This window comes from Allobosea sp. NPDC003192 (assembly GCF_050275675.1).
GTDB lineage: Bacteria > Pseudomonadota > Alphaproteobacteria > Rhizobiales > Beijerinckiaceae > Allobosea.
The window spans coordinates 114,469-169,899 of the sequence record NZ_JBNNPK010000011.1 but is presented as its reverse complement, the minus strand read 5'-3'; the positions used below and the strand labels follow the sequence as shown (position 1 = coordinate 169,899).

General features: G+C 66.1%; 50 protein-coding genes, 1 tRNA gene and 1 pseudogene (1 of these 52 only partly in view). 21 read left to right on the top strand and 31 right to left on the bottom strand.

What is annotated here, in order from left to right:
• Together ACQKLX_RS16640 and ACQKLX_RS16635 are read right to left on the bottom strand one after the other, a co-directional pair.
• Positions 1–330: the 5' portion of a hypothetical protein gene (locus tag ACQKLX_RS16640; RefSeq protein ID WP_427362684.1), read on the bottom strand. 174 nt of this gene lie to the left of the window's left edge; 330 of the gene's 504 nt are visible here — the first part of the coding sequence; its start codon is at positions 328–330; its stop codon lies beyond the left edge, outside the window.
• Between the two features lie 2 nt (positions 331–332).
• Positions 333–860 carry a DUF2244 domain-containing protein gene (locus ACQKLX_RS16635; protein WP_427362683.1) on the bottom strand — a complete coding sequence of 176 codons (528 nt, stop codon included), beginning with the start codon at positions 858–860 and terminating at the stop codon, positions 333–335.
• A gap of 20 nt (positions 861–880) precedes the next feature.
• Here ACQKLX_RS16635 and nth point away from each other — a divergent pair, with 20 nt between their 5' ends.
• Positions 881–1,582: an endonuclease III gene (nth, locus tag ACQKLX_RS16630; RefSeq protein WP_427362682.1), complete on the top strand. Its 702-nt coding sequence runs from the start codon at positions 881–883 to the stop codon at positions 1,580–1,582.
• Between the two features lie 3 nt (positions 1,583–1,585).
• Here the strand turns inward: nth and ACQKLX_RS16625 are convergent, their stop codons facing one another.
• Both ACQKLX_RS16625 and ACQKLX_RS16620 read right to left on the bottom strand, forming a co-directional pair.
• Positions 1,586–2,572 carry a Bug family tripartite tricarboxylate transporter substrate binding protein gene (locus tag ACQKLX_RS16625; protein ID WP_427362681.1) on the bottom strand — a complete coding sequence of 329 codons (987 nt, stop codon included), beginning with the start codon at positions 2,570–2,572 and terminating at the stop codon, positions 1,586–1,588.
• Positions 2,505–3,707, bottom strand: a complete 1,203-nt coding sequence (locus ACQKLX_RS16620; protein ID WP_427362680.1) for a 4-oxalomesaconate tautomerase — start codon at positions 3,705–3,707, stop codon at positions 2,505–2,507. The genes ACQKLX_RS16625 and ACQKLX_RS16620 overlap by 68 nt, the downstream gene beginning before the upstream one ends.
• Before the next feature lie 86 nt (positions 3,708–3,793).
• On the opposite strand from ACQKLX_RS16620, the gene ACQKLX_RS16615 reads away from it, so the two are divergent.
• Positions 3,794–4,717, top strand: coding sequence for a LysR family transcriptional regulator (locus ACQKLX_RS16615; protein ID WP_427362679.1), 924 nt, complete (start codon positions 3,794–3,796; stop codon positions 4,715–4,717).
• A 33-nt stretch (positions 4,718–4,750) separates the two neighbouring features.
• On the opposite strand, the gene ACQKLX_RS16610 is transcribed toward ACQKLX_RS16615, so the two are convergent.
• Positions 4,751–5,821, bottom strand: a complete 1,071-nt coding sequence (locus ACQKLX_RS16610) for a LysM peptidoglycan-binding domain-containing protein (RefSeq protein ID WP_427362678.1) — start codon at positions 5,819–5,821, stop codon at positions 4,751–4,753.
• 118 nt (positions 5,822–5,939) lie between these two features.
• A complete protein-coding gene (locus tag ACQKLX_RS16605; RefSeq protein ID WP_427362677.1) occupies positions 5,940–6,737 on the bottom strand; it encodes an undecaprenyl-diphosphate phosphatase in 798 nt (265 codons plus the stop codon).
• 239 nt (positions 6,738–6,976) lie between these two features.
• Between ACQKLX_RS16605 and ACQKLX_RS16600 the strand changes: the two genes are divergently transcribed.
• The 3 genes from ACQKLX_RS16600 to ACQKLX_RS16590 are packed head-to-tail and all read left to right on the top strand — an operon-like array spanning position 6,977 to position 9,668.
• Positions 6,977–7,669 carry a glutathione S-transferase family protein gene (locus ACQKLX_RS16600; RefSeq protein WP_057188187.1) on the top strand — a complete coding sequence of 231 codons (693 nt, stop codon included), beginning with the start codon at positions 6,977–6,979 and terminating at the stop codon, positions 7,667–7,669.
• On the top strand, positions 7,567–8,805 hold the full coding sequence (queG, locus tag ACQKLX_RS16595; RefSeq protein WP_427362676.1) for a tRNA epoxyqueuosine(34) reductase QueG: 1,239 nt from the start codon (positions 7,567–7,569) through the stop codon (positions 8,803–8,805). The genes ACQKLX_RS16600 and queG overlap by 103 nt, the downstream gene beginning before the upstream one ends.
• Entirely contained in the window at positions 8,802–9,668 is an 867-nt protein-coding gene (locus ACQKLX_RS16590) for an SDR family oxidoreductase (RefSeq protein ID WP_427362675.1), read from the top strand. The genes queG and ACQKLX_RS16590 overlap by 4 nt, the downstream gene beginning before the upstream one ends.
• A 7-nt stretch (positions 9,669–9,675) precedes the next feature.
• Here ACQKLX_RS16590 and olsB read toward each other — a convergent pair whose 3' ends face one another.
• From olsB to ACQKLX_RS16560, 6 genes are all read right to left on the bottom strand, one after another.
• A complete protein-coding gene (olsB, locus tag ACQKLX_RS16585; protein WP_427362674.1) occupies positions 9,676–10,632 on the bottom strand; it encodes a l-ornithine N(alpha)-acyltransferase in 957 nt (318 codons plus the stop codon).
• 124 nt (positions 10,633–10,756) lie between these two features.
• Positions 10,757–12,853, bottom strand: coding sequence for a response regulator (locus tag ACQKLX_RS16580; protein ID WP_427362673.1), 2,097 nt, complete (start codon positions 12,851–12,853; stop codon positions 10,757–10,759).
• Positions 12,854–12,961: 108 nt separating this feature from the next.
• On the bottom strand, positions 12,962–14,500 hold the full coding sequence (locus tag ACQKLX_RS16575; RefSeq protein WP_427362672.1) for a YifB family Mg chelatase-like AAA ATPase: 1,539 nt from the start codon (positions 14,498–14,500) through the stop codon (positions 12,962–12,964).
• A 72-nt stretch (positions 14,501–14,572) separates the two neighbouring features.
• Positions 14,573–16,738: a TRAP transporter permease gene (locus ACQKLX_RS16570; protein ID WP_427362671.1), complete on the bottom strand. Its 2,166-nt coding sequence runs from the start codon at positions 16,736–16,738 to the stop codon at positions 14,573–14,575.
• A gap of 128 nt (positions 16,739–16,866) precedes the next feature.
• Positions 16,867–17,844, bottom strand: a complete 978-nt coding sequence (locus ACQKLX_RS16565) for a TAXI family TRAP transporter solute-binding subunit (protein WP_427362670.1) — start codon at positions 17,842–17,844, stop codon at positions 16,867–16,869.
• 142 nt (positions 17,845–17,986) lie between these two features.
• Complete coding sequence (locus tag ACQKLX_RS16560; RefSeq protein ID WP_427362669.1) at positions 17,987–18,379, bottom strand: hypothetical protein; 393 nt, start codon at positions 18,377–18,379, stop codon at positions 17,987–17,989.
• Positions 18,380–18,491: 112 nt separating this feature from the next.
• Between ACQKLX_RS16560 and ACQKLX_RS16555 the strand changes: the two genes are divergently transcribed.
• From ACQKLX_RS16555 to ACQKLX_RS16545, 3 genes are all read left to right on the top strand, one after another.
• A tRNA-Ser gene (locus tag ACQKLX_RS16555) sits at positions 18,492–18,581 on the top strand.
• Positions 18,582–18,749: 168 nt separating this feature from the next.
• Positions 18,750–19,019 (top strand): hypothetical protein, encoded by a 270-nt coding sequence (locus tag ACQKLX_RS16550; protein WP_427362668.1) that lies wholly within the window; start codon positions 18,750–18,752, stop codon positions 19,017–19,019.
• 114 nt (positions 19,020–19,133) lie between these two features.
• On the top strand, positions 19,134–19,715 hold the full coding sequence (locus tag ACQKLX_RS16545) for a DUF2971 domain-containing protein (protein ID WP_427362667.1): 582 nt from the start codon (positions 19,134–19,136) through the stop codon (positions 19,713–19,715).
• Between the two features lie 27 nt (positions 19,716–19,742).
• Here the strand turns inward: ACQKLX_RS16545 and ACQKLX_RS16540 are convergent.
• Both ACQKLX_RS16540 and ACQKLX_RS16535 read right to left on the bottom strand, forming a co-directional pair.
• Positions 19,743–20,382 (bottom strand): annotated as a pseudogene (locus ACQKLX_RS16540) (pirin family protein); the annotation flags it as partial.
• Positions 20,383–20,462: 80 nt separating this feature from the next.
• Complete coding sequence (locus tag ACQKLX_RS16535; protein ID WP_427362711.1) at positions 20,463–21,392, bottom strand: LysR family transcriptional regulator; 930 nt, start codon at positions 21,390–21,392, stop codon at positions 20,463–20,465.
• Positions 21,393–21,541: 149 nt separating this feature from the next.
• On the opposite strand from ACQKLX_RS16535, the gene ACQKLX_RS16530 reads away from it, so the two are divergent.
• The 3 genes from ACQKLX_RS16530 (at position 21,542) to ACQKLX_RS16520 (ending at position 24,896) form a co-directional block, all read left to right on the top strand.
• The gene (locus ACQKLX_RS16530; protein ID WP_427362666.1) at positions 21,542–22,195 is read left to right on the top strand and encodes a hydrolase; all 654 of its coding nucleotides are present in this window, start codon (positions 21,542–21,544) and stop codon (positions 22,193–22,195) included.
• Positions 22,196–22,246: 51 nt separating this feature from the next.
• Positions 22,247–23,719 carry an alginate export family protein gene (locus tag ACQKLX_RS16525; RefSeq protein WP_427362665.1) on the top strand — a complete coding sequence of 491 codons (1,473 nt, stop codon included), beginning with the start codon at positions 22,247–22,249 and terminating at the stop codon, positions 23,717–23,719.
• 124 nt (positions 23,720–23,843) lie between these two features.
• On the top strand, positions 23,844–24,896 hold the full coding sequence (locus ACQKLX_RS16520) for an Atu2307/SP_0267 family LLM class monooxygenase (RefSeq protein ID WP_427362664.1): 1,053 nt from the start codon (positions 23,844–23,846) through the stop codon (positions 24,894–24,896).
• Positions 24,897–25,052: 156 nt separating this feature from the next.
• Here ACQKLX_RS16520 and ACQKLX_RS16515 read toward each other — a convergent pair whose 3' ends face one another.
• On the bottom strand, positions 25,053–26,042 hold the full coding sequence (locus ACQKLX_RS16515; protein WP_427362663.1) for a zinc-dependent alcohol dehydrogenase family protein: 990 nt from the start codon (positions 26,040–26,042) through the stop codon (positions 25,053–25,055).
• Between the two features lie 144 nt (positions 26,043–26,186).
• On the opposite strand from ACQKLX_RS16515, the gene ACQKLX_RS16510 reads away from it, so the two are divergent.
• Positions 26,187–27,113 (top strand): LysR family transcriptional regulator, encoded by a 927-nt coding sequence (locus ACQKLX_RS16510; RefSeq protein WP_427362662.1) that lies wholly within the window; start codon positions 26,187–26,189, stop codon positions 27,111–27,113.
• 286 nt (positions 27,114–27,399) lie between these two features.
• Here ACQKLX_RS16510 and ACQKLX_RS16505 read toward each other — a convergent pair whose 3' ends face one another.
• The 7 genes from ACQKLX_RS16505 to ACQKLX_RS16475 all read right to left on the bottom strand — a co-directional run bounded on the left by ACQKLX_RS16505 (position 27,400) and on the right by ACQKLX_RS16475 (position 36,210).
• The gene (locus ACQKLX_RS16505; protein WP_427362661.1) at positions 27,400–29,460 is read right to left on the bottom strand and encodes a mechanosensitive ion channel domain-containing protein; all 2,061 of its coding nucleotides are present in this window, start codon (positions 29,458–29,460) and stop codon (positions 27,400–27,402) included.
• A gap of 178 nt (positions 29,461–29,638) precedes the next feature.
• Positions 29,639–30,460, bottom strand: coding sequence for an MBL fold metallo-hydrolase (locus tag ACQKLX_RS16500; protein ID WP_427362660.1), 822 nt, complete (start codon positions 30,458–30,460; stop codon positions 29,639–29,641).
• A gap of 8 nt (positions 30,461–30,468) precedes the next feature.
• On the bottom strand, positions 30,469–32,361 hold the full coding sequence (locus ACQKLX_RS16495) for an adenylate/guanylate cyclase domain-containing protein (protein WP_427362659.1): 1,893 nt from the start codon (positions 32,359–32,361) through the stop codon (positions 30,469–30,471).
• A gap of 22 nt (positions 32,362–32,383) precedes the next feature.
• A complete protein-coding gene (locus ACQKLX_RS16490; RefSeq protein ID WP_427362658.1) occupies positions 32,384–32,890 on the bottom strand; it encodes a hypothetical protein in 507 nt (168 codons plus the stop codon).
• 53 nt (positions 32,891–32,943) lie between these two features.
• On the bottom strand, positions 32,944–34,038 hold the full coding sequence (locus tag ACQKLX_RS16485; RefSeq protein WP_427362657.1) for a patatin-like phospholipase family protein: 1,095 nt from the start codon (positions 34,036–34,038) through the stop codon (positions 32,944–32,946).
• Positions 34,038–35,342 (bottom strand): NAD(P)/FAD-dependent oxidoreductase, encoded by a 1,305-nt coding sequence (locus tag ACQKLX_RS16480; RefSeq protein ID WP_427362656.1) that lies wholly within the window; start codon positions 35,340–35,342, stop codon positions 34,038–34,040. The genes ACQKLX_RS16485 and ACQKLX_RS16480 overlap by 1 nt, the downstream gene beginning before the upstream one ends.
• 37 nt (positions 35,343–35,379) lie before the next feature.
• The gene (locus tag ACQKLX_RS16475; protein WP_427362655.1) at positions 35,380–36,210 is read right to left on the bottom strand and encodes a 3-hydroxybutyrate dehydrogenase; all 831 of its coding nucleotides are present in this window, start codon (positions 36,208–36,210) and stop codon (positions 35,380–35,382) included.
• Positions 36,211–36,346: 136 nt separating this feature from the next.
• Between ACQKLX_RS16475 and ACQKLX_RS16470 the strand changes: the two genes are divergently transcribed.
• Complete coding sequence (locus ACQKLX_RS16470) at positions 36,347–37,012, top strand: peroxiredoxin-like family protein (protein ID WP_427362654.1); 666 nt, start codon at positions 36,347–36,349, stop codon at positions 37,010–37,012.
• Here the strand turns inward: ACQKLX_RS16470 and ACQKLX_RS16465 are convergent.
• The 4 genes from ACQKLX_RS16465 to ACQKLX_RS16450 form a co-directional block, all read right to left on the bottom strand.
• Complete coding sequence (locus tag ACQKLX_RS16465) at positions 36,993–37,892, bottom strand: LysR family transcriptional regulator (protein WP_427362653.1); 900 nt, start codon at positions 37,890–37,892, stop codon at positions 36,993–36,995. The two genes, ACQKLX_RS16470 and ACQKLX_RS16465, sit on opposite strands and share 20 nt — an antisense overlap.
• Before the next feature lie 109 nt (positions 37,893–38,001).
• Positions 38,002–39,225, bottom strand: coding sequence for an MFS transporter (locus tag ACQKLX_RS16460; protein WP_427362652.1), 1,224 nt, complete (start codon positions 39,223–39,225; stop codon positions 38,002–38,004).
• Positions 39,226–39,264: 39 nt separating this feature from the next.
• The gene (locus tag ACQKLX_RS16455) at positions 39,265–39,720 is read right to left on the bottom strand and encodes a nuclear transport factor 2 family protein (protein ID WP_427362651.1); all 456 of its coding nucleotides are present in this window, start codon (positions 39,718–39,720) and stop codon (positions 39,265–39,267) included.
• 81 nt (positions 39,721–39,801) lie between these two features.
• Entirely contained in the window at positions 39,802–40,293 is a 492-nt protein-coding gene (locus ACQKLX_RS16450) for a cupin domain-containing protein (RefSeq protein ID WP_427362650.1), read from the bottom strand.
• A gap of 313 nt (positions 40,294–40,606) precedes the next feature.
• Between ACQKLX_RS16450 and ACQKLX_RS16445 the strand changes: the two genes are divergently transcribed.
• The gene (locus tag ACQKLX_RS16445) at positions 40,607–42,013 is read left to right on the top strand and encodes a tetratricopeptide repeat protein (RefSeq protein ID WP_427362649.1); all 1,407 of its coding nucleotides are present in this window, start codon (positions 40,607–40,609) and stop codon (positions 42,011–42,013) included.
• Between the two features lie 524 nt (positions 42,014–42,537).
• Here the strand turns inward: ACQKLX_RS16445 and ACQKLX_RS16440 are convergent.
• Complete coding sequence (locus ACQKLX_RS16440; RefSeq protein ID WP_427362648.1) at positions 42,538–43,710, bottom strand: acyl-CoA dehydrogenase family protein; 1,173 nt, start codon at positions 43,708–43,710, stop codon at positions 42,538–42,540.
• Positions 43,711–43,840: 130 nt separating this feature from the next.
• Here ACQKLX_RS16440 and ACQKLX_RS16435 point away from each other — a divergent pair, with 130 nt between their 5' ends.
• On the top strand, positions 43,841–44,533 hold the full coding sequence (locus ACQKLX_RS16435) for a winged helix-turn-helix transcriptional regulator (RefSeq protein WP_427362710.1): 693 nt from the start codon (positions 43,841–43,843) through the stop codon (positions 44,531–44,533).
• A gap of 393 nt (positions 44,534–44,926) precedes the next feature.
• Here ACQKLX_RS16435 and ACQKLX_RS16430 read toward each other — a convergent pair whose 3' ends face one another.
• Positions 44,927–46,063 (bottom strand): branched-chain amino acid ABC transporter substrate-binding protein, encoded by a 1,137-nt coding sequence (locus tag ACQKLX_RS16430; RefSeq protein ID WP_427362647.1) that lies wholly within the window; start codon positions 46,061–46,063, stop codon positions 44,927–44,929.
• A 318-nt stretch (positions 46,064–46,381) separates the two neighbouring features.
• On the opposite strand from ACQKLX_RS16430, the gene ACQKLX_RS16425 reads away from it, so the two are divergent.
• Genes ACQKLX_RS16425 through ACQKLX_RS16400 form a run of 6 tightly spaced genes read left to right on the top strand, consistent with a single transcriptional unit; the run spans position 46,382 to position 52,143 of the window.
• The gene (locus tag ACQKLX_RS16425; RefSeq protein WP_427362646.1) at positions 46,382–47,299 is read left to right on the top strand and encodes a branched-chain amino acid ABC transporter permease; all 918 of its coding nucleotides are present in this window, start codon (positions 46,382–46,384) and stop codon (positions 47,297–47,299) included.
• Positions 47,300–47,303: 4 nt separating this feature from the next.
• The gene (locus ACQKLX_RS16420) at positions 47,304–48,479 is read left to right on the top strand and encodes a branched-chain amino acid ABC transporter permease (protein WP_427362645.1); all 1,176 of its coding nucleotides are present in this window, start codon (positions 47,304–47,306) and stop codon (positions 48,477–48,479) included.
• Positions 48,480–48,481: 2 nt separating this feature from the next.
• Entirely contained in the window at positions 48,482–49,282 is an 801-nt protein-coding gene (locus tag ACQKLX_RS16415; RefSeq protein WP_427362644.1) for an ABC transporter ATP-binding protein, read from the top strand.
• Positions 49,269–49,967: an ABC transporter ATP-binding protein gene (locus ACQKLX_RS16410; RefSeq protein WP_427362643.1), complete on the top strand. Its 699-nt coding sequence runs from the start codon at positions 49,269–49,271 to the stop codon at positions 49,965–49,967. Before ACQKLX_RS16415 ends, ACQKLX_RS16410 begins: the two co-directional genes overlap by 14 nt.
• A 27-nt stretch (positions 49,968–49,994) precedes the next feature.
• A complete protein-coding gene (gene argE, locus ACQKLX_RS16405; RefSeq protein ID WP_427362642.1) occupies positions 49,995–51,143 on the top strand; it encodes an acetylornithine deacetylase in 1,149 nt (382 codons plus the stop codon).
• 46 nt (positions 51,144–51,189) lie between these two features.
• Complete coding sequence (locus tag ACQKLX_RS16400) at positions 51,190–52,143, top strand: LysR family transcriptional regulator (protein ID WP_427362641.1); 954 nt, start codon at positions 51,190–51,192, stop codon at positions 52,141–52,143.
• A 33-nt stretch (positions 52,144–52,176) separates the two neighbouring features.
• Here ACQKLX_RS16400 and ACQKLX_RS16395 read toward each other — a convergent pair whose 3' ends face one another.
• The 3 genes from ACQKLX_RS16395 to ACQKLX_RS16385 all read right to left on the bottom strand — a co-directional run bounded on the left by ACQKLX_RS16395 (position 52,177) and on the right by ACQKLX_RS16385 (position 54,696).
• Positions 52,177–52,851 carry a DUF1028 domain-containing protein gene (locus ACQKLX_RS16395; RefSeq protein ID WP_427362640.1) on the bottom strand — a complete coding sequence of 225 codons (675 nt, stop codon included), beginning with the start codon at positions 52,849–52,851 and terminating at the stop codon, positions 52,177–52,179.
• A 4-nt stretch (positions 52,852–52,855) separates the two neighbouring features.
• Complete coding sequence (locus tag ACQKLX_RS16390) at positions 52,856–53,272, bottom strand: RidA family protein (protein WP_427362639.1); 417 nt, start codon at positions 53,270–53,272, stop codon at positions 52,856–52,858.
• 137 nt (positions 53,273–53,409) lie between these two features.
• Positions 53,410–54,696: a flavin-containing monooxygenase gene (locus tag ACQKLX_RS16385; RefSeq protein ID WP_427362638.1), complete on the bottom strand. Its 1,287-nt coding sequence runs from the start codon at positions 54,694–54,696 to the stop codon at positions 53,410–53,412.
• Between the last annotated feature and the right edge of the window lie 735 nt (positions 54,697–55,431).

The following is a 55,431-nucleotide window of genomic DNA, read 5'->3' as shown; positions in this document are numbered from 1 at the left end:
GGGGTGATGGCCATCGAGGATGTCGCAGAGCTTGATGCCGTCTTGCGTGCGGATCAGGCCGTGGCCGCAGTAATCGCGATGGAATTCGTGGATCAGGCCCTCGCCGACCGGGCGGGTGATCACGCGATCCCAGACCTGCCCCGCCAGCACCGGGCCAAACAGGGCGTGATCGAGCCTGTCACGCAGGACGAGCCCGTAGGCCCTGGCTGCTTCCTCACCGCCATTCTGGCTGGGCAGCGGGCCGCGAGGACCACGATTAGCGCGTATGGCTGCTACAATGACGAAGATGATCACCGCCCATGCGATCAGCGGAATGATCGTCGCGGCCATGTTCAGGCGGGTTCGAAATCCGGGCCGCGCTTGGCCCTGGCCAGCGCCGAGCCAAGCGCCTGAGCAAAGCCTTCGCGCTCCTGTGGCGAGAGCGCTGAAGCGACCACGGTGCGCTGCCCACGCGAAACCAGCGAAAGCTCGAGCAGGCCGTAATCCTCGTCATCCTCGCGCTCGAGCTTGGTCCAGGCGGGGTTGGAGCGCCAGACCTTCTCGCGGCCGTGATGCGAGACCTTGCGCAGCAGGACTTCGAGCGGCGTCACGACAATGCGCTCGAAGGCGCGGGCCGCGTTGAAATTGACCTTGAAGGCGATGAACAGGGCGATGATGTCGAGACCGAAGAAGCCGGCGACCGGCCAGGCGCCGAGCACCATGAAGGGAATCGAGGCGGCGACGCTGGTCAGGCAGACCAGGGTCATCACGATCCGGAAGCCATCCTGGCCGAGCGAGCGGTGCGGTGTGATCGTCGCGTCGAAGACCGGCTGCTCGGCCGCTTCGCCTCCCCCTTCTGAATCGGGCTTGCCCAAGGTCATCCGCGAATTATAACGCCGCGATGCCCCTGTCGAACAGCCAAAAACGCCGCAGCCCGTCGCCCAAGCGGATCACGAATCCGAAGCCGCGCAGCGCCACCGAGATCTATGAGATCTTCAGCCGCTTCCGGCAGCAAAGGCCCGAGCCAAAGGGCGAGCTCGACTATGTCAACGCCTTCACGCTGCTGGTCGCCGTGGTGCTCTCGGCGCAAGCGACCGATGCGGGCGTCAACAAGGCGACGAAGCGACTGTTCGAACTCGCCGACACGCCTGAGACAATGCTCGCTCTCGGCGAGGACCAGGTGCGCGAACTGATCAAGACGATCGGGCTCTATCGCAACAAGGCGAAGAACGTCATCGCACTATCCGAGAAGCTGATCGCCGAGTTCGGCAGCCAGGTGCCGACCGCGCGCGAGGCGCTGGAGAGCCTGCCCGGCGTCGGCCGCAAGACCGCGAACGTCGTGCTCAACATCGCTTTCGGCGAGATCACCCACGCAGTCGACACCCATGTCTTCCGTGTCGCCAACCGCCTGCGCATCGCGCCGGGCAAGAACGTGCTGCAGGTCGAGCTGGGCCTGGAAAAGGCAGTGCCGGCCGAATTCGGCCGGCATGCTCATCACTGGTTGATCCTGCACGGACGCTACACCTGCAAGGCGCTGCGCCCGGCCTGCGAGACCTGCGTCGTCGCCGACCTCTGTGATTCCGCCGACAAGCGGGTGGCCTGAACCTCAGTTGATCGCCAGCCGGGCCTGCTTGATGATTCCGGCCCAGCGGCGCGACTCCGCCTCCATCATCGCGGCGAACTCCTCCGGCTTGTTGCCGATCGGCTCGGCGCCCTCGTTCTGCAGGCGCTCGCGGATGATCGGGCTGTCGATGGCCTCGACCGTCGCCTGACGCAGCTTCGCCGCGACCTCCTTCGGCGTGCCCTTGGGCACGACGAAGCCGTACCAGGCCGTCGCCTCATAGTCCGGCCAACCGCTCTCGGCCACCGAAGGCACCTCCGGGAAGAGCTTGGTGCGTGCCTTGCCGGTCACCGCCAGAGCCCTGACCTTGCCGCCATGGATCAGGCCGAGGACCGAGGGCACGGTGGTGACCATGAAGTCGCTATTGCCGGCGAGCAGATCGGTCAGCGCCGGGCCGGCGCCGCGATAAGGCACGTGCACGGCCTCGAACTGCGCGGTCTGCGCCAGCAGGATTGTCGCGAGATGGCTGGCCGAGCCGTTGCCGGCCGAGCCATAGGTCATCTTGCCGGGTGCCTTCTGGGCCTGGCCGACCAGCTCAGCCAGCGTCTTGTGCGGCGATCCCGCCGCCACGACGACAACGAGCGGCGCAGCCGTGATCAGCGTCAGCGGGTCGAAGGCGGTCAGCGGATCGATCCGGACGTTCTTGAACAGGTGCGGATTGACCACCATCGGGCCCTGATTGGCCATCAGCACGGTGTAGCCATCCGGCGAGGCCGCTGCGGCCTGGGCGGTGGCGAGATTGCCGCCGGCCGAGCCGTTGTTCTCGACCACCAGTGACTGGCCGAGCCGCTCGCCGACGCCCTGCGCCACGAGGCGCGCGATCGCATCCGTGCCGCCACCGGCGGCATAGGGGACCAGCAGCTTCATCGGCTTGTCCGGAAAGGCGGCCTGAGCCTGCGCGAATTCAGGCAGGCAGGTGCTGGCCGCGGCGGCCGTCAACAGGCTGCAGAGATGGCGGCGGGTGATCGTCATGGGTCAGTTCTCCTCCCGTTTCCGCCCTCTCTGCAAGCGCGAGGATCGCGCTGGCGGGGACGATGACGTTTCCTTCGAAAATGCGGCGCGCCGTGCGCACCAGGCTGGCGCGGACCACGCGACCGGCGGCGTCGAGCGACAGATCGACCTGGATGGCGCCGCTCGGATGCTCGACCGTAACCAGCGAACCGATCCCGACGCTCAGCATCTCGGCGGCGACGCTGCCGACAATGCGGCTTGCAGCAGCGACGCAGAGCGCGCCGGTGACGGCATGGCTGCGATGGCAGCGATCCGGCGTGAAATAGCGCGAGGTAAGGCTGCCGCCGCGACGCGCCGGCGAGAGTACGCCGACCTTGGGGATAACCCGGCCGGCGACGTCGCCGAGCCCCATGCGGCGGCCGGCCTCGCGGCGCAGTCGCTCCAGCCGCGCCAACAAGGCGGCGTTGGCGTCGAGCTCGGCAGGGGTCTCGTCGCCGGAAAGGCCGAGATCGGCGGCCCGCAGCAGCAGCATCGGCGTGGCGTAGTCGATCAGCGTCACCGGGATGCCGTCGATCTCCTCGCGGGAAAGGCCGGTCGGCAGCAGCGCGCCGGTCTTCGAGCCGACGGCTTCGAGGAAGCCGAGCTTGATCGGGGCCGCCGTGCCGACGACGCCGTCGATCGCGGTCGCGCCGTCATAGGCGACGACGCCGCCCGGCGTCTGCACGGCAGCCTCGATCAGCGCGCCGGTGTTGCGGTTGTGGATGCGCACCAGCGTCTCACCGTCGAGCGCCGGCACCAGCCCGGCCTCGATCGCGAAGGGACCGACGGCCGAAAGCATGTTGCCGCAATTCGGGCCGAGGTCGACATGGGCGCGTTCGACCGCAACCTGGGCGAAGAGATAGTCGACATCGGCATCGGGCCGGCTGGAGCGGCTGACGATCGCGACCTTGCTGGTCAGCGAATTGCCGCCGCCGAGACCGTCGAGCTGCAGCATATGCGGCGAGCCCATCGCAGCGAGCAGGACGCGATCGCGTGCTGCCGGATCGCCCGGCAGGTCCTGCTCCAGGAAGAACGGGCCGCGCGAGGTACCGCCGCGCATCAGCACGCAGGGGATGCGCAAGGCCTGAGCGTGCGGAAGCTGGAAGGGAGCGGACAAGGGCGTCACCCGGCGTTTGGCGATGCCCTCTCTTCTCAAATCGAATATTCGCTGTGAAATGCAGAGATCGGCGCTATTGATACGCCATGAGCATCAATTTCGAAGCCCTCGATCTGCGCGCCTTCATCTCGGTGGTCGAACTCGGCGGCTTCCACCGCGCCGCCGAGGCGCTCAACATGTCCCAGCCGGCGCTGAGCCGGCGCATCCAGCGGCTGGAAGGCGCTATCGGAGCGGCGCTGCTGGAGCGAACGACACGCCGGGTCGCGCTGACCATGGTCGGGCGCGAGATGCTGCCGCTGGTCCGGCGCATGCTCGACGAGTTCGACACCTCGATCTTCGCCATGCGCGATCTCGGCAGCCGCCGTGCCGGGCTGATCGCGCTCGCCTGCGTGCCGACGGCCGCCTTCTATTTCCTGCCCTCGGTGATCGCGCGCTTCCAGACGCAGTATCCGAACATCCGGTTCCGCATCCTCGATCTCTCGGCCAATGACGGCTTGGAAGCGGTAGCGCGCGGCGAGGTCGAATTCGGCATCAACCTGATCGGCGGCTCTGACGGCGAACTGACCTTCGAGCCGTTGATCGACGATCCCTTCGTGCTCGCCTGCCGGCACGATCATACGCTGGCGGGGAGATCGTCACTGAACTGGGGCGATCTCGAAGGCCATCCGCTGGTCACCGTCAGCCGCAGCAGCGGCAACCGGGCCATCCTCGATGCGGCGCTGGTCAAGATCGGCGTCCGGCTCGACTGGTCCTTCGAGGTGACGCATCTCTCGACCTCGCTCGGGCTGGTCGAGGCAGGCCTCGGCATATCCGTGCTGCCGAAGCTGGCGACGCCGGGAGAGAATCACCCGATCATCGTGACGCGGCCAATCCACGATCCCGAGGTTTCGCGCACGATCGGCGTGGTCAGGCGCCGCGGCGTCAAGCTGGCGCCGGCGGCGGAGCGTTTCCTGGAGATGCTGCTCGGGACGTGGCGCGGGCCTCTACCCGCTCACGGCACAACGACCTGATGCCAGGTTGTGATCGGCTGAGCGTGGTGCGTGCTAACGCGGAATGACCAGCACTTGCCCGGGCAAGATAAGATTGGGGTTTGCGCCGATCAGCTTTCTGTTGGCGTCATAGATTCGCACCCACTTTCCGGCATCCCCGTAGAGCCGCTTGGCGATCTGGCTGAGGTTGTCACCTTTCTTGACCTGGTAGGTCTCGGGCTTCTCCGGAAGAGATTTTTGCTTGGGCGGCAGGAATGTCCTGAACTTCCTCAGAGGCGGCGCGCCGGGCAGATCGGCAGGCCGCGCGGTTCCGGTTCTAGGTCGGGGGGTCTCGCTATCGTTCTGGGTCAACTTGAAAGTGTTGCTGCTGAAATCGATCTCGAACGGGATGTCAGCCGACCAGAACAAGCTCTTCGTCAGCCCACCCTTCTCAAGCGCGTACATGAAAGCGGTGAAAATGAGCGGGCGGTTAAGAGGGCCGTTCACGGCATCGGAATTGCCGGTGATTGGAGCCAACAACATGTCGGCCTCGTAGGTCGTCACACATTTACTATACAGATTTATCGTTGAATCGCGATCTTCGATATAGAGCGCTGTGAGCTTCTTCCGATAGTTGTCATAAAATGGGAACATCGAACGATCATTATCGAAATCATACGCATCCTTGATGTTGTATATGCCCTCAACGGTATGCACCCCGCCGAGGCCATAGGCTGCGTTCTTCAGGCCGATCGAGTGAATACCGCTGATGATCTGCTGGAGATCACCGGAAAAATACGGTTTGACCAGGGCGCCGTCACCCGAGCCGGCAGGGCCCGGAGCTGGCATGCGAAAATCGTTGATCGCCGCCGCGCAGGTGTCACGGAGCTCGACGCTTGTCAGCAACCGCTTCAGTTCGACGACCTTTTTCTCGATCCTCTCCTTTACGAAGGCGACGATCCTTTGGTGCGTCGAGTGTTCCTGAACGGCCCAGACGATGCGCGTCAGCACGTTCGATGGCATCGATCCAGAGAGGTAGGCGGCAAAGATGTCGCCCGCCAGCTCCGCGTGGCGGCCGCCATATCGCGGGATAATTGCCCGACCCGCCCATGCATGCGTCATGCAACTGATCGACAGTATGCTCATCGCGAATCCTACGCCATGTAGTCGCGTCCCGAAGCAAGCACCTCAGTCTGAGCTGAAATTGGCTTACGGCGCCAGCGCTAAACCGAGTTCAGCAGCGCATCCCGAAGCGGCGTAAACCTCAGCCGAAAACCCAGAGCCCAGCGAGGCCGGCCGAGCCGACGATGATCCGCCACCAGGCGAAGGGAGTGAAACCACGCTTCGAGACGAAGTCGAGGAAGCTGCGGACGACGATCAGGGCCGAGATGAAGGCGGTGATGAAGCCGATGCCGATCAAAGTGAGATCGTTGGTCGTCAGCTCCTTGTAGTTCTTCAAGAGGTCGTAGGCGAAGGCGCCGGCCATTGTCGGCATCGCCAGGAAGAAGGAGAACTCGGCCGCAGCCCGCTTGTCGGCGCCGAGCAGCATCGCACCGACGATGGTCGAGCCCGAGCGCGAGACGCCCGGTACCATGGCCAGGCACTGGATGAAGCCGATCTTGAGATACATCGCCAGCGGGAATTTGGTGGCGTCGTGATGCTTCACCTCCAGCTCCAGTTCGTCGACGACGAGCAGGACGAGGCCACCGGCAATCAGCGTACAGCAGACCAGGAAGGGGTTGAACAGCACGCCCTTGATGAAGCCATGCGCCAGCGCGCCGATCACCGCTGCCGGCAGGAAGGCGACGAGCACGCCGAGGACGAAGCGCCGCGCGGAAGGGTCGGTGCGCAGGCGCAGGGCGATGTCGAGCAGGCGGCGGAAATAGACCAGCAGGATCGCCAGGATCGCCCCGAGCTGGACCAGGATCTCGAAGGCCTTGCCCTTGGATTCGAAGCCGAGGAAATGGCCGAGAAGCAGCAGATGGCCGGTCGAGGACACCGGCAGGAATTCGGTCAGCCCCTCGACCACGCCGAGCACGGCGGCGACAAGAAGGTCATGCATGGGAGGGTCCTTCCGAGCCTTGCTGGTGCGGCGCAACAAAGCTGCGCCGAACGCGTTAAAGCTATGGCGCACGGTCTTTGCAAATTGGTTACCAGACCGGCAAGGATTTCTGCGCAACTCGCCACTTTACCCGGTCCCGGGTTGTGAGGCTTAGCCGGCAGGCCTATACGGGGGCGCTCTATCGCGCTGCATCACGCGCCGGCCTACCTCATCCGAACCGTCCTCAGTTCCAGCAATCGATGGCCACGCTTCACCATTATCCGCTCTGCCCGCATTCGCGCTTCATCCGGCTCGCGCTCGGCGAGTTCGGCCTCGACGCCACGCTGGTCGAAGAGCGCGTCTGGGAACGGCGGCGCGAGTTCCTCGAACTCAATCCGGCCGGGACGACCCCGGTGCTGCGCGAGGATAGCGGCCTCGTCGTACCCGGTCCCGGGCCCATCGCCGAATATCTCGACGAGACGCGCGGGCTGGCGCTGGCCGAGCGCCGCCTGCTCCCGGAAGGCCCGGGCGGACGCATAGAGGTGCGCCGGTTGCTCGACTGGTTCAACATCAAGTTCAACGAGGAGATCACCGCTCCGCTCGTGCTGGAGAAGGTGATGAAGCGCTTCATGAGCCGGGACGAGGGGGGCGGCCCGCCGGAGATGAGCGCGATCCGCGCGGCGCGCGGCAATGTGCGCTATCATCTGCGCTACATCGCCTGGCTGACGGCGAAACGGAACTGGCTCGCCGGCGACAATCTGAGCTATGCCGATCTCGCCGCGGCGGCGCATCTCTCCTGCGTCGACTATCTCGGCGATGTGCCCTGGGACGAGGACGAGGCTGCCCGCGCATGGTATGCGAGGATCAAGTCCAGACCGAGCTTCCGGCCGCTGCTGAGCGACCGGATTCCCGGCATGGCGCCCTCGGCCCATTACGACGACCTGGACTTCTGAGCGGCGGCAAGCTCAAGGCCGCGATCGCCGCACGCGCGAAAGCTGAAGGCTTCGCGGTGATGCGCGTTGCGCCTGTCGATTCGATTCCCGAAGCGCCGCAGCGCCTCGCCGGCTGGCTGGATGCCGGGCATCACGGCGACATGACCTGGCTGACCGAGCGGACGGCCGAGCGCGCCGATCCTGCGACTTTGTGGCCGGCGGCACGCTCTGTCGTCATGCTCGGCATGAGTTATGCCGACGAAGGCGACCCGCTCGCCGTTCTGGCACAGCGCGATCGCGGCGCGATCTCGCTCTATGCCCGCAGGCGCGACTATCACGACGTGATCAAGGGCAAGCTGAAGAGCATCGCCGGCGTGCTGGCGGCGCGCGGCGATGCCGAGGTCAAGGTCTTCGTCGACACCGCCCCGGTGATGGAAAAGCCGCTGGCGCAAGCAGCGGGCCTCGGCTGGCAAGGCAAGCAGACGGTGCTGGTCTCGCGCCAGCATGGCGCCTGGCTCTTCCTCGGGGCGATCTACACCTCAGCCGAACTGCCGTCGGACGAGCCGGAGCTCGACCATTGCGGCTCCTGCACGCGCTGCCTCGACATCTGCCCGACCAAGGCCTTCCCGGCGCCCTACCAGCTCGATTCGCGCCGCTGCATCGCCTATCTCACCATCGAGCATCAGGGCCATATCGACCGAGAGTTCCGCGAGGGCATCGGCAACCGCGTCTTCGGCTGCGACGACTGCCTTGCCGTCTGCCCCTGGAACAAGTTCGCGGAAGCCTCGCATGAGACGCGCCTGGCGCTGAAAGGCGAGCTCGACGCGCTGCCGCTGGCGCAACTCACCGCGCTCGACGACGCCGCCTTCCGTGCGCTCTTCGCGGGCACGCCGGTGAAGCGCACCGGCCGCGACCGCTTCATCCGCAACGTGCTGATCGCGATAGGCAATAGCGGCGATCCGGCGCTGGCGGCGAGCGCCGAAACCCTGCTCGGCGATCCCTCGCCCCTGGTGCGGGCGATGGCGGTGTGGGCGCTTTGGCAACTCGCGCCCGCGCGCGCAGCCGACCTCGCCCAAGAGCATCTCGTCCGGGAAGCCGATCCCGACGTCAGGGCCGAATGGGCTCAGCCTTCTCCGAACCAACTGGTATCAGCATGAAGCTCGTCATCTTCGGCCTCGGCTATTCCGCCGGTTTCTTCGCGCGCGCCGCTTTGGCGAAGGGCTGGGAGGTCACCGGCACGGTGCGCTCGGCGGAAAAAGCGGGCGAACTCAGCAAGCAGGGGCTGCATACCCTGGTCTTCGGCGGCTTCGCGGTCTCGACGCCGCTCGCCAAGATCGTCGCCGAGGCCGATGCGGTCCTGATCTCGGCCCAGCCGGACGAGAACGGCGATCCCGTGCTCGGAGCGCTCGCCGAGAAGCTCGCGGCGGCCGAGAAGCTGCGCTGGATCGGCTATCTCTCGACCATCGGCGTCTATGGCGACCATGGCGGCGCCTGGATCGATGAAACAGCCGAATGCCGGCCGTCCAGCCGACGCTCACGGCAGCGGCTGGAGATCGAGCAGGATTGGCTCGCCTTCGGCGAGCGCAGCGGCAAGCCGGTCCAGATCTTCCGCCTCTCCGGCATCTATGGCCCCGGCCGCAATCCGATCACCAAATTGCGGGCCGGCACCGCCAACCGGCTGATCAAGCCCAGCCAGGTCTTCAACCGCATCCATGTCGACGACATTGCCGGCGTCCTGATGGCCTCGATCGAAAGGCCGCGCGCGGGAGCAATCTACAACGTCACCGATGACGAGCCGGCGCCGCCGCAGGATGTCGTCAGCTTCGCAGCAGAAGTCACCGGGCTCACACCGCCGCCGGAAACCCCGTTCGACCCCGCCAAGCTCTCACCGATGGCTGCGAGCTTCTACGGCGAGAACAAGCGGGTCTCGAATGCGCTGGTGAAGCGCGAGCTCGGCTATGCCTTCCGTTATCCGGAGTACCGGCAAGCGCTGCGCGACCTCGCTGCCGCGGGCGAATGAGCCCGACTCAGGCGGCGTAGCGCCCGGCCTCGCCGTCGAGATAGTCGAGATAGCGCCGGTCGATGGCGGAAACCGGCAGGATGACCAGGATGTCGGTCGTGCCGAACTGTTTGTCGATCACGGCGCCGGAGCCGAAACGGGCACCGAGGCGCAGATAGCCCTTCACCAGCGGCGGCAGGCACTTCAACGCCAGCTTGGCATCGACCATGCCGGCTGGCAGGCGGTCCATCGCGACATGCCGGTCGGGTTGCGCCACGACGCGCCAGTCGCCCTGGGCGGTGGCATGATGGTGGATGAAGCTGAGCGGCAGCGCCAGCATGTCGGGGTCGATGCCGTCGAAGCTGGCACAACCGAACATCGCGTCGATACGGTGATGCCGGCAATAGGCCCAGATGCCGTGCCAGAGCAGCTCGACCGTCTTCTTGGTGCGATAGGGTTTCAGCACGCAGGAGCGGCCGAGCTCCAGGAAGCGCATCTCGGGATGACGCGCCAGCAGCGGTGCGATGTCGAATTCGGACTGGGTGTAGAAACCGCCGAGCTTGGCCACGGCCTGCTCGCGCATCAGCCGGTAGGTGCCGACGACCTTGGGCTTGATCCCGCCGAAACGGCCACGTGCGGCATGGTCGATGACGAGAAGATGGTCGCAGACAGCGTCGAAGCGATCAGCGTCGCGGCGGAACATGCGCGAGATCACATCGGGCTTGGCCGACATCTCCTGGTAGAAGACGCGATAGCGCAGGCGCTGCGCCCGCCAGATCTCGCGCGGCCCGCGCGCCAGCCTGACTTCGAGCGTGCCGGAGCGACCGAGCGTGCCGGAGAGAGCGTCGGCGCCGGGAAAGGCGAAGCCGCCGAGCTGCTTGCCGGCAGCCAGCAGGTTCGAGGGGGAGAAACGCTGCAACAGGGCCTGGCCGGCCAGCTTCTGCTTTGCCGGCTGACGAGAACCCTGAAAAACGTCGTGCGTCATAGACGGTCTGGCCCCTGCGATCCCGGATCGGCGCATGACAGCTCTGCGCCGACCGTCTTACGGGATCGCGACAAAACTACGTCACTGCGATGACGAAGCCAACCGCCTGTTGGTCTAGGATGGCTCAGGCTGACAGGATTTCGACCGTTCGCACCTGCGAAACGCGATCGATCCAGCCACGCAACTGTTCGCGCGAGAGCGGCTTAGCCAGGCAATCGTCCATGCCGGCGGCGAGCGCCTCGCGCCGGTCCTCCTCCGCCGTATTGGCCGTGACGGCGACGATGGGCAGCCGGCTCGAGCCGGATGCTTTCTCGGCCGTGCGGATTCGGCGGGCGACGGCCAACCCGTCCAGCACCGGCATGCGGACATCGAGCAAGGCGAGATCGAAGCCTTTCGCCTTGCCTGAGCGCGCCTCCTCGATCAGGCGGACGGCCTCACCGCCGTCGCGCGCCCAGATCGCACTGCAACCGAATCGCTCCAGGGTGCGGGTCAGCAACAGCGCATTGATCTCGTTGTCCTCTGCAACAAGGACCCGCAGGCCGGCGGCCGGCGGTTGCGCCGACGCATCGGCCGCCGGCGGCGCCATGACCACCTCCTGCGAACGCTCGACCGGATCGAGCCGTACCTGCAGCGAGCGGGCCCGAACCGGCTTGACGAGGAAGCCGGAGAAGCCGGCGGCATAGGGCGAGCCGAAGTTGCGGCGCTCGGCCGGCGCCAGCATGATCACGATATCGGCGACACCGGCCCGCCGTGCTGCAGAGGCCAGCGCCTCGACCGCACCGCCCGGCAGGTTGCGATCGACCAGCACCGCGGACAGGCGCGGCTCGCCAGCAAGCTCGGCGAGAGCCTGTGCATGATCGCCCACCCGCAGAACCTTGGCACCCCTGCGTTCGAGACAGGCGACAATATGAGTGGCGCTGAACGGCGCCGAAGATGCCACCAGGATGCGCCGCCCCTGCCAGCCAGGTGCAGCGGGAGACGCGCTTGCGCCTGCATCGGCCCGCAGGGGCAGGCTCAGCCGGAACAGTGCGCCGCCCCCGTCGCGATTACTCGCTTCGATCTTTCCGCCCATGGCCCGAGCGAGCCGGCGGGCGATGGCAAGGCCGAGGCCGGTACCGGCCTGGTCGCGATGACCGCTCATCCCACCCTGCTCGAACTCCTCGAAGATCGTCGCCAGGCGCTCCGCCGGGATGCCCGGGCCGGTGTCGGCGATGGCGACGACGAATTCGCCGGCGGTGCTGTCCGCCTCGATGCCGACGCCGCCCTCTTGCGTGAACTTCACGGCATTGCCGACGAGATTGAGCAGGATCTGACGCAGGCGCTCGGCATCACCGACGAGCTTCCCCGGCAGGTCCGGGCCAAGCAGCGCGGAGATCTCGATGCCCTTCGCCTGGGCGCGCGGCGCCATCAGCTCGGTGACGTCCTCGATCAGGCCGACCGGATCGAACGGCGCCTGCGTGAGTTCGAGCTTGCCGGCCTCGACCTTGGCGAAGTCGAGGATGTCGTCGACCAGGCCGAGCAGAGCCTCACCCGAGCTCCGCAGCGCCTTGACGTAGGTGTTCTGCTCCGGATCGAGCCTGGTGTCGCCGAGCAGGTCGGCCATCCCCAGGATGCCGTTGAGCGGGGTACGGAACTCATGGCTGACGGTCGCGAGGAAGCGCGACTTGGCGGCGCTGGCCTCCTCGGCCCGGCTGCGCGCCTCCTCCAGCGCGGTTTCGGCGGCGATGCGCCCGCTGATCTCGCGGCCGACACGCTGCAGCACCGTCTGGCCGGCGGCGACCGGGACGATGGTCTCGACCCAGGACAGCCAGCGCTCGCCCTCCTGCGTCTCGATGCACTCGTCGACGACGCGGGCACCACCCGGCAGCGCCTGCACCGGCCGGGCGATGCGAACACGCGGCTGCTCGACGCTGCCGACAGCCTCGGCCTCGCTCTTGCCGATGAGTGCCGCATAGGCGGTATTGGCGTAGATGATCCGACCCTCGCTGCGGCGCACGATCAGGTCACCCTGCGCCTCGATCAGGCTGCGATAGCGCTCCTCGCTGTCAGCGAGCTCCCAGAGCCGGTCGCTCAGCTTCTCGACATCGGCCGTCAGCGCCCGCGCCTGCTGCGTGACCTCCCGCCGCTCCCGCAGCAGGCGGAACGCGATAGTGGCGCAGGCGATCGCGATAGCGACGGCGACACCTGCCAGCAGGATGAGAGGGGATGGCAGCTCGATCATGCCATCCCGTCTATCATGCCCCCTGTTGAGAAAGAGTTCGCCCTACCGGCGAGGATGCGGAATGGTTTGAATGGTTTCGTTAACCTTTCATCAGGCGGCAATCCTTCATCAAGCGGCTTGGGCCGCCTGGTCGATGCGCGAGCGATAGGACAGCGCCTCGGCGAGATGGATTCGTCCGAGGCTGTCCTCGCCGTCGAGATCAGCGAGCGTGCGGGCCACCTTGAGCACGCGGTGATAGCCCCGCGCGGTCAATCGCATCGCATCGGCGGCATTGCGCAGCAGCGCGAGCCCGGCCGCATCCGGCCGCGCCACCTCGTCGAGCAAAGCGGCGGGGCAACGGGCATTGGTCGTGGCCCCCTCGACGCCGAGCGCGGCGTAACGCGCCGACTGGCGAGCCCGCGCCACGGCGACGCGGGCGGCGACCTCGGCCGAGCCCTCGGCCGCGGCCGGCAGGATGAGGTCGGCGGCCGTCAGAGCGGGAACGTCGATGGTGATGTCGATCCGGTCGAGCATCGGGCCGGAGATCCGGGCCTGGTAGCCGGCCATGCAGCGCTCGTTCGGCTGGCGGCGGCAGGCATAGCCCGGCTCGGTCGCCTTGCCACAGCGGCACGGATTCATCGCCGCGATCAGCTGGAACTTGGCGGGATAGACCGTGCGGTGATTGGCGCGCGAGATCAGCACCTCACCGGTCTCCATCGGCTGGCGCAAGGCATCGAGCGCCTGCGCCTGGAACTCCGGCAATTCGTCGAGGAAGAGCACGCCGTGATGGGCGAGCGAGACCTCGCCGGGCCTCGCCTGCAGGCCGCCGCCGACCAGGGCCGCCATCGAGGCCGAATGATGCGGCGCGCGGAAAGGGCGCCGGTCGGTCAGTTCGCCATCGGCGAGATGGCCGGCGACCGAGAGCACCATCGAAACCTCGAGCAGCTCGCGCGGATCGAGCGGCGGCAGGATCGAAGGCAAGCGGCTCGCCAGCATCGACTTGCCGGCGCCGGGTGGGCCATTCATCAGGAGGTTGTGGCCACCGGCAGCGGCGATCTCGAGCACGCGCTTGGCGCTCTCCTGCCCCTTGATCTCGCGCAGGTCCGGCAGCGGCCCGCTCTGGCGGGCGATGGCGGGTTGCGGCCGCGCCATCACCTGCGTGCCCTTGAAATGATTGGCGAGCTGGATCAGCGAGCGCGGCGCCAGGATGTCGAGGTCGCGGGCCGCCCAGGCCGCCTCCGGCCCACTCGCAGCCGGGCAGATCAGCCCCTGCCCCCGGCCATAGGCGGCGATCGCCGCCGGCAGCACGCCGGCGACGGGAGCAATCGAGCCGTCGAGGGCGAGCTCGCCGAGCACGGTATAGCCGGCGAGCGCATCGGCTGGGATCGCGCCGATCGCTGCCATCACACCGAGCGCGATCGGCAGATCGTAATGGCTGCCTTCCTTGGGCAGGTCGGCCGGGGCGAGATTGACGGTGATGCGCTTGGCCGGCAGCGCCAGCCCCGAGGCGATCAGCGCGGCGCGCACCCGCTCCTTGCTCTCGCCGACCGCCTTGTCTGGAAGCCCTACCAGGATGAAGGCGACGCCGCCCGGCGTGACCTGGACCTGGACATCGACGGCGCGAGCCTCGATGCCTTCGAACGCCACCGTCGCGACCCGCGTCACCATCCCAGCGCACCCCGTCCCCGCGCAGTGACGCTAGCGGAAGCGCGTCAGGGTTGCAAGAACATATCAAGAACTCTACGCAGGCGCCACGACAGCCTTGCGGGCGATGACCTGCCGCAGCAGCACCGGTGCCGCGATCACCAGACCAATCGCGACGCTGGTCGGCGTCGCCAGGATCAGCGGCAGCGCCGCAATGCCTAGGATCAGCCGTTCCCACATCGCCAGCGGCGCCAGCAGCCAGCCCGAGAAGGTAGCGGAAAGCAGGATGATGCTGGCGATGCAGGAGGCGGTCGAGCCGATCAGCTCCGTCCAGGTGAAGCTCGGCACCATGATCAGCATGGAGGGCGAGAACACGAAGACGAAGGGCACAAGCACCTTGCCGAGCGCCAGTCGGAAGGCGGTGTTGCCAGTCTTGAACGGATCGGCGCCGGCCATGCTCGCCCCGGCATAGGCCGCGATCGCCACCGGCGGCGTCACGTCGGCGAGGACGCCGTAATAGAAGACGAAGAAGTGCGCGACGAGCGGGTTGACGCCGAGCATGCCGAGCGCCGGCGCCGCCACGGTCACCATGATGATGTAGTTCGCCGTGGTCGGCACGCCGCAGCCGAGCAGGATGCAGACGATGCCGGTCAGGACAAGCGTGAAGAACAGCGTCGCGGTCTTCAGGTCGAAAGGCAGGAAAGGCGCGATCGCGAGCACGCCATTGGCCCATTGATCGGCGAGCGAAGTGACGATCCAGGAGATCTTGAAGCCGACGCCCGTCAGGGTCACCACACCGACGATGATGCCGACGGTCGCCGCGGCCGCCCCAACGCCGATCGCATATTTGGCGCCGAGGATGAAGGCATCGACCATGTCGTTGACGCGCTTGCGACCCTCGGCCGACTTCAGCAGCACGCCATGGGCCATGACCGCGAAGGCGGCGAGCGTGAAGGCGAGATTGACGCCCGGCACGCGCAGTAACTCGGTCGGCGCAGCCAGGCCGATCGCCAGGGCGAAGGCGAGCGCCGAAGCGGCCCGGTAATGCGCGAGCCCCACCAGCATGCAGCCGGTGATGCCCCAGAAGGCTGCAAGATAGGGCGTATAGCCCGTGAAGAGCACGACGATCAGCCCGAAGAGCGGCGCGATCGTCGGCCAGTCGCGGGCGAAGACCTCTTTCAGCTTCGGCGCCTCGGCATCGGTCATGCCGCGCATGCCGTTGCGCCGCGCTTCGAAATGCACCTGCATCAGCACGCCGAAGAAATGCATGAAGGCCGGGATGATCGCAGCGATGACGATGGTGGCGTAGGGCAGATTGAGGAACTCGACCATCAGGAAGGCGGCGGCGCCCATGATCGGCGGCGTGATCTGCCCGCCAGTCGCCGCCGTCGATTCGACTGCTGCCGCAAAGTGCCGCTGATAGCCGAGCCGGATCATCATCGGGATGGTGAGCGAGCCGACGGTGACCGTGTTCGCCACCGACGAGCCCGAGATCATGCCAAACAGGGCCGAGCCGAAGATCGAGACCTTGGCAGGGCCGCCGGCAAAGCGGCCGGCGACGGCCGCGGCGACGCCAAGAAAGAGCCGGCCGAGGCCGATGCGCGTCGCCAGCACGCCGAACAGCACGAAATGGAAGACATAGGTCGCGACCACGCCGAGCGCGACGCCGTAGACGCCCTGGCTGGTCAGATAGAGGTGGTTGACCAGCACCGACCAGGTCGCGCCTGGATGCAGGAAGATGCCGGGGAACCAGGGGCCGAAGATCGCATAGATCATGGCGAAGAGCGCGATCAGCGGCAGGCCCCAGCCGATCGCGCGGCGCGTCGCCTCGATCATCAGGACGATGGTGATCGTGCCCATGACGACGTCGAGCGTCGAGGGATTGCCGACGCGGAAGACAAGGTCCTCGAAGATATAGGGGACGTAAAGGCTCGCCACCGCCACCGCGACGGCGCAGATCCAGTCATAGAGCGGCACGCCGCCGGGCCGCCAGAAGGTCGAGGCATGGACCTTGGCCGCCTCGCTCTTGCGCGCGGCGAAGACCAGGAAGATCAGACCGAGCACGAAGGCGAGATGGATGCCGCGATGAGTCGTCTCGCGCAGCAGGCCGAAGCCGGCCGTGTAGTAGTGGAAGGCCGAGAGCGCCAGCAGCAGCGCCCCGATCAGAACCGCGGTGCCATGCGGCACCTTGCGGAACTGCATCTCCGGATCGAGCTCTTCCTCGAGCCTGGCGAGTTCGGCGGCGGAGGGCTGATTGGCCATGGTGGACTTTCGATACGTCGCGCCATCGGGCGCAGGCGAAACCATCATTCCCGGGCGGCACGAGGTGCCGGCCCGAGAATCGTCGGCAAGGGATGCTCGGAACGAGTCCGAGCATGACGCCTATGGCGTCACTTCAGCAGGCCAGCTTCCTTGTAGAACTTCTCGGCGCCTGGATGCAGCGGCACGCCCTGCAGGCCGGCGAGCGCGGTCTCCTTGCGGATCGCCTTGCCTTTGGCATGGCCGGCGTCGAGCGCGGCACGGGTCTTGTCGCTCCAGAGGCCCTTGGTCACGGCATAGACCGTATCGTTGGAGATCTTGGCCGAGGTCACCCAATGGGCGCCGACGGCGATGGTCTTGACCGCCCCGACATCCTTGTAGGTCCCGGCCGGAATTTCGTCTGCCGAAAAGAAGGGGGATTCCTTCGCCAGCTTTTCCGCCGCCGCACCGGTGATCGGCAGGATGTCGATGCCCGAGCCGGTCGAGGCCAATTCGGAGATCGCCGCTGCCGGGAAGCCGCCGGTGAAGAAGAAGGCATCGACCGAGCCATCCTTCATCTTTTCGGCCGCCTGGTTCGGCTTGAGGTATTCGGCCGAGATGTCCTTCTCGCCGACGCCGAAGGCGGCGAGGATCGCCTTGGCGTTGAGCAGCGTGCCCGAGCCCGGCTCGTCAAGCGAGACCTTCTTGCCCTTGAGGTCGGCGACACTTTTGACGTTCGAGGCCTTGCGCACAACGAGGTGAACGCTTTCGGGGTAGAGGTTGGCGATCGAACGCAATTCCGCAACCTTGGGCTTGCCGTCATAGACGCCAGTGCCTGAATAGGCCCAGAAGGCGACATCGGCCTGGACGAGGCCAGATTCCGCCGCGCCGCCGACGATGGCGTTGACATTGGCGACCGAGCCATTGCTGGCGACCGCCGTCGAGACCAACTGCGGCGGCGCCGAGATCGCGTTCGCGATCAATCCGCCAATCGGGTAGTAGGTGCCGGCCGTACCGCCAGTGCCGATGCGGAAGAAGGCGGGTGCCTGGGCGAGCGCGACGCCGGAGAGCGCAAGGGCGCCGAGCCCGAGCGCGATCGAGGCGGTGCGACGCGTGAACTTGGACTGCATGGAGAACCTCCCATTGAAACGGGAAGTCTCCGAATCTTTGCTACGGCAATCAAGCGGGGAACGGGCAAATCCCGTGCGTTTGTCGGGCCAGCCGCGCAAGATTGTGTTTAAATTGCGGCAATCGACATGAAGGAGAGCCGCCTCACCGTCGCGTGAGAATGCCGATCTGCGGCTTAGGGGCTGCGCCGAGCCAGAGCAGCAGGAAGCCGAGCAGCAATCCGGCCGCGGCGGTCGGTACTTGAAGGACATTCAGGAGCACCGGGTCCCAGAGCATGGGATGGAGATTGCGCTCGACAGCGGGCTGGAGCTGCCGGAAGCGCTCGCCGACGAAGGTCAGCAGGGTCTCGCCCAGCGGCGTGAAACGCAGGGCCGAGTTGGCGATCGAGCGCGCGCCGTCGGTGAGCAGCGCGACGAAGCCGCCGGCGACGAGGAGATAACCCAGCATCCTGACGAGAAAGCGCAATTCGTCCCCCGATCCCTGCAATGCCCAGCCGGGCGCGGCCCTCAGAACCGCCTCCCTGCCGGGAAATCGCATGTGTCCACTCGCCTGCGGCAATGCAACGGCAAAGGACAATTGCGCGCAACCCCGACGGACTGCGGCTTTAGCGCTTGAAACTCGCGCGCATGGACGCCATAAGCAGCGCGCCGGACAGGTGGCCGAGTGGTTGAAGGCGCACGCCTGGAAAGTGTGTATACGGGAAACCGTATCGCGGGTTCGAATCCCGCCCTGTCCGCCATATTACATTGAAAACATTGGCTTATTAGCGGATTTCTTGGCATTACTCGCCATTATATCCCACTTCAAATTTGCGCTTACTTTTGGAGGATTCGCGCGTCCATGCTGCCGCTGATTAAATTGTGATTCGATCGCCTAGCATTCTTCCGGCCAGCTGGAGAAGTAAGTTATGGATACCAACGAGATGGAGACGGCCTTCGCTCCCCTCTTCAAAGAAATTGAAGAGGACGAACTTGAAAAAAGTAAACCACTACTTGCACATTATACTACAGTTCAAACACTAGAAAAAATACTTCAAAATAGAGAAATTTGGCTAGCCAACCCGCTGTTCATGAATGATTTTGAAGAACTAAAATGGGGGATTCAAAACGACGTTCAAGAGTTTTTAAATAATGCTAACATCAACAATTATCTCTCGTCGTCAAACACTACGAAATAATTTCGATCTCAAGTTGAATGGAATTTGCAAAAATTTGAAGAAGATCACGCATTCGATACGTACATATTTTGCCTTTCAAAGCACGAACGTCACGAAGTCGATGGGAAGTTGTCGATGTGGCGCGGATACGGGGCCAATGGAGACGGCGCAGCTATCGTGTTTAACACAGAAAATCTTCCACGAGATCAAGAATCCCCGTTAATCATTGCTCCTGTCGCGTACGCCACTCGCGAGCGCAGACGCGAAATGCTAAAAGAATTAGCTGACCGCTTTGCTGAAATAATCTCTAACCACAAAATAATTACAAAACATGAATTTATAAATGCAGTATTTTATTTGTTCGATAGACTAAAATTATTCTCCATTTATACGAAGCACTCTGGATTCTCGGAAGAGCAAGAATGGAGGGTTGTTTATATGCCCGATCGAGATACAATAAATAAATTTAAGGATAAACGGCATTATATTACAAATGGCCGCGGCGTTGAGCCTAAATTGAGACTTACCTTCGGCACCGGGGAATCTGGGCTGCATCCTGACCTTAAACTAGATGACTTAATTCACGAGATCATTCTTGGCCCTTCGCATGCGTCCGTGCTGGCAGAAAGATCAATTAAGCGCATGATTGAACTATTGGGACGAGAGACCCTCATTCCAAAAGTACGCGCGTCCACTATCCCTTACCGCAAACCGTAAGAATGGGAAATTTATCGCCAACGCATCAACTACCATGCCCCTGTCCTCGTGATCGTCCGGCATCGGCAGCCGGCTTCGAGCCCGACATCGGCGTAGAAGGTCTCGGAGAACATCGTCGCCGGTGCGCGCTCGCCATAGGCGTTCCCGAGGATGAGCCTGATCGAGACGCCGCGGACCTTGATGACCGGCAACGTCTCCTTGCCGTGATGCTCGAAGGCAGGCGCGATGTCCTCATGGCTTTCGGGCAAGGCTAACCAGGTCTGGATGCCGAACAGGCTGTTCGGTCCGCTTCGGCTGGCTGCGGAAGTGCGCTCCGAATGGGATACGCCGCGCCCCGCGACCATCCAGTTCAGCGCGCCGGGGCGGATGATCTGATCGGCTCCGGTGCTGTCCCGATGATGGAAATCGCCGCGGAACAGATAGGTCACCGTACCGGGACCGATGTGCGGGTGTGGGGGACGTCGATACCTTGCCCGGTCAGCAGATCAGCCGGCCCGGCCTGGTCGAAGAAGATGAACGGCCCCACCATCTGCCGCTTCGGCGCCGGCAGGGCGCGCCGCACCTCGAAGCCGCCGAGATCCCGCGCCCGCGGAACGATCAGGGTCTCGATCGCGTCCATGCCGACCTCGTCAGGGCAGCCCGGTTCGATGGCAGGGTTCCAGCTCATGCGCGTCGAGATCTCCCGTCGGCGGCCTTCATCGACGATCGACCTAGCGAGCCGCTCAGCAATGTCGCCCAAAGCGGAACTCACATGGCCGGCACGAAGACCTCGCCGTTGGTATTCGGCAGACGAATCTCCGCGAAACGCGGATCGTGTTCGAGCATCTCGATCAACAATTCGGTGAGCACCCGGATCTTGCGTTCAGGGTGCTGGCCCGGCGGGCGGACGACATAGGCGCCGGCTGGCGGCGGCGGGTAGCGCATCATGATCGGGACGAGCGCGCCAGCGGACACATGCTCATGGATCATGCAGTCGGGCAGCCAGGCGATACCGAGCCCCGCTGCTGCGGCAGCAACGAGAGCCGTGGCACTGTCTGCCTTGAAGCGCCCCTGCGGCTGGATGGTGACGATCTTGTCAGCGTCCATGAATTGCCAGGTCTCCATGCTCTGCATCAAGGCCGGATGGGCGGCGATCTCCTCCGGTTTCTCAGGGGAGCCGTGAGTCTCGATATAGTCCGGGCTCGCGACGAGCTTGCCGTAGATCGGGCCGATACGCCTTGCGACCAGATTTGAGTCCTGCAGGTAGCCGACCCGGATCGCGCAATCAAAACCCTCGGCGATGAGATCGACGAAGCGGTCGCTGTAGACGGTATGGATGTGGAGCTGCGGATGGCGACGCGCCAGCTCGGCGACCATTGGAGCGAAGTGCGTCGGCCCGAAGGTCAGTGGCATGGCGATCCGCAGGCGGCCGCGAAGGTCGCCGTTCGGCAGGATCGCCTCCCTGGCCAGCTCGATCTCGGCGGAGACCCTGGCCGCGTGCTCGCGGAATGTCGCGCCGGCTTCCGTGAGTGCCGCGCCACGGGTCGTGCGGGCAAGCAGCTGGACTCCGAGCTCCGATTCTAGCCGCAGCAGCCGTCGGCTCACGATGGACTTGGACAGGCCTAGTCGGCGCGCGGCAGGCGAGACGCCTCCGGCATCGGCCACCGCCACGAATGTCTGCAGATCTTCGATCTCCAATTTGGCGTTCCTCATCTTGCGACACAGCTTGCCTGACGATGGCGCTATCGCAGCGCGCTTGGGAACGGCAATAAACGGCCGGCGCTGCCTGTGGCGCAAATCGCCCGGCTGACATTGCCGCTCATTGACGACGTCAGAAGAGGATAATCATGACCTTTCGCAACGGCCTGAAGTCGCTCCTTCGCCCTGAAGACTCGGTCCTCGTTCTGATCGACCACCAGCCTTTCCAGCTCACCAATCTGAACAGCCACGACCCCCATATGGCGGTCAACAATGCGACGGCTCTGGCGAAGGCCGCCAAGGCATTCAGCGTCCCGACCATTCTCACGAGCGTGATCGCTGAGCGAGGCGGTCTCATCTTCCCGCAGATCACCGATGTCTTCCCGGGCCAGGAGGTGATCGACCGGACGTTCGTCAACACCTGGGAAGATCCGAAGGTGGTGGACGCGGTCAAGGCGACGGGCCGTAAGCAGCTGATCATCGCCGGCCTCTGGACCGAGGTCTGCGTCGCGATGCCGGCGATCCAGGCCCTCGGCGAGGGCTGGGACGTGACCGTGGTCACGGATGCCTGCGGCGGCATTTCGGTCGAATCCCACGAGGTCGCCATCCAGCGCATGATCGCGGCCGGCGCGAATATGATGACTTGGCTCGCCGTGATGGCCGAATGGCAGCGCGACTGGGCCCGCATCGAAACCGCTGGCAAGGTGACGGACGTCCTCAAGGAACATGCTGCGGGTAGTGGCATCGCCTATCTGTGGGAGCAACAGCTGCTCAACACGCCGGTCCCGAGCCCCGCCGGCTGACCTGTTCGGGTGGCGGGTTGCGGCGAGATGCCCTGCGAGACGATGGACCCGGTGTCGCGGCTCGCCATCCCCTCTGTGCCGGGGCCCGTTAAGCTCCGGCGCTTCTGCCGAAGCCTGAAACAGTTGTCGCCGCGAAAGTGGACCATCGCTTTCGCGGCAGCAACGCTGCCTGTTGTGGCAGACGCACAGACGGGCACGGATATCGGCCGCGCGCCGACCTTGACGATCGAGCGTTACCCCGAAAGCTGGTCTTATCTGGCAGACCCCACCCGACGGACAGGGCGGTGGACGGAGCCGTTCAAGTACATCCCCTTGAGCGCGGATGGATCGACCTATCTCACGACAGGGCTCGAGGTCCGATCGCGCTACGAAGGCTATGCCAATGTCCGCTGGGGCGCGGCGCCGGACGATGGCTACGTCTGGCATCGCTTGATGCCCTATGCCGATTTCCATGTGGGAAAGCTGCGCCTGTTCGCTCAACCTATCATCTCCGGGATCTCGGGCGTCCGTCGCGCCACGAGACCTGTCGATACGACCGGAGCAGATATGTTGCAGGCCTTCGTCGAGCTGGAGACGGATGTCGCGCAAGCGATCTCGCTGCGGATGTCTGCAGGTCGCAAGCTGATCTCGCTTGGCGCGGGACGCTTCATCGACACACGCTACGGTCCCAATATTCCTCAGGCCTTCGACGGCTTCGACATGTCTCTGACGGGCAAGGCCTGGCAGGTTAAGGCGCTCTATTCTCGCCCGGTCGACAACAGGCTTGACGATTTCGACGACCGGACATCGAGCCAGAAGTCACTCTGGGGCGTCTATGCGACGCAATGGCTGGGCAAAACTCAGACGAACGGCTTTGACGTCTATTATCTCGGGCTGCGGGACCGGAATGCGGTCTACGACCAAGGGGCCGGTAGAGAGCGAGTCCATACCATCGGAACCCGCATATTCGGAGACACAGGCAGCTCGTACTGGAACCTCGAGGGCGCCGTTCAGCATGGGATGTTCGCAGGCCACCGGAGGGCGGCCTGGGGGATCGGTGCCGAGATCGGATGCCGGTTTTCGCAAGCACCACTGCAGCCGGACCTCAGGCTTTCCGCTGACGTGATCTCGGGCGACGATGACCCGGACGATCCGGAATTGGGAACGCTCAACCCCCTTTTTCCGAGGGGCAAGTACTTCGTGTCTCAATCGCCGATCGGGCCGCGCAACCTGATCCATGTCCGGCCTTCCATCACGATCCATCCGCGCAAGGATGTCGAGCTGTCGCTGTCGGGTTCGGCCTATTGGCGACAGAGCACCGGCGACGGCATCTATGCGATCTCTGGCGCCCTCGTCCGCAGCGGCAAGGGCAGCGATGCACGCTTCATCGGAACGCAGGCCGAGATCGCCATAGCCTGGCAGGCAACGCCGGAGCTGAATCTCGCGGCCTCGGTCGGCGTCTTCGACCCGGGAACATTCATTCGAGAAACGGGCCCAGCGCAGATCATCAAGCTGGTCGGCGTCATGGCAAACTACCGATTCTGACCATGCAAGCGTCGGCCCCTGACAACCCCGTACTTCAGCAAACGAAGGCTGCTCGGCTGCCGAAGCAGTTGCGCGGATCGCAGCTCTTCTCCCGCGCCACCCCACGAATTTGCAGGGACCCTTGATGCAGATCGGTATCGACAGCTTCGCCGCCATCCTCCCGGATTCGGCGACGGGCAAGCTTCCCTCGCCGACTGAGCGAATGGCCGATCTGCTTGACGAGGTCGAGGTCGCCGATCGGGCCGGGCTCGATATCTTCGGCATCGGCGAGCACCATCGCGCCGAGTTCCTCGATTCCGCGCCGGCGATCATCCTCGCCGCCGCCGCGGCCCGCACCAGCCGGATCCGGTTGACGAGCGCCGTGACGGTGCTGAGCGCTGCCGACCCGGTCAGGATCTTCCAGGAATTCGCGACGCTGGACCTGATTGCCAAGGGGCGGGCCGAGATGGTTGTCGGCCGTGGCTCGTTCGGCGAGGCCTATCCGCTGTTCGGCGCCGACCCGCGGGACTATGACGAGCTCTTCGCCGAGAAGCTCGCTCTGCTCCTGAAGCTGAACGAGACGGCTCATCCGATCTGGAAGGGTCGTTTCCGCGCGGCGCTGGTGGGACAGGGCGTCTATCCGCGTCCCCATCAGCCGCGCCTGCCGCTCTGGATCGGCGTCGGCGGCACGCCGCAATCCTTCGCTCGCGCCGGCACGCTCGGGCTGCCGCTGATGGTGGCGATCATCGGCGGGACGTTCGAGCGCTTCCGGCCGCTCGTCGATCTCTATCGCGAGGCCGGCCTGAGCGCCGGGCATAGCCCCGAAACGCTCAAGGTGGGGGTCCACGCAATGGGCTTCGTCGGCGAGACCGATACGGCGGCCAGGGATGCATTCTTCCCGGGCTGGGCGCATCTGACCGGGAGGATCGGCCGCGAGCGCGGCTGGCCGCCGCCGTCGCGGGATCAGTTCGACGCCATGGCCAGCCCGGAAGGCGCGTTCCTGATCGGCGACCCAAAGACGGTCGCGGCCAAGATGCTCCATGCCAGCGAAGTGCTCGGCGGCGTCTCGCGCATCACCTTCCAGATGAGCACCGCCTCGCTCGAAACGGCGGCGATGAAGCGTTCGATCGAGCTCTTGGGCACCCAGGTCGCGCCAATCGTCCGGGCGGCCACGCGCGAAACCGAGAAGGCGACCTGATGGCCGAAGCGGGCTTGGGGCAGACGATCGCTCCGGCGGTCGTCCTGATGGGAGCGGCCGTGGTTGCCGTGCCGCTGTTCCGGCGGCTCGGCCTCGGATCGGTCCTCGGTTACTTCGCGGCCGACCGGGGAGCTTCCCGGCCGGCCGCGGGACATGTCAGGCGGCCGCCTCGCCCGACACGTCGATTACGACCTTGCCGCGCAATCCTCGCGCGGCGCCGTTCTCCAGCAGTTCGTGCGCCTCGGCCATGCGGGCAAGCGGCAGGGTCGCGCCGATCATGGGCTTGACCAAGCCGCGCTCGACGAGGCTCGTGAGCGCGTCGAGCTTGCCGCGGTTCTGACGGGTGAACACGAAGTGGTAGGCTGCGTTCTTGCCCCATGCCTCGATGAGGTTCTGCGGCTGTGCGATGTCGACGAGGCTGACCACGCGCCCGAACGCCGCCAGCGTGAGCGGGCTCCGCGTGAGGGCATCACCGCCGATCGTGTCGAAGACGACGTTCACGCCCTCTCCGCCGGTCAGTCGGGCGACCGCCTCCACATAGTCTTCGGCGGTGAAATCGATCGCCTCGTCGGCGCCGAGCGAGCGCACGAAGTCGTGGTCGCGCGCACGCGCTGTCGTAATCACCCGCGCGCCGATCGCCTTCGCAACCTGGATCGCGATCGTGCCGACGCCGCCGGCCCCGCCATGGATGAGAATCGTCTCGCCGACCTTCAGCTGCGCGCGCTGGACGAACGCCTCCCAGACCGTACCGCCGACAAGCGTCAAGCTCGCCGCCTCAAGGTGCGAGAGGTTCCGAGGCTTGCGACCGACGAGCTCGATGTCGGCAACGTGCTGTTCGGCATAGGAGCCTGCGGCGCCGAAGATCTTGGGCGTGTAGTAGACCTCATCGCCGACCGCCAACTCGCGAACATCCGAGCCCAGTTCCTCGATGACTCCCGAGATGTCGTGGCCGGTGATCGCGGGCAACGGCACGTAGTCCGCGTAGTCGCCGCGGCGAATCTGGTAATCGAGCGGATTGACGGCCGTGGCGTGCACCCGCACCCGAACCTGGCGCGGACCGACTTCCGGCACCGGCACCTCGCGCAGCTCGAACGCGTCCGGCCCGCCGAAGCGCGTGAGGACAGCTGCCTTCATGGTCTTGGTCATCACGACCTCCTTTCAAGGGTAGAGGCAGAGCGGGCTCCATGAGCAATGGTCCCGTTGCGATGATGACCATATGACTTGTCAGGATTGCCCTCGGTAGCGGGCCTGAACTAGGATCAGTTTCAATGAATCCTTGAGAGTGACGCGATGGACGTCAACGATTTGAACCTGTTCGTGCGCATTGCTCAACTCCGGAGCATCAGCTCTGCAGCCCGCGACCTGGGCCTAACCCCGGCGGGAGCAAGCGCCAGACTGGCAGCCCTCGAGAGAAAGCTGGGCGCCAGGCTTCTCCACCGAACGACGCGGCAGGCGACGCTGACCGAGGACGGCCTCGCCTTCCTGCCGCACGCAGAGCACGTCGTGCTCGCAGCAGAATCCGCCCGCGCGGCGCTCGGGCGGGAGCAAGCCGCCCCGCGCGGCACCCTGCGGGTGGCAGCTCCGGCCTCGTTCGCGCGCATGCATATCGTGCCGGGCCTAACCGACTTCCGCAGGCGATATCCCGAGCTGGCTCTCGACTTGCGCATCTCGGACAGTGTTGTCGATCTCGTCGAAGGTGCCTTCGATGTCGCGGTTCGGTATGCCGACCTCAACGACACGTCCTTTGTCGCGCGGCGGCTCGCTCCAGATAGGCGCGTGGTGGTTGCTTCCCCCGGGTACATCGAACAGCGCGGGCGGCCGAACACGCCCGACGACCTCGCAGTACACGCCTGCCTCGTAGTCGGCACGCTCGATCTCTGGACATTCCGCGGAAAGGGCGGAGAGCTGATCGAGCGGCGCATCAACCCAAGCCTGCGGATCAATGACGGCGGTGCCGTGCGCGATGCGGCCTGTGCGGGGTTGGGCGTCGCTCTGATGGCCACGTGGTGCGCCGCGGACGAGCTTCGCTCCGGCGCCCTCGTCCCAGTCCTTCCCGATTATCCGCTGGTCTCGACCCAGACGCTTTGGGTGCTTTACCCAAGTTCGCGCGAACTGGCGCCTAAAGTGCGGGTCTTCATCGACTGGTTGGTCGAGCGATTTGGGGGACAGCCGTATTGGGACCGCGGCCTCGAAAAGATCTTTGGGAACACTCAATGACGCTCGCTCCGCGGAGGCGCGGACAGTCAGCGCCACTAGCTGACTCTGCTGCGCTGCCTACACCGGACCTTCGAGGTTGCCGAAGCTGACTTCCAACGCCAATCCATCTGAGGCTGCCATTGGGCCGTCCGAATTCCCACTTCAGGTTCATGCCCGCGATCGAGAAATCGGGCCGCTACAGTGTCGTAAGCATATCAGCAAAAAATGGAGCTCTCGATATCGGCGTACTGGCTATGTCGTGCTGCAGGCGGGCTATCGCGCTTCTTTTGCATCAGCATCAGCAGCATCAGCCCCTGTCTGCCGCATTCGCGCGAGGCTCAGATTGCTGCGCTGTGAAGAGACCGCGCGTCGTAGCGGCGCCCACTCCAGCGGCGGCATCCGGATGATCCGGTACGCTATGTACCACGACCGCATGTGACGCGAAGGCGATGCCGCGTTCGCCGAATACTTTCACGATCCTCTTCAGCGCCTCTCGCTGGATCTCGGTTGGCTTTCCGGGCCGGACCGTGAATTTGAAGCGCACGACGAGCGCCGCCTCCTGAATGTCGGCAACACCCTGCAGCTTGAGCGGCTCGAGGAACTCGGGCGCGAATTCCGGATCGGCCAGCAGCTCTTCGCCGATCTTCTTGACGGTCTTGCGCACGGCTTCGAGATCGACGTCGCGTGCCAGCCGCAGATTGAATTTGACGATCAGCCAGTCGCGGCTGCTGTTCGTTACGGAGCCCAGTTGGCCGAACGGAACCGTATGCACCTGGCCATGGTGGTGGCGAAGACGGACAGAGCGAAGCGAAATGCTCTCCACCGTTCCCCTGAGTTGCCCGGCCTGGATGTATTCGCCGATGCGGAAGGCGTCATCCGCCATATAGAACAGGCCAGAAATGATATCGCGCACGAGTGACTGAGCGCCGAAACTGAGGGCAAGCCCGAAAATGCCGGCGCCTGCGAGGAGTGGAGCGATATTGACCCCAAGCTCTCCGAGCGCGACCAGGGTCCCTGTCCCCAGCACGAGGAAGGTGATCCCCCACTGGAGCAGAGGAATGATGGTCAGGAGCCGCGAGCCGGGCTGGAATTCGTTGCCCTCGCCCGGGACATAGCGGGTGACGGTCACGAATTTTGCGCGGATCCACGTGCTGATCAAAGCCGACAGGGCATAAGCGATAAAGATTGCCGCGGCCGCCCGGGCAATGCTCTCATTGACCTCTCTCCAGCGCGGCTCTCCGAGCCAGGCGGGAAAGTCCATGGCGAGAAATCGCGCGACGATCAGAACCACGCCCAAAGTCGCGGCCAGGCGCACGATCGCGACGAGCGCCCGCGCCAAATGCCATTGCAAGGGCGCACTCCGCCGCTCGCCCCCATGGGCATTGCAGTAGGCCAGCAGAAGCCGATCGACGATGAATGCTCCGACGACGATGCCGCCGACCGAGATCGCTGCGACGTAGAATGGGAAATCGAGGGACAGGACGCCGTAGATCCAAGCGATCCCGGCAGCACCGATGGCGACACCGAAGCCAATCTCGCGCGCCTTTAGGCGCGTCGGAGCATCGGCATGGAACCGGCGCGCCGCAGCCCACATCAGTGCGGTAGCGATGAGTCCCGCCACGACCCCCGAAGCCTGTCCGGCGGGCCAGCTCATTCCGGCTTCGAGCAGCAGCGGTATGACCGTTACGAAGGCGATGGCGAGGAACAGCGAGGCTGTCAGGAACGGCATGGCATGCCGGATCTGGGCATCGCTGGCCGATATGAGGCGCAGCGGCGGTTCGCCCGGGCGCAGCAATATCCGGACTGCCGTCATGACGATCCTGAACCGCAGCACGGTATCGACCAGGGCGATCCCGAGCCGGGCCATGAGCGTGTCGTCGCCCAATGCCAACTCCACCAGGATGGCCGCTGCCAGCATCAACATGATCAGGTCGCCGACATCGAAGGCGAAAGCAGACAGGAGTCGGGTCGTTCTCGAAGCGCTCATGCGCGCCTTCGCGCCCGAGATCGCCAGGCGCCTGGCATGCGGAAGCAGCAACAGGAGCGCCACGATGAAAGCGGCACGCCAGAGAATGCCGAGTTGGCCGCTGGTGAGGATGCGAGCGGCCGCGTCGCTGGCTTCGCCGGGAATGCGCGGAATCGCGGCCAGGATCGGCCAGAACAGCTCTCGGATGGCGTTGAGGCCTTGCGTCAGATAGCTGACCAGGCTTCGTTGCATGGGGACGCCGGCAGGATAAGTGTCGGCGCCTGCCCGCGCTGCATTCATCCAGCCGATGGCGGCGATGCAAGCTGCCGTTCCGAACACCGCAGGACAATGCCGACGGAGGTTCGCAGGCACTTGTCCCCGCATCTGCGGTCGCTCGGACATGGGTCCCCCTCCCACGGATACGCACCGCCTGCAGCGCAGACGAAGCTTGTGCCTGCCTGCGCCTCGGTTTGAATTCGTCGAACGAACCGATCGCATTATCCGCCATTTCAAGCGCCGTTAAAGTGGCCGCTGGCACGCTATGGAAGCGAATGAAGCGCTCTGCAGACGAGCCAGTGCTTCAGAGCGTGAAAACATCGCCATCGCGGGCGAAGACGCTGTCGGGAGCCAGCGCCTGCAGGCGCGCCTCGCGGCTGCGCAGCAGCGCGTCGTCCGCCGTGGGCGCATGATGGATGCAGGCGAGCCGGCCGGCGCCGGCCTCCTTTATCAAGGCGAGCCCGGCCTGCCAGGTCGAATGTCCCCAGTCACGATGAGCCGGGTAGTCGCTGTCGGCGCACCACATCGCGTCATAGGCGATCAGATCGGCGTCGCGGCAGAAGCGGACCAGGTCGGGATCGGGCGCGTCGCCCGCATGCTCATGATCGGTCAGGACCACGAAGGCCCGGCCGCCATGATCGAAGCGGTAACCGGCGGTGGCCGCACCATGCCGCAGGGCGACGGTGCGAATGACGATATCGCCCAGCACGATGTCCCGGCCCGTCTCGAAGCTGACAGCGTCGAGGCGGGCGGGAAGCGAGGCGAAGCCGATCGGGCTCAGCGGCTCCTCGAACAGAAGCCGCAGACTCTGGTGCAGGCTGATGTCGCTGCGGCGGGGTGCGCGAATCCCCAGCGTGAAATCGGCGCTGTGGAGCGGGGCGAACCCGGCCAACCCGATGACGTGGTCGAGATGGATATGGGTCAGGAGCAGCCAGGTGGAGCGCCGTCCTTCGGCGAGCAGATTTCGCCCAAGTGCGACCGCGCCCGATCCGCAGTCGATGATGAAAACCTGCTCGCCGATCGCGACCTCGATGCAGATCGTATTGCCGCCGAAGGTGCGGAAACATTCGCCGGAGACCGGCATCGAGCCGCGTGTGCCCCAGAACCGGACGCTGAAGTCGCTCATCGCAAGCCTCACTTCGTCTGCAGCGCGTGAACGGGCCGCCAATCCACCAGGGGAGCCGCAAGCAGGTCGCGGCAGCGCTCCGCCAGCGCCATGGCCGGCCCGTCTTGCGGCCTCTGCGCCAAGCAGGCGTCGATCAGGCCGAGCGCATCGTCGAAGCGGCGCTGCCGGTAGGCGGCGAGGGCCCGTTCGTAACTTTCGACCCAGGCCGGGCGCGTCTCCGTCGCAGCCAGGCCGAGGAGTTCGTAGACGGTCACGCCATGGTCGCGTCCATAGACGGCGATGCGATCGACCTCGCGCACGATGATGGCTTCGCCCGCTTCGCGCCGCGTCTCCTCGCTGATCAGGATCGCGGTACCATAGACCTTGTTGGCACCTTCGAGCCGGCTCGCGAGGTTCACGCTGTCGCCGATAGCGGTGTAGTTCAGCCGGGTCCGCGAGCCGATATTGCCGACGATGGCCTCGCCCGAATGCAGGCCGACCCTCACCCTGAGCGGCTGCCCCCCGGCATCCATCAGCCCGGCCGCCGCGGTCTCCGCGACGATGGCGAGCGCAGCGCGGCAGGCCGGCAGGGCTGTATGCGGCTCCGGCCGCGGCGCCCCCCAGAACGCCATCACGGCGTCGCCGATGAATTTGTCGACCGTGCCGGCGCGCTGCTCCACGGCTTCCGAAGCGAGCTCGAGGAACCGGTTGGCGATCGGCAGCACCGCCGGCCCGAGGCGCTCGGCGAGGCGCGTGAAGCCGGCGAGGTCGGCGAACAGGATGGTGATACGGGCCGATTTGCCGCCCAGCTCGGCCCGGCCGCCATGAGCGACCAACTCGCGGACCAGATCGACCGGAATGAAGCGCCCGAAATTGGCGAGCCCCGCCGCCATCCGGGCGAGCGCGGCAGAAAGCTGGTCGATCTCGATCAGACGCGAGCGGCGATGCACCAGAGCGTCGAGCTCGAAACGTTCGAGATGGGCGAGGTCGGCGACGACGGCCCGGATCGGCCGGACCAGCACGAACTTCGCCAGGGCGGCGGCCATCAGTCCCGCCAGCGCGATGGCCAGGGCGAGCCCGATACCGACACGGCGGGTGGTCGCATCGATCTCCGCCAGGAAATCGCGCTCCGGCACGATGACCGCGAATTGCCAGCCCTGGAAATGCAAGGGCGAGAGGCCGACGGCGAAACGCTCTCCGGCCAGCTCAACGGCGATGCGCTCCGGCGCCGCCTTCCCGCGCGCCGCCCGCTGCGCGAGCGCCTCGCCGACGCGGCGAGTGACTTTGATCAGCTTCGTCCGATCCCTGTCGCTCCCGGCAGGCTCGACCACGAGGCGCCCGGCTGGGTCGATGACCGCCGCTCCCCCGGTGCGGCCGACCGCGATCTGCCCGAGTAGCCTGGAGAATCGCGAGAGGGCGACGAAGGCGCCGAGCCGGGTGCCATCGGCCAGGCGGCCGACATAGGCGACCGCCGGTCCGGCTCCGGCCGGATCGGCGGCGGCCAGCCAGTCCGGGCCGAGAGTTTCGGCCACCGGCCAGATCCCCATTGCGGCTTGCAGTCGGACTTCACCGCCCCGGGCGCCGGGCTCGATCGCCGCGACCGTGCCCTGCGTCCCCTCGTGAGCCAGAGCCGTGACGAGCGACAGGCTCCCGAGCGGCTGCGTCAAGGCCGCATCACGGGCGGCAGGCGAGCCATCGCGCTCGATCAATCTGGCGGCGGCACGCCAGGCGGCTTCCGCCCCTGCGACCTGCGTCCACCATTCATGCCGGACGGAGGTCGTCACCTGCCGCTCGATCTCGGCGGCCAGCGCCGTGCTGTTGCGCGTCGCGGTCCGCCACCAGGCGACGTGCACGCAGCCGGCCACGATCAGCACGCCGCCGAGCGCGATGCCCGTCAGAATGGTCTGCAGGCCCGTGCGCATCCTTGCCTCCCACAATCTGCCGTCAGCCGGAGGGATGGGTGGTTTCGAGGGCCTGGAACACCACCGCCAGCACATAGCCGAAGATGGCGTGGCCGATCAGGCTCATCAGGGAGAGCTGCCCGTTGTCGCCGATCAGCAGGAAAGGCAGGCCGGCGAGCGGGGCCCACAGGCCGAGCGCGATGAAATAGGTGACGACACCCCAGAGCCAGCCGTCAGCCGGGTGGCCCAGCCGCACCAGCCGCGTCGTCAGCCAGTAGCCGAGCGGATAGAAGACGAAGCCGGTGACGTAATGCAGCGCCTTGGCCCAGACATCGGGCAGGTCGAGTCCGAGCTGGCGCTGGAACAGCAGCTTGACCAGCGCCGGAGGCTCGAGCGGAAAGCCGGCGAAGAGCTGCGTCGGCCAATTGGCCCAGATCTCGTAGAAGCCGGTGGCGGCAAAGCCCGCGAGCACGAGGTGCCAGCTCTGGCGGGCGTTGGGAACCAGACGGGCGATCAGCCCCGGTGCGTTGGTGGCGGTCGTCATGCTCATGAGGGTCTCCTGCTCACGGGAACAGTGGGAATGGCTGCCGCGAAGCCCGCGGCTCAGAGGTATTCCTGGTAAAGGTCGACGGTGGAGCGCCGGCCGATATCGTCGAGATGGGCGGCGATCCACGCCGCCGCCGCGGCGCGGCCGAGATCGCGCAGCCGCGTCAGGAACGACCAGCTCGTGTCGAATTTCGATGCGACCGAGAACTCGGTCATCGCGTCGTCGGAGCGGATCGCGTGGATGAAGACGCGCCTCAGCTTGTCGCGGTGCTCCGGGCGGATCCAGTCGTCGTCGATCAGCTTGGTGGCGAAGGCGATGGCCCGCATCTCGCGGATCAGCGAGGAATTGAAGCTGATCTCGTTGATCCGGTTGAAGATCTCGGAGGGGCCCTGCGGCACGTCCGGCCGGACGATCGGGTTGATATGGACGACGAGGATGTCGCGCGCATCGGCATCATAGATCAGCGGGTAGATCGCGGGATTGCCGACATAGCCTCCGTCCCAATAGTGCTCTCCGTCGACCTCCACGGCCCGGAACAGCATCGGCAGGCAGGCGGACGCCTGGACGACCTCCGGCGACATCATCTCATTGGTGAAGATCTGCGGCTTCCCGGTCTTCACATTGGTCGCGCAGAGCCGCAGCCGGGTGCAGCGGCAGGCGCGCAGCGCGTCGAAGTCGACGACGCTGGTCAGCACGTCGCGCAAGGGGTTGAAGCCGAGCGGGTTGAGCTGATGCGGCGAGAACGTCCGTGTCAGGGCCTCGAAGAAGCGATAGCTCACCGGTTCCTTGACGCCGAACCCCTCCATCCAGAGGTCGAAGGGCGTCTGCTGGTAGGGGCTCGCGGTTCGGCCGGCGCGGCTGATCCGATGCCAGAAAAGCTCCAGCAATTCGCGGGCATGGGCCTTGCCGCCGGCCATTTTGCCATAGGCGTAGACGACGGCGTTCATTGCGCCGGCGCTGGTCGCCGACAGGCCGTCGATCTCGATGCGGCCGTCCTCCAGCAGCATGTCGAGCACGCCCCAGCCGAAGGCGCCATGGGCGCCGCCGCCCTGAAGGGCGAGGTTGATCGTCGGCGCGTTGGCTGTCGCAGTATCCGCCATGCCTGTCGGGTGCGGAGAGGCTTGGCGGTCGAGAACGGTCGATACGGACATCAGGCGGCGTCCTTCTGCTGGAGAGCGTCTGTCGCGGGTTTGGCCAGCGCGATCTCACGGCCGGTTATCAGCCGGGCGCCGCGTTCGTAGGTCAGGTAAGACCACAGCCAGCTCGTCGCGACGGAGAGCCGGCTGCGGAAGCCGATCAGGAACCAGACGTGCACGGCCGACCAGAACAGCCAGGCCGAAAAGCCGGTCAGCCTGAGCCAGCCCAGATCGACGATCGCGAATTTTCGGCCGATGGTGGCCATCGAACCGGCGTCGCGATACCGGAACGGAGCCGGGTCGGACGTGACGCGGACGCGGGCTGCGATCAGGCTGCCGACCCAGCGGCCGGCCTGCTTCGCCGCGGGGGCAATTCCCGGCAGCATGGCGCCGTCCGGGCCGGCATGGGCCGCCGTGTCGCCGATCACGAAGATCGCGGGATCGTCCGGCAGCGAGAAATCCGTCTCCACCTTGACGCGGCCTGCACGATCGACGGAGGCATCGAGCCAGCGCCCGGCGGGCGAAGCCTTGACGCCCGCGGCCCAGATCACCGTCCGGGCCGGCAGGCGGATGGCGCCCAACCTCACTCCGTCGTTTGAGACGTCGGTCACCATGGTTCCGGTCGCGACGTCGACGCGCATGGCTTCGAGCGCCCGGTGGGCCGCCCGGCTCAGCTCCTCACGGAAACCCGGCAGAATGCGCGCCCCGGCCTCGACCAGCACGATGCGCGTGCTCTCGGCCGCGATTCGGCGGAAGTCGCGGCTCGCCGCATTGCGGACGAGCTCGGCGATGGCGCCCGCCATCTCCACGCCGGTCGGGCCGCCGCCGACGATGACGAAGGTCAGCAGCGCCTTGCGGGCCGCCTCGTCGTCCTCGAGCTCGGCTTCTTCCAGGGCCTTGAGGATCTTGGCGCGGACACGGGTCGCATCGTCGAGCGTCTTGATCCCCGGCGCGGCGGAAGCCCAGTCGTCGCGGCCGAAATAGCTGTGCCGTGCGCCGGTCGCGACGACGAGATAGTCGAAGGGGATGCTGCGGCCATTCTCCGTCACGACGCAGCGCGTGCGACGATCGACACTCACGACCTTGTCGAGCACGACCCGCGCATTGCCCTGGCCGCGCAGCACGGAGCGGATCGGCGCGGCGATATCGGCCGGCGACAGGCTTGCGGTCGCAACCTGGTAGAGCAGAGGCTGGAACAGGTGGAAATTGCGCCGATCGAGGATCGTCAGCTCGATCGACGCGTCTTTCAGGGCCTGTGCCGCAGCGAGGCCGCCGAAGCCGGCGCCGATGATCACTACCCGCGGAACGGTCGTTGTCATTGCTAACGTGATCATGGCGAGTGCTCCGCTTTTTCGGTCAGTGAGCCGTCCAGGCGCCGTCGACGGGGATCGACGTGCCGGTCATCGAGGCGCCGGCTTCGGAGGCGAGGAAGACGGTCAGGGCACCGATCTCCTCGACGCTCGCGAAGCGCTTGTTGGGCTGGGCGGCGAGCAGGATGTCCTTGACCACGCGGTCGCGCGCGATGCCGTGGGCCTTGGCCTGCTCCTCGATCTGCTTCTCGACGAGCGGGGTCCAGACATAGCCGGGGCAGATCGCGTTGACGGTGATGCCGTACTCGGCCCCCTCCAGCGCGACCGCCTTGGTGAAGCCGACGATGCCGTGCTTGGCGGCGACATAAGCGGATTTGAACGGCGAGCCGACGAGGCCGTGCGCCGAGGCGATGTTCACGATCCGGCCGAAGCTGCGCTCCTTCATGCCGGCGAAGACGGCGCGCGTGGCGTGGAAGGCGGCCGAGAGGTTGAGCGCGATGATCGCGTCCCAGCGCTCGGGCGGAAAGGCCTCGACCGGCGCGACATGCTGGATGCCGGCATTGTTGACGAGGATGTCGACCTGGCCGAAAGCCGCCATCGCGCCCTCGATCAGCGTGGCCACGCCGGCCTGTTCGGCGAGATTGCTGCCGTCGAAGCGCACGGCGACCTCACCGGCCGCCTCCAGGCTGAGCCGCGTCTGCTCGATGCTGCGCGGATCGCCAAAGCCGTTTATCACCAGATTGGCCCCGGCGCCGGCCAGCGCCTTGGCGATGCCGAGGCCGATGCCGCTGGTGGAGCCGGTGACGACGGCGGTGCGGCCCGCGAGGGGGCGGGGGTGGCCGGTGGTGGAGTTGGCGGCTGTGGCGTGAACGTTCATCGCATCTCTCCTTGCTGCAGGAGAGAATGCGGATGGCGGCCGGCTCCGGGAAATGCCGATGCGCTGTCGTGACGATAGCCATCGGCTATAGCGATTATTCTTGCCCCGGCCAGACGGCGCATGCAGCCTCAACCACATGAACGACAAGCCACTTGCCGAACGCCTTGCCGAGCTGCGCCAGTGGCTCGCGCGCGAGCGCCCGCAGATCGCGCAGGCCTATGACCGCATGGTCGAGCACCTCGTGCGGAGCGGTGCGGGCGCCGGGGCCTTGCGAGCCGGCGATGCGATGCCGGCCTTCGGCCTGACCGCGGCCGATGGCCGCTTCATCACCTCGGCCGAGCTTCTCTCCACCGGGCCGCTCGTGCTCAGCTTCTATCGCGGCGCCTGGTGTTCCTATTGCCAGACCGAGTTGACGGCCTTGCGCGACGCCCATGACGCGATCCTCGCGCTGGGCGGGCGCGTCGCGGTCGTCTCCGGCGAGATCGGCGGTCGCGGCGTGGCCGTCGCGCGCCAGCACGATTTGCCGTTCGACGTGCTCAGCGACGTCGATCTCGGGCTGGCCCTGGCGTTCGGGCTCGTCATCTCGGTTCCCGGCGAGGTGCGCGAGATCTACGAGCATCTCGGCTACGACCTGGCGCGCATCAACGGCAACCCGTCCTGGTTCCTGCCGATTCCGGCAACCTATGTGGTGGCGCGCGACGGCGGCATCGCAGCGGCCTTCGTCGAGCCGGATTTCCGCTACCGCATGGATCCGACCGAGATCCTTGCGGCACTCTCCCGGCTCAAAGCGGCGACAGCCTGACCGCGCCGCCCCAGTCGCCGGCCCGCGCGAGGCGCAGGCAGGCTTCCGTCGCGGTCTGGAAGGGGCGGCCGGCGACCACCGCCACGGCAACGTTGCGCTCCGGGGCGGTCTCCGCGAAGGGACGCATGACCAGACCGTCGATCAGCGGGATGCTCGCTGGCAGCACGCCGAGGCCGAAGCCGGAGCGGACCAGCCGCTGCAACTCGTCGGTGCCGCGCACGCGATGGCGGAAGCGCACGGGGATATCCTTGCTGGCACAGGCGAATTTGAAGCGCTCGTGATCGGCGCAGTCGATCTGATCGATCACCTCCGTTCCGGCGAGATCGTCGAGCGCGATGCCGTCCTTGCGGGCGAGAGGGTGGCCCTGCGGCACGACGAGCCGGCTGCCTTCCCGGAACAGCGACCAGCTTCGCATGCGCTCGGGCAGTTCGACCGCATCGCTCAGGAAGACCAGGTCGAAATCGCCCTCCAGCGCGCGGGAGGCGAGTTCCCTGTGCGGCAATCTCACCAGCGTGAGCTCGAAGCCGTTGAGGCAGGTATTGAGGCTTTCGAGCAGCCCCGTCAGCACCTCGACGGAGACCGTCTCGAGGAGGCCGAGCCGCAAATGGGCCATGTCGCCCTTGCTGACGCCGCGCGCCAGCTCCTTGGCGGCTTGCGCCGCGACATAGGTGCGTTCCAGATGCGGCAGCATGAGCCGGCCGAGCTCGGTCAGATGCGTGTTCTGCCGCTCGCGATGCAGGAGCAGGCCGCCGAGCTCGTCCTCGAGCTTCTGGATGGCGCGGGTGAGCGAGGGCTGCGCGACGTTGCATTGCTCTGCCGCGCGCGTGAAGTTCAGGCTGCGCGCGACCGCCAGGAAATAGCGGATCTGATGCATTTCCATGCCGATGCCCCCCGGATGGCAGGCCTCGCCGCGCTGCTCAGCGGCGACCGAGCGCCATTGGCTGGATATTCGCGGGCGCGGGCGGTTCGGTTACAGGCGGTTGCCGAAATTAGGCGTCTTGCCGATGCTCCTGCGTTCCGGCATCGCGACCGAGCGTCGCCGCGAGCCCGGCCGCCGCACATAGCGCTAGGCCGATGGCGAGCACACTCGCTCCCCAGCCGAAGTGCTGGAAGGCCTGGCCCAGGACGACGCTGCCGACGAGGCCGCCGAGGAAATAGCTCGCCAGATAGAGCCCGCTTGCCGCGCCGCGTTCGCGTTGCGCCGTCCGGCCGACATGGCCGGTCGCGATCGCCTGCGCAGCGAAGGTGCCGATCGCGAAGAGGACGAGCCCGCAGAGCACGGCCGCCAAAGACGGCAGCACCAGCAGCGGCAGCCCCGCGAGCGCCACGCCCAGGCTCGCCAGCAGACCCCGCCGCGTGCCAAGGCGCGACGCCAGCCCGCCTGCCAGGAGCGTGGTCGCGACCGACGGCGCGAAGACGAAATAGACGAAGCCGATCTCCATCATCCCGAGCGCCAAGGGCGGTGCCGCCAGGACGAGATTCACATAGGTGAACAGGCCGATGAAGGCGAAGAGGATCAGGAAGCCGATCGCGAAGCTCGCGCGCAGCTGCGGATCGGCAAGATGCAGCCGCAAAGCCCCGCCGGCGGGAGCCGTGGACGCCGCCATCGGCGGCGCGCGCCGGACGGTGGCATGCACGAGCGCGGCGCCCGCCAGATTGAGCACGGCAAAGACATAGAAGGTGGTGGGCAGCCCGAACCGGTCGGCGAGCGAGGCCGACAGCAGTCGTCCGGCAAAATTGCTGGCGACGTTGCCGGCGATATAGGCTGCGAAGGCCGCCGCAGCGTCACTGGCCGAATAGTGTTCGCCGAGATGCGCCAGCATCAATGTGAAGGCCGTGGCCATGAAGACGCCCTGCAGCACGCGCAGGCCGGTGAAGGTCGCAAGATCCGGCGCGCCGGCCAGCAGCGCGGTCGGTATCGCGAGCAGGACGAGGCTGATCGTGATGCCGCGGCGGCGATCGATCGAGGCGCTCAGATAGGAGGTGGCGAGGCTCGACAGCGCCATGCCGATGGTGCTCGCATTGACCGCGATACCCATCGCGCCGGGGCTCGCGCCATAATGCCGGATCAGCGAGGGCAGGATCGCCTGCATGGCGAACAGATCGACCAGCGTCAGGAAGGCGGTCAGCGCGATCACGGTGGTTCGAAGCCAGGAGCGTGAGCTCGTGACCGGCATCGCCATGGCGGCAGCCGGAGCGGATTCGCTTCGCATCATTCCGGTCCTTGGAAAGCAGCCGTGCCTGATCCCGGCTCAATTCGGGTTTTCCTCGGTGGTGTAGAGAGCGCCGACCCGCCAGCCATCGACCGTGCGCACGCACAGCAAGTTGACGAGGAACGCGATCCTTCGCGGGTCGGCTCTGGAGCCCAATGTCAGCCTCAGGGGCTGGAAGAGCACCGCGCTGACCGGGCTGACCTCGACGACCCGTGCTCGTTCGCGATCCGGCATCACCTCCCAGACATCGGAGCGCTGGAAGGCGCTCATGCGCTCGATCATCCGGTCTGCGCCCCAGAACGCCTTGCCGTCGCTGATCCAGACGAAATTCGGCGAATCCCACATCAGCGCGCGCACCGCCTTGGTATCGCGCGCGTTCTGGGCAGCGACGAAGCGCTCGTAGAGCGACGTCACCGCACGCTCCGTCTCGGTCTCGGCCGCGACGGGCGCAGCGAAGGACAGTGCAATCAGGGCGATGAAGACCTTCGTCATCATGATGACCTCCGACATGGTGTGGTTTGGATCGGATCGCCGGATGGCGGGCGGCGAAGGCCAGCCCGCATCCGCTGATCCGGGTTACATGTCGGGATCGTCGAGCATGTCCGGCGGAACGATGTCGGAGGAGAGCAGGACGACCTCCTTGCCCGACTTGTTCTCCCACCAATGGGCGTGGCCGGGCCCGAATTCGGGCGTCCACTCGCCGGTCCGGTGGGTGATCGGAACTGAACAGAAGGCGCTGTGCTCGATGATCTCGCCGGAAGCGACGTAGACGATCGAGGGGCGGTCGTCATGGCGATGGAAGGGCACGATGCCGCCGACCGCGACGGTCAGGCGACGCGTGCGCAGGCGCAGGTCGCCGAGATTGCGCCAGCCGGTGACGTTCACGATCGCAAGCGTTTCGCGCCGGATGCCGATATCGGGGGCGTTCTCGACCGTGCGCGGCTGCTTTAATTGCTTGTCGACCGGGCAAGTGCCGGCCTGCGCTGCACCGATGCCGTGGATGAGTGCGGCGGCGCAGGAGGCGCCCGCCAGCAGGCTGCGAATGGCGGAACCGTATCGTCTCGACATGACCGTCTCCTTCCTGATCGTCGCGCAATGTCGCGACCCGGAAGGCAGCATCCCGGAGAGACGGGCTCAGCTGAAATATCCGCTTTCTCTGGTTTCGATAGCCGAAAGCTATTTCACCTGCCTCTCCATCGCGGGCGATGATCATCCTCGCAGTAGCGTGTCAGGCGGCCTCATATTCCAACGGCCACTGAGGTGAGCTGCTTCCTGAGCAGAGCGTCTGCACGGGTCCGTGAAGAGAGTTTAACGCCGCTTGATCGGCCCGCCAGCGAACTCCCTGAAGAGCGCCTCAACAGGCGCGGCATTGGAGCAGCCCATGTCTCACGCCACGCATCAAGATCTCTCCGGCGACCGCATCACCGTCGCGAACGACGCCGCCCGGCTCGCCTGGGACGAGGCGCTCGAAGCGCTGATGGCCCATGCCGCTGCGACGCCCGAGCATCTCGCCCGCACGCTCGCTGCCGATCCTGATTTCGCTTTGGCCCAGGCCGCCAAGGGGCTGATGCTGCTCTCGCTGGCGCGCGCCGAGCTCGTCGCCCCGGCACGCGATTGCCTGGCGAGGGCCAGGACTTCGGCGCTGCTGCGGCCGATCACCAGGCGCGAGACGATGGTCGTCGAGGCGCTGGCGCTCTGGCTCGACGATGCGCCGCGCCGGGCGGCGGAGCGGCTGGAGGCGATCCTGCGCGCCCATCCCTTCGACGTGCTGGCGCTGAAGCTCTCGCATGGCATCCGCTTCATACTCGGCGACCAGGCGCAGATGCTGTCGACCCTGCGCCGCTTTGCGCCGGGCTTCGGCGAGGGCCATCCGCTCGCCGGCTTCGTCCATGGCTGCCATGCCTTCGCGCTCGAGGAGCGCGGCTTCTATAGCGAGGCCGAACGGGCCGGGCGCCGCGCCGTGGCCTTGAGCCCACGCGATGCCTGGGGCCGCCACGCCGTCGCCCATGTGCTGGAGATGACCGGCCGCGTCGACGAGGGCATCGCCTGGCTCGGCGACAGGCGCAACCTTGCCCATGCCAATAATCTGCGCTTCCACATCCTCTGGCATCTTGCCCTGTTCCGGCTGGAACGCGGCGAGATCGACGAGGTGCTGCGCCTCTATGACGAGGAGATCCGGGCCGAGCCGACCGACGATTATCGCGATATCGCCAACGGTGCCTCGCTACTTGCGCGGCTCGATTATGCCGGCGTCGATGTCGGGCAGCGCTGGGAGGAGCTCGCGGCCAGGGCCGAGGGGCGCATCCATGACGGGCGCCTTGTTTTCGCCGACCTGCACTATGCCCTGTCGCTACTCGGCGCCGGCCATGCCGACGGGGCCGAGGCCATTGCCCGCAGCCTGATCGACGATGCCAAGGTCCATCCCAGCGGCGAGCGGCGCGATGCCGCCCGCAACGGTGCGCTCGCCGCCTTCGGGCTGATCGCCTTCCACGAGGGCGACTATGACGAGGCGGCCCGCCTGCTCGGCGCCGCGCGCAGCGGCTTGCTCGCCATCGGCGGCAGCCATGCCCAACGTGACCTGTTCGAGCAGGCCTACGCCGAGAGCCTGATCCGCTCCGGCAATCATGACCGGGCCGCGATCGTCCTGCTCGAGCGCCTGGCTCGGCGCAAGGGTCACAACCGTTTCGCCAGCGGCCGGCTCGAAAAGCTCGGGCGGCTCGGCAGGACCGCGAGCGGCCTCGCCGCCGCACTCGCCATCGCCTCCACCCCGCTCGCCATCACTCACTGACCCTCTAGAAACGACGCTCGCCATGACCACTGCGACCACGACCCAGGGCTTCGCGCCATAATCGGACTCTGGGTCGTTGCCCTCAAGCGGACCTTCGCAGCGCAGCGGTTCCTCCGATTGGAACGGACCTCAAGCAGAAGCTAGGTTCAGTCGCTGGGATTCAACGTCCCAGCCTCGATACCGTCCTCGCGCGAAAGAACGGCGGCAGGCCAAGGTGCCGGACAAGGAGATTAGCGGGGAAGATTCCAAAGTGAGTGGCCACACAATGTGGAGCTGCAATGTCTTGCGAGGGAATCGCCAGAAGTGGAACTTGGACCATTGGCCGCAAGCTGACATGGGGGAACGCCCCCGGCTCCGATTGAGTTTCCATTGGTCTCCGGCTGGTTGGAAGTGAAGCTTGTCAATCTCGGCAATGCCCGGCAGCCGGTTTCAGAAGGCCGGCAAATCCTTACGCGGGCGCTCGAAGCATGAGTAGTGCCGAAGGGGGGCGATATGTTGCGTCCTCCTCCGGCGGTATCGGATCGTCAGAAGATCGAGCCCGTCGGCAGGCCTAGCGCCACCGCACCGGCATAGCGTGCCTGGGGGCCGGCCTGGAGCGGGTGAAAACGCGCGCCCTGGATGTCACGGAAGCGCCGCTCCAGCCCCGTCGCCCGGTAAAACGACGCGCCGCCTGCCAGCTCCATAGCCAGATCGACGGCCGCAATCGCGTGGCGAGCAACCAGAGTGCGCCCGATCATGACCTCGTTGACCGTCTCGGCACTGGGCGCGTTACGCGCTACGGTATCCAGCATCCAGCGGTGCGCGAGCTGCGCGGCCCGCAATTCGGTGTCCATGCGTCCGGCGAGCGATTGATCCGACATCGGTTTCTTCTTGGCGATCTCGATGGCGATGTCGCGGGCACTTTCGGCAACACCGAGGTAGACCGCGTAGATCAGCGGGAAAGCGATGGTCGCAATCGTCTCGAAGATCGGGTGCCACTCGCCGGCCTTGCGCGAGAACGCGACATTCGCGGCGGGGATGAAGAGATCCTCGATCACGACATCGTTCGACGCGGTGCCACGCATGCCCAGCGTGCGCCAGGTGTCCTCGATGTGCACGGCCGAGGACTTCATCGGCGCGCCGAAGTGGATGACCGACCGGCTCCCGTCTTCTCCTTCGCAGACCGCTCCGGTCATCAGGACATCCCCGGCTTCGGCTCCGGAGGTGAACACCTTCCGGGCGTTGATGCGATAGCCGTCGCCCTCCCGCTCGGCCTTTCCGGATCCGCCGATCCAGTCGGACCCGCCGGACGACAACAGGATGATCTTCTCCGCGGCGACCCGTTTCAGCAGAGGTTCCACAGCGGCGACCTTCTGGTGTCGCCAGCGCCAGGCGGGAATGGCGACCTGATGGGTGTGCATCGAAAAAGCCAGTGCGGTGGAGCCGCAGGCCCGTGCGAGCACGCGCAGCATCTCGGCGAGCTCGGAGATCTCGGAACCGCCGCCGCCGAGTTCATGCGGGACGCCTGCCTCGACGAGGCCCGCCTCCTTCAGCAGGGAGTAGTTCTCGCTGACGAAACGGTCATTCTGGTCGATCTCGGCCGCACGCGCTGCGAGTTTCGGCGCGAGTTGGCGCGCCGTTTCCACGACGCTGGCGGGAGAGGCGGTGGCTCCGACGAATGACGGAGCCGAGGCTTTCGAAGCAGCGATCGTCGACATGGCGTCCTCCATTGCTGTGAGGCAGAAGGATCACCGCTGGGGTTCCGGGCTTCCAGTTCAGCAACTGAACTGCCGGCATTTTCCGGGTGACCCCGATCTGGTACTATTCGCCAAAAAAACGGGGTTCGCCATGAACGATCGCGGCGGCTATGGCCAGTTCTGCCCAGTGTCGATGGCCTCGGAGATATTGTGCAGCCGATGGACGACGCTGGTCGTGCGGGAACTGCTGTGCGGCAGCACCCGCTTCAATGACCTGCGGCGCGGCTTACCGAAGATGTCGCCCGCCTTGCTCTCGAAACGGCTCAAGGAACTGCAGCAGGCCGGGGTCCTTAGCGTTTCGCGCAAGACGAAGGGCTCGGTCGAGTATCATCTTTCCGAGGCGGGCGAGGAGCTGAGACCGTTGATCATGGGCCTCGGCAACTGGGCGCAACGCTGGATGGAATCGCGGCTTTCGCTCAGGAATCTCGACCCGTCTCTGCTGATGTGGGATATGCGGCGAAGTCTCAACATCAAGCTGCTGCCGGCGCATCGCTGCACGATACAGTTTCTGTACCCCGAACTTCCGGGGGCGCAAAAGCGCTGGTGGCTGGTGGTGGCCGATGGCACCGTCGACCTCTGCAATTTCGACCCCGGCCATCAGCTCGACCTGCTGGTCAAGAGTTCCCTACGCACGATGACGGCGATCTGGATGGGGCTGACGACGATCAAGAAGGAGTCGGACACCGGCCAGTTGGAGATCGACGGCGATCAGGCTCTTGCTTGCTCCATGCAGCAATGGCTGGGGCTCAGCGCCTTCGCCTTCGAACCGCGCCGGGTGCAGTAATTGGCGCGAGTATAGTGCGCCGATAGCTGAGATGATCATGGCATCGGACGGCGGCAAATTCAATCACTGCTCCGGTGATGCGTTTGGTCTCTGTTGAGCCTATTCCCAAACCGCCTGCAGAACCCACATTGCATCGCTCCAGCGTTCGGATCGACACTCCTGCCCTTGTCATGGGCGGCGTGGGCCTTGCGGACCTCCTGTGTCTGCGGGCCTCCTGTGTCTGCGGAAAGGAGCCGATCGTCGTGGCCGGGAAGCGGCGCCAGCGCATGGACCGCCGGTTGACACCGCCCAGCGGGCAGCCGTCAAAAACGATGCAACGTCCCAGAAGCGAGTGAAGCGGATTCGCGTCGTCCGCGAACCCGCTTCCGAAAGCGATTGCTCGGGATAAAGCTGTCAGCGCGTCGTCCAGGCGCCGTTCTTGACTGTGCGCAGTTCGAGTTCGACCGGCAGCTTGGTCTGGCCGTTCTCGTCGAAGCTGGTGTGGCCCATGGCGCCGTCGTACTGCGTCTCGCGGATCGCCTTGGCGATCGCGGCCTTGTCCTTGGTGCCGACCTTCTTGATGGCCTCGACGAGGATGTTGGCGGAGTCGAAGGCATTCTTGGTGTAGGTCGTCGCCGGCTCGGCGAAATTCGCAGCCTGGTAATCCTTGGTCAGCTTCTCCAGCTGCGGATTGCCTTTCTCCTTGACGATGCCGGAGACGGTGCCTTCGGCAGCGGAGCCTGCGATCTTGATGAACTCCGCGTCATGGAAGCCGTCGACGCCGATCATCGGGATGGTCATGCCGAGTTCGACCATCTGCTGGCGCACCAGGCCGGCCTCGGTAACGACACCGCCGAAATAGATCGCGTCAGGTGCGCTGCCCTTGACCTTGGTCAGCAGGGCGCGGAAGTCGGTGGTACCGACCGGCACGGCCTCGGCAGCGACGATGGCGCCGCCCGCGGCCTTGTAGAACTTCGAGAAGTTCTGGGAGTTGGCGAAGCCGTAATCGCTCGTGTCGGACACGATCGCGATCTTCTTGCCGACCGATTCGGCGGCCCATTTGGCCAGGGGCTCGTTGGTGTTGACCAGCGTCGTCACGACCCGCGAAATCATCGGGTTGTTGCGCTCGGTGATCTTGGGTGAGATCGCGCCCCAGACGATGAAGGGCACATTGGCGCGCTGGAAGACCTGAATGGTCGCCAGAGCGACGCCGCTGTTCCAGTGACCGGTCGCGGCCGCCACCTGCGGATCATTGGTGAGCTTCAGCGCCGCGGCGACGCCGGTCTGCGGATTGGCGGCATCGTCGAGGATGACCGCCTCCAGCTTGAAGGGCAGGCCTGCCTTGTTCGCCTGATCGATGGCGAGCTGGAAGCCGTTGCGGGCCGAAAGCCCCTGCTGGGCGTTGCCGCCGCTCAACGGTCCGATGAAGCCGATCTTGACGGTTTCCTGAGCGGAGGCCGTCGCAGCGCCCCATGCCACCGCCGCGGCGACCGTCGAAGCGCGCAGCAATGCCGAGAATGAGCCGGTGCCGGCGCCGAGCTTGAAAGTCATGATCCCCTCCAGGATGTATGTCGAGCGCCAACGGCCGGCCATGCCGATCCCGAGGGTGCTTGGGCCGGACAATCCGCTCTTCCGGAAACACGAAGCAAATCGGATATTTCGAACCCTGGGCCTCGGTTTGCCTAAGCAGCCGGCCGGAAGCGGAACGACCTGAGCCGCCGGCTGCCTCAAGACAATCAAAGCAGAGATTCCGAAATTACGACTCCTGTCCGCATCCGGGCTGGTGCACAGCCGGGCAAGCGGCCACAAGGCGGCTGCCAAGACAAGCTGCCCAAGACGACAAGCTGCCAAGACAAAGAGGGGAACGGAATGGCCGAGCAGCTCCTGCAACAGATCCTGAACTGGATCACGCTCGGCTCGATCTATGCCCTGATCGCGGTCGGCTTCAGCCTGCTCTTCGGCGTGCTGAACATCATCCATTTCTCCCATGGCGACGTGGCGCTGATCGCGCCGTTCCTGGCGCTCGCGCTGGTGCAAAGCTTCGCGGCGACGCTCGGGGCCGCGGCGACGCCGGGCACCATGCTGCTTTGCGTCGCGCTCGCCATCGCGTCGACGGGGCTGCTCGGCGTCCTGCTCGACTTCCTCGTCATCCAGCGCTTCCGCAACGCGCCGGCGATGATGGCCCTGGTCGCCACCGTCGCGCTCGGCATCGTGTTGCGCGAGCTGATCCGCCACCTCTTTCCCAACGGCTCGAACCCGCATGCAGTGCCGCGCCTCGTCCAGGGCAGCATCGAGGTGCTCGGCGTGACCGTGCCGGCCTTCAACCTCGTCGCGATCGCGGTTTCGGTGCTCTGCGTCGCCGGGCTGTTCTTCCTGCTCGGCAACACCCGCCTCGGCCTTCACATCAAGGCCGTCTCGCAGGACCGCGACGCCGCGCGCCTGCTCTCGATAGCGCCGGGAAAGATCTTCCGGCTCACCTTCTTCATCGCCTCGGCGGTCGGTGCTGTCGGCGGCCTGTTCTTCGCGGGCTATGCCGGCATCGTGCGCTTCGACTTCAGCATCGATGTCGGGCTGATCGGCTTTTCCGCGGCGGTGGTCGGCGGGCTGGGCTCGATGCCCGGCGCGATCATCGGCAGCCTGGTGATCGCCGGCCTCGACACGCTGGTGCAGGCGGTGGTGCCGAACGGCGCGGCCTATCGCCTGGTCTTCGTCTTCCTGCTGGTGATCGGCGTGCTGGTGTTCCGGCCGGCCGGCCTCTTTGGCCGCACCGTCGTCGAGAAGGTCTGAACCGATGACGGATGTGACAGCTCCCGCCCGCACGACGCTCGGCACCGCCAGCGGCCTCGCGCTCGTCGCCCTCACGGAGATCGCGGGCGCCGCCTTCCTGCGCCAGTTCCTGCTGGTCGACGACTGGCGCGCGGTGGTCGGCCTGCTTACCCTGTTCGGCGGCGCGCTCGTTACGATGCAGCGCGTGCCGGCGATCGAGGCCGGCATCGAGCAGGCCTTCAGCGCCAACCGGCGCTTCGCGGCGCTGCTCGGCATGGCGATCGTGCTCGCCTTTCCCTTCGTGCTGCAGGGCAGCTCCTATGCGCTGCACCTGCTGATCATCGCACAGCTCTACGCCGTGCTGGCGCTGGCGCTGAACTTCCAGCTCGGCAGCGCCAACATCCCGAACTTCGCCACCGGCGCCTCATACGGCATCGGCGCCTATGCTTCGGCCTTGCTCGCCTTGCACTGGGACGTCAGCTTCTGGCTGGCGCTACCGGCCTCGGCGGTGGTCGCAACCATCTTCGGCTTCCTGCTCGGCATCCCCTCGATGCGCACGCGGGACAGCTATCTGGCGCTGGTGACGATCGCCTTCGGCGTCGTCGTGCACCAGCTCCTCAACAATCTGGAATTCACCGGTGGCCCCAATGGCCTGGTGGGGATCCCGGCGCCGGAGCTGTTCGGCCACTCCTTCGCCTCGCCGCTCGTGCTCTTCGGGCATTCGCTGCCGTCCCAGGCGAATTTCTACTACCTCTCGGCGCTGCTCGTCGGCGTCTCCATCCTGTTCGCCGGGCGGCTGCACCATTCGCGGATCGGCCTGGCGTGGAACGCGCTGCGTGCGGACGAACTCGCGGCCCGCTGCCAGGGCATCAACACAACCTGGTACAAGGTGCTCGCCTTCGCGGTGGACGCGTTCCTGGCGGGCTTCGCCGGCACGATCTACGCCTTCTATGTCGGCTTCATCTCGCCCGACAACTTCACCTTCCTGGTCTCGGTGACGATCATGACCATGGTCATCGCCGGCGGCATGGACAACACGCTCGGCGTGATCGTCGGCGCCTTCCTGCTGACGCTGCTGCCCGAGAAGCTGCGCGCCTTCTCCGACTACCGCATCCTGTTCTTCGGCATCACCGTGATCGCCTTTCTGATGATCCGCCCGCAGGGAATCTTCCCGCAGCGGCTGCGCCGCTACGGAGGCTGACCATGGACCCCGCGATCATCCTGCAAGGCCACGGCCTGACCATGCGCTTCGGCGGCCTGGTCGCGATGGCCGAGGTCGACTTCTCGCTGCGCAAGGGCGAGGTGCTCGGCATCATCGGGCCGAACGGGGCCGGCAAGTCGACCCTGCTCAACATCATCACCGGGCTCTACGTGCCGTCCTCCGGCGAGGTCCGGCTGGAAGGCGAGCTGCTCAACGGCCAGCCGGCGCATCGCATCGTCGCCAAGGGGATCGCCCGCACCTTCCAGTCGAGCCGGCTCTTCGCCGACCTTTCGGTGCTCGACAACGTCATCATCGGCCGCCACACCCATATGAAGACCGGGGTGTTCGACGCGATCTTCAACCGCCGCAAGGCCGATGCCGAGCTCGACGCCGCGGCCGAGATCGCCGAGCGCCTGCTGAAGGCGGTCTCGCGCGAGCTCCACGCCCAGCGCCACCGGCCGGCGGGCGAGCTGCCGCAAGCCGACCGCAGGCGCCTGGAGATCGCCCGCGCGCTGGCGAGCGAGCCCAAGGTGCTGCTGCTCGACGAGCCCTCCTCAGGCATGGATGATGCCGACACCGACGCGCTGATGGACGATATCCGCTCGGTCTGCGCCGAGCGGCCGAACCTCGCTTTGATGATCATCGAGCACGACATGCGGCTGATCGCATCGCTGCCGCAGCGGGTGCTGGTCCTCGATTACGGCCAGAAGCTCGCCGAGGGCACCTTCGAGGAGGTCCGCCTGATCCCGCGTGTGCAGGAGGCCTATCTCGGCCGCAAGGGAGCGCAGCATGCTCAGGCTTGAGAACGTCGACACCAATTACGGCGTGGTGGCGATGCTGCGCGACGTCTCGCTCAGCGTCGAGCCGGGCGAGCTGGTCTGCATCCTCGGGCCCAACGGCGCCGGAAAGACCACGATCTTCCGGGCGATCTCGGCGCTGCTGCCGCTGGCGCGGGGCCGCATCGCAATCATGGGGCAGGACCTCAGGGGCTCGCGGACCGAGGCGCTGAGCGCGCTCGGCGTCGGCTTCGTGCCGGAGGGCCGGCGCCTCTTCGGCGACATCTCGGTGCGCGACAACATCCGCCTGGGCTACGAGGCGCAGGGGCACCAGGCCGGCTTCGAGGAGCGGCTGGAGGAAATGCTGGAGCTGTTTCCGCGCGTCCGCGAACGTATCCGCCAGCGCGCCGGCACGTTGTCGGGCGGCGAGCAGGCGATGGTGGCGCTGGCGCGTGCGCTCGTCGGCAAGCCGAAATTCGTGATCATGGACGAGCCTTCGCTCGGCCTCTCGCCGAAGCTGATCGACGAGTATTTCGACACGGTCGCGGCGGTGAACCGCAACGGCACCACCGTGCTGCTGATCGAGCAGAACGCCGAGATGGCGCTCTCCATCGCCCATCGCGGCATCCTGCTCACCAAGGGGCGGGTCGTGGCGGCAGGCAACGCAGCCGAGTTGCTCGGCAGCGACGCGGTGCGGCATCTGTATCTCTAAGCGCGGGCAGTGGAAGGCGGCGCGGCGATGGACACGCTGACGATCCTCGACAGGCTGGTCGGCTTCGCCACGGTCAGCCGCGATCCGAACCGGCCGCTGATCGACTTCATCAGCGATTTCCTCGCCGGGCACGGCATCGAGAGCGAGATCATCGAGACCGAGGACGGACGCAAGGCCAATCTGTTCGCCACCATCGGCCCCAGGGATCGGCCGGGCGTCATGCTCTCCGGCCACACCGACGTCGTGCCCGTGGACGGGCAGGACTGGAGCCACGACCCGTTCCGGCTCAGGGTCGCTGATGGGCGCGCCTATGGACGCGGCACGGCCGACATGAAGGGCTTCGTCGCCTCGGCGCTCGCGCTGGCCGCGCGCACCTCGACGCGCGAACTCGAAACACCGCTCCATCTCGCCTTCAGCCATGACGAGGAGATCGGCTGCGTCGGCGTGCGCTCGCTGATCGACCGGTTGGCGGGCCGGCCGCTGCGGCCGAAGCTCGCCATCATCGGCGAGCCGACGGCGATGGCGATCGCGACCGGGCATAAAGGCAAGCTCGCGGCGCGGGCGACCTGCTGCGGCGTCACCGGGCATTCCGCTTTGGCGCCGAACGCGCTGAACGCCATCCATCTTGCCTGCGATTTCATCGGCACGCTGCGCGAGCTGCAGAGCGAGATCGAGCGGGGCGGCCCGCGCGACGCCGATTACGACATCCCCTACACCACGCTGCATGCCGGGCGCATCGCGGGCGGAACCGCGCTCAACATCGTGCCGGAGCGCTGCACGATCGATTTCGAGATCCGCAACGTCGCCGAGGACGATCCCGAGGCGATCCTGACCCGGCTGATGGACGAGGCGGCCACCCTCATCGCGGCACGGCGCGAGCGCTTTCCGGAGGCCAGGATCGGCTTCGAGCGCCTGAACGACTATCCGGGGTTGACGACCCCGGTGACGTCCGAGGCGGTCGCCTTCCTGCGCGGGATCCTCGACGCCAGCGCCCTGTGCAAGGTGGCCTTCGGCACCGAGGGCGGGCTGTTCTCGCAGCGGCTGGGGATCCCGGTGCTGGTCTGCGGGCCGGGCTCGATGGAGCAGGGACACAAGGCGGACGAGTTCATCGCGCTCGACCAGCTCGCAGCCTGCGACCGGATGATGGACCGGCTGCTCGACAGGATCGCGGCCTGACCCTCCGCTTTGCCGGCCTGCGGCTATCGTGCTTTATGCTGGCCAGATGCGGTTCTCCTTGCGCCAACTCGAATATTTCATCGCAGCCGGCGAGACGGGCAGCATCACTCTCGCCTCCGAGATGATCCATATCTCGCAGCCTTCGATCTCGACCGCGATTTCGCATCTGGAGCGGGAGCTGAACGTGCAGCTCTTCATCCGCCACCACGCCCAGGGCCTGTCGCTGACGCCGGTCGGCCGGGCGCTGCTGAGCGAGGCGAAGCGGGTCGTCGGCCAGGCCGAAAGCCTCTACACCGTCGCCGCGGACACGGTCGGCACCGTGCGCGGCACGCTCTCGCTCGGCTGCATGGTGACGCTGGCGCCGATGCTGGTGCCGGAGCTCAGCAACGGCTTCGTCGCGGCTTTCCCCGAGACCACGATCCGCCATGTCGAGGGCAATCAGGAGGATCTTCTGAGGGGCTTACGCCGCTCCGAGGTCGACGTGGCCCTGACCTATGATCTGCAGGTGCCCGACGACATCGCGTTCGCGCCGCTGGTCAGCCTGCCGCCGCACATCGTCGTGGCGGAGACGCATCCATTGGCGCAGCAGAGCGCCGTTGCGCTGGAAGAGCTCGCGGAGCAGCCGCTCGTGCTGCTCGACCTGCCGCTGAGCCGCGAATATTTCCTGGCCTTGTTCATGGCCGCCGGCGTCGTACCGACGATCGCGGCGCGCTCGGCCTATCCGGATCTGGTGCGGGCGATGGTCGCCAATGGTGCCGGCTATGCGCTGTTCAACGTGCGGCCGCGCTCCGATCACTCGCTCGATGGGCGCAAGCTGGTCTCGATCCGGCTCGCCGGCGAGCACCGTCCGATGACGATCGGCGTCGCGACACTGGCCTCGCTCGCCAAGTCGAAGCTGATCGAGGCCTTCCAGGCACATTGCGAAGCGCGCATTTCGCGCGCGTACATCCCCGGCATGATCGCGCCGGTCATGACGGACCGGCCGCGCGTCGAGGCTTGACCTGCCAACCGCCGCCAAGCGGCAGCGCGTGGCTCACTCGTCTCCGGGAACGCCGTAGGACGGCGCCTGCCGCGGATCGAGCGCGCGCTGGATGTAGGCGTCGAGCTGGGGCTTGTAGATCTCCCACAGCGTCGCGACCGCTTCGATCGGGCAGTCCTCCGTCCAGTCGCAGCGCAGATCGGCGACCGGCCAGCTGACCTTGTCGACGATCTTGAGCCCGGCCGAACGCACCGGCCCGGCTTCGCCGCCGGCAGCGAGACCGGCCCGCATCGCCGCGATCAGCCGGTCGCCGAGATGGCCGGAGGAGGACAGGAAACCGTCGACGATCGCCTGTGGCACGCCGTCATTGGCCAGGAGATTGCCGCCGGAGGCGACGTCCCGCGCTTGCGCCTGCGTCCAGATCCCCAGCGAGTTCGGCCCGGAATGGATCGCCGTCTCGCCGTCGCGGTCGACCGCCAGGACCTGACGGTACTCGATGAACTTGCCGCGCCGGCGCACCTCGGCGATCGCCTCGGCTGCGCTCATGCCGCCCTGCATCAAATCGAGCGCCAACGGGCCGAGCGTCGGGTCGGTGACGTTCTGCGAGGCGGCCGCTCCGACGCCGGCGCGCGCATAGGAGCAGCGCGCCGCGACGGCCGGCGAGGACGAGGAGATCGCGACCCCGAACATGCCGGTCCGGGCGCAGCGGGCGACCAGCGAGAAGGTCACGCGATCACTCCGGGATCACGGCGGTGCCGTCGATCTCGACCAGCCATTCCGGCCGGGCGAGCGCCTGCACCACGAGGCCGGTCGAGACCGGATGCACGCCTTTGAGGTATTCGCCCATGGTGCGGTAGACCGCCTCGCGATGACGCACATCGGTGATGTAGACGACGACCTTGACCAGGTGCTCCATCTGGCCGCCGGCCTCTTCGATCAGCTGCTTGATATTCTGCATGACCTTGTGGGTCTGCACGGCCGGATCGTGGCTGTCGATGTTCTTGGCATCGTCGAGGTTCTGCGGGCACTGGCCACGCAGCCAGACGATCTTGCCGCCTTGGGTCACCACCGCCTGGGCGAGGTCGTTGTCGAGCTTCTGCTCGGGATAGGTGTCCTTGGTATTGAACTTGCGGATGCGGGTATGCGCCATCTCGGCCTCCGTCGGGTCTGTTGAGCTAGAGCATTTTCGAGCGAAGCGGACACCGGTTCGCGTGAAGAAAATGCGATAAAACAAAGCGATAGAGCAGTTCTGCGTTTCGGAGAAAGGCGGAACTGCTCTATCTCGCGTCAGGCTGGTTCGAGCTCGCCCCGAGCGGCGGCGTCATAGGCCATGTACTGGCGCTGGATCACGATCTGGTCGGCGACGTATCTCGCATCGTGCCAGACGCCCCAGATGAAACTGGAGCCGCGCCGCGACTGCCAGGGCAGGCCGAGGAAATAGATGCCGGGCTCCGAGGAGACGCCGCGCTGGTGCCTGGGCTTTCCACCCTCGTCGAAGGCGTCGACCTGCATCCAGCCATAGTCGGCGACGAAGCCCGTCGCCCAGATGATCGTGCCGATGCCAGCTTCCGCGAGATCGAGCGACAGGATCGGCCGGGCGATGCAGTCGGCATCCGGGACGCGGGCGCGGGCGTGAGGCTCTTCGGGCAGGTCGAGACCGTTACGCGTGACATAGGCGTCGGCCTCGTCGAGCAGGGCGTCATGGTTCTCGTCGCCGGCGCGCAGGTTCTCGACGAGATCGGGCGCGAAGCGGACGACGCCGTCCGTCGAGGATTCCGTGCGCCCGACCAGGATCATGCCCTGGGCGGCGAGGCGGCGGAAATCGATGGTGTGGCCGCCATGCGCGCCACTGACGGCGATGGTGACATGTTCCTTGCCCGCCTCACGCGTCGCGGCGTCCCATTTGCCGAGCACGCCCAGCCACCAGCAGAAATCGCGGCCGCGATAGCCCCGCGGCGGCCGGTCATGCGGGCCGACCGAGAGATAGACGCGCCGTCCCGCCTGCATCAGCTCCTCGGCGATCTGGGTGCCGGACGAGCCGGAACCGACGACCAGCACCGCACCATCCGGCAATTGCGCGGGATTGCGGTAGCCGGTGGAGTGCATCTGCAGCAGGCCGGCCCGCTCGGGAACCACGGCGGGGATGACGGGCGTCTGGAACGGGCCGGTCGCGGCGACGACGCGCTGCGCCTCGATCACACCCTTCGAGGTCTCGACCCGGAAGCCGGGGCGGCCTGCATTGCGCTCGAGCTTCAGCACCTCGACGCCGCAGCGGATGGGAGCCTCGATCTTCTTGGCATAGGCGACGAAATAGTCGGCGACGGTTTCCTTGCCCGGAAAGTCGTCCGGCCCGACGCTGCTTTCCACATCGGAGAAGGTCATGCCGGGAAAGCGGTCGTGCCAGGCCGGACCGTTGGCGACGAGCGAGTCCCAACGTTCCGAGCGCCAGCGCTCGGCGATGCGATGCCGCTCCAGCACGAGATGCGGCACGCCGCTACGGCTAAGATGCTCGCTCATGGCGAGACCGGCCTGTCCTGCGCCGATGACGAGCGTGTCTGTCTTCTCAACCAACATTGTCCGCCCTTGCCGATTTTCACGCGCTCCATCTCGAGGGGCGCGTTACGGCATTGGTCTAATGGGCGGCTTGATCCTCGAAAAATATGAAATCTTGCGGCAGTGCTTAGGAAGCCCCGAAACTGTCGGGTGGCGCTATCGGCCGCCCACCTGACCTGCGGGCAGACGAACATGTTGACATGCTCGGGCCTTCGCCGGCCAGTGAGCCCTAATGCAGAAGAGCGACGTTGGTACTGGCAGAGTCCGAGCATGATGACTTGGGCAATCGCAAGCTGCACCAGCTGAAAACGCGCCTCTCGAACATCGGCTATGGCCAATGCCGGTCGCCCCGTCTGCCACCCCTCATTGCATAGTCAGCCGCATCGCCTCACCAGGCGCTTGGAATCGTGCTCCGCGACGGTTCTGCGCATGATTGCGCGGCCAAACTCGTCAGGCCGCGGCACCAAGGGCGACGCGCTGTGGAGCACCCTGAACGGGCTGCGCGTTCACGTCGCCGAACCTAGTCAGGAAGCGGGCCTGCCGAGCAAATCGGCCAAATGATGGACCTGTTGCGCGGCATCCAGAACGACGTCGGCAGCGTCGACGAGCGGCTCGACCGGGTGATCGAAAACTGAAGTTCCGGTCGGCACGGCAGCTTCGAGCCGCCCCAGGCATGGAACCGAGGCGCAGCCTCGGCGTTGAGATACCGTTTCCGAAGGCCAGTTTGAGACCTGAAACTTCGCCCTGCCGGTTCGC

Excerpts from the sequence above, each read along its gene's own strand:
- ACQKLX_RS16515 (WP_427362663.1), bottom strand. The coding sequence starts at position 26,042 with ATGACCAAGACCATGAAGGCAGCTGTCCTCACGCGCTTCGGCGGGCCG.
- ACQKLX_RS16420 (WP_427362645.1), top strand. The coding sequence starts at position 47,304 with ATGACGGATGTGACAGCTCCCGCCCGCACGACGCTCGGCACCGCCAGC.
- ACQKLX_RS16635 (WP_427362683.1), bottom strand. The coding sequence starts at position 860 with ATGACCTTGGGCAAGCCCGATTCAGAAGGGGGAGGCGAAGCGGCCGAG.
- ACQKLX_RS16530 (WP_427362666.1), top strand. The coding sequence starts at position 21,542 with ATGACCTTTCGCAACGGCCTGAAGTCGCTCCTTCGCCCTGAAGACTCG.
- ACQKLX_RS16615 (WP_427362679.1), top strand. The coding sequence starts at position 3,794 with ATGAGCATCAATTTCGAAGCCCTCGATCTGCGCGCCTTCATCTCGGTG.
- ACQKLX_RS16510 (WP_427362662.1), top strand. The coding sequence starts at position 26,187 with ATGGACGTCAACGATTTGAACCTGTTCGTGCGCATTGCTCAACTCCGG.
- ACQKLX_RS16470 (WP_427362654.1), top strand. The coding sequence starts at position 36,347 with ATGAACGACAAGCCACTTGCCGAACGCCTTGCCGAGCTGCGCCAGTGG.
- ACQKLX_RS16430 (WP_427362647.1), bottom strand. The coding sequence starts at position 46,063 with ATGACTTTCAAGCTCGGCGCCGGCACCGGCTCATTCTCGGCATTGCTG.
- ACQKLX_RS16475 (WP_427362655.1), bottom strand. The coding sequence starts at position 36,210 with ATGAACGTTCACGCCACAGCCGCCAACTCCACCACCGGCCACCCCCGC.
- queG (WP_427362676.1), top strand. The coding sequence starts at position 7,567 with ATGGTATGCGAGGATCAAGTCCAGACCGAGCTTCCGGCCGCTGCTGAG.
- ACQKLX_RS16445 (WP_427362649.1), top strand. The coding sequence starts at position 40,607 with ATGTCTCACGCCACGCATCAAGATCTCTCCGGCGACCGCATCACCGTC.
- ACQKLX_RS16590 (WP_427362675.1), top strand. The coding sequence starts at position 8,802 with ATGAAGCTCGTCATCTTCGGCCTCGGCTATTCCGCCGGTTTCTTCGCG.
- ACQKLX_RS16455 (WP_427362651.1), bottom strand. The coding sequence starts at position 39,720 with ATGATGACGAAGGTCTTCATCGCCCTGATTGCACTGTCCTTCGCTGCG.
- ACQKLX_RS16520 (WP_427362664.1), top strand. The coding sequence starts at position 23,844 with ATGCAGATCGGTATCGACAGCTTCGCCGCCATCCTCCCGGATTCGGCG.
- ACQKLX_RS16465 (WP_427362653.1), bottom strand. The coding sequence starts at position 37,892 with ATGGAAATGCATCAGATCCGCTATTTCCTGGCGGTCGCGCGCAGCCTG.
- ACQKLX_RS16610 (WP_427362678.1), bottom strand. The coding sequence starts at position 5,821 with ATGAGCATACTGTCGATCAGTTGCATGACGCATGCATGGGCGGGTCGG.
- ACQKLX_RS16390 (WP_427362639.1), bottom strand. The coding sequence starts at position 53,272 with ATGGCGCATACCCGCATCCGCAAGTTCAATACCAAGGACACCTATCCC.
- ACQKLX_RS16625 (WP_427362681.1), bottom strand. The coding sequence starts at position 2,572 with ATGACGATCACCCGCCGCCATCTCTGCAGCCTGTTGACGGCCGCCGCG.
- ACQKLX_RS16435 (WP_427362710.1), top strand. The coding sequence starts at position 43,841 with ATGAACGATCGCGGCGGCTATGGCCAGTTCTGCCCAGTGTCGATGGCC.
- ACQKLX_RS16385 (WP_427362638.1), bottom strand. The coding sequence starts at position 54,696 with ATGTTGGTTGAGAAGACAGACACGCTCGTCATCGGCGCAGGACAGGCC.
- ACQKLX_RS16565 (WP_427362670.1), bottom strand. The coding sequence starts at position 17,844 with ATGCAGTCCAAGTTCACGCGTCGCACCGCCTCGATCGCGCTCGGGCTC.
- ACQKLX_RS16400 (WP_427362641.1), top strand. The coding sequence starts at position 51,190 with ATGCGGTTCTCCTTGCGCCAACTCGAATATTTCATCGCAGCCGGCGAG.
- ACQKLX_RS16580 (WP_427362673.1), bottom strand. The coding sequence starts at position 12,853 with ATGATCGAGCTGCCATCCCCTCTCATCCTGCTGGCAGGTGTCGCCGTC.
- ACQKLX_RS16415 (WP_427362644.1), top strand. The coding sequence starts at position 48,482 with ATGGACCCCGCGATCATCCTGCAAGGCCACGGCCTGACCATGCGCTTC.
- ACQKLX_RS16480 (WP_427362656.1), bottom strand. The coding sequence starts at position 35,342 with ATGACAACGACCGTTCCGCGGGTAGTGATCATCGGCGCCGGCTTCGGC.
- ACQKLX_RS16490 (WP_427362658.1), bottom strand. The coding sequence starts at position 32,890 with ATGAGCATGACGACCGCCACCAACGCACCGGGGCTGATCGCCCGTCTG.
- ACQKLX_RS16440 (WP_427362648.1), bottom strand. The coding sequence starts at position 43,710 with ATGTCGACGATCGCTGCTTCGAAAGCCTCGGCTCCGTCATTCGTCGGA.
- ACQKLX_RS16560 (WP_427362669.1), bottom strand. The coding sequence starts at position 18,379 with ATGCGATTTCCCGGCAGGGAGGCGGTTCTGAGGGCCGCGCCCGGCTGG.
- ACQKLX_RS16545 (WP_427362667.1), top strand. The coding sequence starts at position 19,134 with ATGTGGCGCGGATACGGGGCCAATGGAGACGGCGCAGCTATCGTGTTT.
- argE (WP_427362642.1), top strand. The coding sequence starts at position 49,995 with ATGGACACGCTGACGATCCTCGACAGGCTGGTCGGCTTCGCCACGGTC.
- ACQKLX_RS16485 (WP_427362657.1), bottom strand. The coding sequence starts at position 34,038 with ATGTCCGTATCGACCGTTCTCGACCGCCAAGCCTCTCCGCACCCGACA.
- ACQKLX_RS16575 (WP_427362672.1), bottom strand. The coding sequence starts at position 14,500 with ATGGTGACGCGGGTCGCGACGGTGGCGTTCGAAGGCATCGAGGCTCGC.
- ACQKLX_RS16550 (WP_427362668.1), top strand. The coding sequence starts at position 18,750 with ATGGATACCAACGAGATGGAGACGGCCTTCGCTCCCCTCTTCAAAGAA.
- ACQKLX_RS16570 (WP_427362671.1), bottom strand. The coding sequence starts at position 16,738 with ATGGCCAATCAGCCCTCCGCCGCCGAACTCGCCAGGCTCGAGGAAGAG.
- ACQKLX_RS16500 (WP_427362660.1), bottom strand. The coding sequence starts at position 30,460 with ATGAGCGACTTCAGCGTCCGGTTCTGGGGCACACGCGGCTCGATGCCG.
- ACQKLX_RS16505 (WP_427362661.1), bottom strand. The coding sequence starts at position 29,460 with ATGTCCGAGCGACCGCAGATGCGGGGACAAGTGCCTGCGAACCTCCGT.
- ACQKLX_RS16495 (WP_427362659.1), bottom strand. The coding sequence starts at position 32,361 with ATGCGCACGGGCCTGCAGACCATTCTGACGGGCATCGCGCTCGGCGGC.
- olsB (WP_427362674.1), bottom strand. The coding sequence starts at position 10,632 with ATGACGCACGACGTTTTTCAGGGTTCTCGTCAGCCGGCAAAGCAGAAG.
- ACQKLX_RS16605 (WP_427362677.1), bottom strand. The coding sequence starts at position 6,737 with ATGCATGACCTTCTTGTCGCCGCCGTGCTCGGCGTGGTCGAGGGGCTG.
- nth (WP_427362682.1), top strand. The coding sequence starts at position 881 with ATGCCCCTGTCGAACAGCCAAAAACGCCGCAGCCCGTCGCCCAAGCGG.
- ACQKLX_RS16450 (WP_427362650.1), bottom strand. The coding sequence starts at position 40,293 with ATGTCGAGACGATACGGTTCCGCCATTCGCAGCCTGCTGGCGGGCGCC.
- ACQKLX_RS16425 (WP_427362646.1), top strand. The coding sequence starts at position 46,382 with ATGGCCGAGCAGCTCCTGCAACAGATCCTGAACTGGATCACGCTCGGC.
- ACQKLX_RS16460 (WP_427362652.1), bottom strand. The coding sequence starts at position 39,225 with ATGCGAAGCGAATCCGCTCCGGCTGCCGCCATGGCGATGCCGGTCACG.
- ACQKLX_RS16600 (WP_057188187.1), top strand. The coding sequence starts at position 6,977 with ATGGCCACGCTTCACCATTATCCGCTCTGCCCGCATTCGCGCTTCATC.
- ACQKLX_RS16410 (WP_427362643.1), top strand. The coding sequence starts at position 49,269 with ATGCTCAGGCTTGAGAACGTCGACACCAATTACGGCGTGGTGGCGATG.